Origin of the sequence: Pseudomonas sp. JV414 (assembly GCF_032424305.1) — a bacterium.
GTDB lineage: Bacteria > Pseudomonadota > Gammaproteobacteria > Pseudomonadales > Pseudomonadaceae > Aquipseudomonas > Aquipseudomonas lini.
The window spans coordinates 283,073-338,171 of the sequence record NZ_VYKC01000021.1 but is presented as its reverse complement, the minus strand read 5'-3'; the positions used below and the strand labels follow the sequence as shown (position 1 = coordinate 338,171).

Below are 55,099 nucleotides of genomic sequence, written 5' to 3'. Positions count from 1 at the left end.
GATCCTGGCCTGGAAACACCATCCCGAGCACAGCGCGATTCGCGAGCGCGGGCGTTCGACCTGGTATTCGGCGTGTCATACGCGGGTATGTAAGGTTGAGCGGGCATATGCGTTCAAACAGTAAATGATGCGGTGTTCTGGAGGCCGTCTTCGCGGGCAAGCCCACTCCCACAGGGGATCTCCTGCGCACACAAGATTTGTGCCCAACAGGGATCAAATGTGGGAGCGGGCTTGCCCGCGAAGAGGCCCGATCTGACACCACAAAACCCTCACCCCCGCACTAAACTCCTCACCGCCGTAATCTGCGGCACTTCCCGCCGATCCATATACACCCGCAACGGTTCGGTGATGTTGATCCGGTCGTCGATGTTTTGGTCCAGCAGCAACTGGACCAGTTCGCGCTTGAGCGTCATGGTCTGCTCGGGGCCGGGTGCCCAGACGAATTCACTGGTGGGGATGATGCCGTCATCAGCCACGTCCATGCCGAACGAGTCTTCGCTGAAGCGCACGATGTACTGGCCGGTCTTGCGATTGAGGCCAACGAAGCCTTTGAGTTGGTCGGCGGCCTGGCAAATGAGCTGGGAAGTGATGCGCATGATAAACCTCACAAAAGGTCGCAAAGGACCGGTGATCGATGGTTTACACGCAGGGCAAGCGAACGGGTTTCCCTCTGCCGGGGAAATTACCGGAACCAAGAGTACTGCAAAGAAGCGCACAAAAGCGCTGAAAAAAAATGCTTTAAATACGTTTATGTCGGTCTGGCGATAGCGCAAGCGGCGCTCAGTTGTTAAAAGATACGTCTTTGAAAACCCATCGCAAAAGGACTTCGACCATGCCTGTCACCTTCACCAAGAGCGCCCTGCTGCTGAGCCTGATGCTCGGCCTCGGCCAGGCACAGGCCGCCAGCGAGCCAAGCCCCACCGCACTGGCGACTCGCCTGGGCATTCCGCACCCGGCAGTGATCGCCCACCGTGGTGCGTCTTTCGATGCACCGGAATCCACCGCTGCGGCCTACAAACTGGCCCGCGATCTGGGTGCCGACTACCTGGAACTGGACCTGCAACGCAGCAAGGATGGCGTGCTGTTCGCGCTGCACGATAACAACCTGCAACGCACCACCGATGTCGCCACTAAATTCCCTGAGCGCAAGGACAGCCTTGCCAACGAGTTCACTATCGCCGAACTCAAAACCCTGGATGCCGGCAGCTGGTTCAACAGCGCTTACCCGGATCGCGCACGCCCGAGCTACGCGGATCTGAAGATCCTGACCCTGGACGAAATCATCGACATTGCCCAGGGCAACCCGCTGCACAAGCCGGGCCTGTACATCGAAACCAAAGAACCGAAGCAGTTTCCCGGCATCGAGCGTGACCTCAAGGATAAATTGCAGGACCGCGGCTGGCTGAGCCCTACCGGCTCAAAACTGGCGAAGAGCAATCTGGCGGTCGGCCAGGGCAAAGGCAAAGTAGTGCTGCAAACCTTCGAGAAGAGCAGCCTCGAGCTGCTCGAGAAGGAAATGCCGCAAGTGCCGAAAATCCTGCTGCTGTGGGTGGGCGAAGGCAGCATCGAGCCGAAATCCAAAGTGACGTTCGCCGAGTCGGGTGACAAGGATAAAGCAACCTACTACGCCAAGCAGGAACCGAAAGACAAAGCCGAGTTCCAGCAATGGGTCGAGTACGCCAAGGCTCAGGGCGCTATCGGTACCGGCCCTTCGGCTGCACTGACCAAGGGTGGCGATCAGAGCTATTCAGACCTGGTGCAACCGTGGATGAACCAGTACACCCACGATCAGGGCCTGCTGGTGCACGTCTACACCATCGACGATGCCGTGGATTACCAGAAAGTGGCGGATGCCGGTATCGATGGCATCTTCACCAACCGCGCCAGCGAATTGCTGAAGTTTTATAAGCGTCCGGCGGCGGCGAGCGTTGCGCAGTTGTTGCAGAACAACGGGTATTGATCGGCACCAGACACGACACCGCGTCGTCTCCATCGCGGGCAAGCCACGCTCCCACAAGGTCCGCGCAAAACCTGTGGGAGCGTGGCTTGCCCGCGATGACATTGGTTCAGGCAAAGGGAATTTAAGGGTGGATTAAGTTACACCGATTAACCTGATCCCACTTAAACAGCTCATCCAAGGAAAGAACTTCATGAAAACTTTAACTGCCCTGTTCACCGCTGCTGCCCTGACCCTCACCGCTGGCCTGGCCCAGGCTGACGTTCGCGTCGACCAGATCCCTGAGTTGGTCAAGAGTGGCAAGATCAAACCTCTGGAAGAAATGAACCAGGCCGCCCTGAAGTTGCACCCGGGCGCCACGATTACCGACACCGACCTGGATAACCACTTCAACGGCTACGAATATGAAGTTGAACTGCGCATGGCTGACGGCACCGAGTGGGATGTGGACTTCGACGCCGCTACCGGCAAGGTTTTGAGCGACAAACAAGACAAGTGATTCATCTGCAAAAAGCCGCACGATCTTCGGGTCGTGCGGCTTTTTTGCGTTCGGCATCAGGCCGTTCGCTGAAGCGACGAACGAAGCCGCGACAATTCGCGCAAGCCCGCTAGAATCCCTCAAAACCATTCGGCATGTTGAAGCAGAGAACCACGGATATGGGGCAAACAGCGGCAGCAGACATCGCCACAATCAGCCGGATCAGCGCGGTGCCGGCAATTCTTCAGGTGATCAGTGAGTTGACCGGTTTGCGGTTCGCAGCGGTGGCCCGTGTTACCGAGGAGGCCTGGACTGCCTGCGCAGTGCTTGATCGACTGGATTTCGGTTTGCAGGTGGGCGATGAGCTGGACCTGGTGTCCGCCCTGTGCAATGAAATCCGCCAGGGCCACCACTCGGTGGTGATCGACAAGGCCAGTGAAGATCCGCTCTACCGCAATCACCACACGCCTCAGGCCCATCCATTCGAAAGCTACATTGCCGTCCCGATATTGCGCACTGACGGGCGCTTTTTCGGCACCCTTTGTGCCCTTGATCCTAACCCTGCGCCACTCAAGTCCAGCACGATCCAGAGCACCATGGAGTCGTTCGCCCGAATGCTCGCGCTGCAGATCGAAGCCGAAGAAAACCTGCAACGGACCGAAGCGGCGCTGATCAAGGAACGCAAAACCACCGAGCTGCCTGAACAATTCATCGCCGTGCTCGGCCATGACCTGCGCAACCCCTTGTTCGCCATCAGCGCCGGCGCCGAAATGCTCCTGCGCAAAGTCTCCGACCCGGCGAATGAGCAACGGGCCCGGCACATCCTCACCAGCGCCCGACGGGCGACCAAACTGGTGGATGATGTGCTGGACTTTGCGCGGGGCTCACTGGGCCGAGGCATTCCCGTAAATATCGAGCCATGTCCGGACCTGGGGGATGCCCTGCGGCATGTGATCTCCGAGATCCAGAGCATTCACCCTAAACGCATCATTCAATCGTCGATTGGCGACCTGAGCAACATCCATTGTGATCGCGAACGGGTTGCGCAATTGCTATCCAATCTGGTGGCGAACGCCGTTATCCACGGAGATCCCAACGGCCCGATCGAGGTCAGTGCGCAGGTCAAGGAAGGACACTTTGTGTTGGGCGTAAAGAATCAGGGGCTGATTGCCGAAGATGCGCTGCCGCATCTGTTCCAGCCCTACTCGAAACCAGCCAGCGCAACACCGCAGACCGGCCTCGGGTTAGGGTTGTACATTGCCAGTCAGATTGCGCAGTCCCATGGGGGGAAGCTGGAGGTCAGCTCGATAGAGCAAAAAGGCACGCTATTCAACTTCAGCTTTCCTGTGCTTGCCGCCATAGAAAACCCTACGCGGCAGGATTGACCTTCAATTTCAGAAAGGGGGAACGAACGCTATTTCCATTGCTACTGATGATCATGTAGTAGGCGTCCACATCACCTAGCGTTATGAAACGCTTCTCGACTTGAAAGAGCACACCATTTGGGATTTCGACTTCAGTGATGGAATGTTCGAACACCTTTATATCGTTCCAAAACACGGTTAGCGAATCACCGTTTTCATAACCCTGATTACCTTCTACTTTCGCCCGCAAACCGATAGGCAAGGAAGGTTCGGTAACTTGCCCGTCGTATCCAACTAACGGGGTCATTCCGTTAATATGCAACTTGCTCAATACCCGATCAATAGACATGACACGCTCCCTGTAGGTTAAGCAGCGCCACTGCGCTGGCAACGCGATCAGACGCTGACACCTCCATTTCGTCTACTGCCAGAACTAACAGGTACCCTCTGAATCAAGGGGTTCGAAACGACGAACCCGACCAACGGTCATGCCTGCTGGCCGGAATCTCATGCCGAAGTACTGACCACGACCCCGCCGTACACGGCCATTTTCACTAGGCGCTCAACCGCGCCGTCACCTCATTCAACTGCCCCGACAAGCCGTGCAGATTGTGGCTGGCCGCTTCGGTGCGCTGCACGTTGTCCAGGTTGGTGCTGGCGATGCTGGTGATTTCGGTGAGGTTGCGCGAGATATCTTCGGCCACCGAGGTCTGCTCTTCGGCGGCGGTGGCGATCTGGCGGTTCATGTCGCGAATGGCTTCCACGGCATGGGTGATGCGCTCGAGCATGGCGCCGGCCTGGGTCACTTGCTCGACACTTTCTTCGCTGCGCGACTGGCCGCTTTCGATTGCCTGGGCCGCGTCCACCGCACCGGTTTGCACGGTTTGAATGATCTGGTTGATCTCGATGATCGACGCCGCCGTGCGCTGGGCCAGGCTGCGTACTTCATCGGCGACCACCGCGAAACCACGCCCGGCCTCACCGGCGCGGGCCGCTTCGATTGCGGCGTTGAGCGCCAGCAGGTTGGTCTGTTCGGCGATGCCGCGAATCACTTCCAGCACTTTACCGATGCGCCCACTGTCGGCTTCCAGACGACGGATGACCGTGGCGGTGTTGGCGATTTCGCCGCGCATTTGGGTGATGGTGTGAATCGTGCCCTGCATGACTTTTTCGCCCTGCTGAGCGGACTGGTCGGCGTCATCGGCCGCACGTGCCGCGTCGGCTGCGTGACGCGCGACTTCTTGCGCGGTGGCGGACATTTCGTTCATCGCCGTGGCCACCTGATCGGTGCGGTTAAATTGCTCGTTGGTGCCGCTGGCCATGAGGCCGGCAATCGAGTTCAGCTCGCCGCTGGCGCTGTCCAGATCCGTCGCGCTGCGCTGCAAACGGCTGAAGGTTTCGGCGAGGAAATCGCGCAAGGTGTTGGCAGCCTTGGCCAGGTTGCCCAACTCGTCCTGACGGGTGCTGGCCACGCGCTCGGCGAAGCGCCCTTGGCTGAGTTGTGCCACATAGTCGATCAGTTTACGGATCGGCTCCACCAGGTTGCGGTTGACCAGCCACAGACTCAACAGGCCAATCAGCAGACCCGACACCAGCATCACCACGAGCCCCAACAACACCGTCTGATCGGCGCTGGCACTGATCAGCTTCGATTGCTCGATGCTCTGCTTGCGCAGTTCGCTGACCAGTTCATTCATCTGCTCGCTGGCGGCACGGTCCACGCCTTTGACCGCGTTGTCGCCGGCCGCAGGGTCGGCACCGGCCGACACGTAGGCATCACGACCCTTCTGATAGGCCGCTCCTAATACACGATGCTCTTCACGCAGACGCTCGATGCGAGTCTTGAGTTGCGGCTCGATGCCCTTCTGCCCGGCCAGTTCACCGAGGATGCCCTGCACGTCGCGCTGGCGGTCCTCGAACTGCTTCCAGTATTTGTCCAGGTTCGCAGGTTCCTTGCCGCGCAGCAGAACGTTCTTCCACTCCTGAACCTGCACCTTGAATTGCAGGTTGGCTTCATCGATCAATTGCGACGTGCGCAACGGACCTTCGATCAGGTTCGCGTAGCTCTGAACGCCGCTGGACAGAAAGTGAAAGCAGGCCAAAGCGATCAGCAACATCGCCAACAGACTGCCGCTCAACAGCGCGAGGATTTGCGCTCTCAGGGATTTTTGCAAAAACATCGAGTGATATCTCATGACAGGGATAAGGCACGCCCAAGTGGGGTGCAAGATGTCCAGACATCCCTGTCAGCGACACTGGTTCACCACCAGAATCGGAAGATCAACATCACCCACATCGGCGGGCCAGAGCCTTTCTTGAGCCCTTCCGACCACCGGTAGGAGGCGGATTTCCGGCGCCATTCAACTGTCACAAAACCTTCAAACTACGTTGCGATGATGGGGCTCAAGTGAACCTGTGAAACCCGCGACAGGCGCCTCCTCCAGCGAGACCTCATGAACCACAGCATCGACCAGCGCCATCGTGATTCCGACCTGTTCGGCCTGCTTTACGGCTTCAGTTTTCGCCCCGGCGAGCGTGGCCGAGAGATTGATTCGGCCAAGGCGCTGCACTGCCTGCAACAACCAGACGACAGCGACGAATTCCTCTGGCTGCACCTGAACCTGGCCCATGCGGCGTGCGAGCGCTGGATGAAAAGCCATCTGGCCTTGCCCGATGAATTTTTCGAAGCGTTGCATGAAGGTTCTCGCTCGACGCGCATCGAGCATGTCGATTCGGCGTTGCTGGCGGTGGTCAACGACGTGGTGTTCAACCTCAGCAGCATGGTCTCTTCGGATGTCTCGACGCTGTGGGTCTGTGCCCGCAGTCGGCTGATCATCAGCGCGCGCCTGCAACCGCTGCACTCGGTGGACAAGTTGCGTTCTTCGGTGAAGGCCGGTGAATGTTTTCGCTCGCCGCTGGAGCTGCTGGTGCATTTGCTGCGCGATCAGGGTGAAGTGCTGACGCAGATCGTGCGCAAGACCAGCCTCAGTGTCGATCAGATCGAAGATGAGTTGCTGTCTTCGCGGCTCTCGAACAACCGCGCTGAGCTGGGCGCCAATCGCCGCGTGCTGGTGCGCCTGCAACGGTTGCTGGCGCTGGAGCCGGGCTCGTTGCTGCGCCTGCTCAATCGCCCGCCGCAATGGTTGCAGAAGGAGGACGTCAAGGAGCTGCGCAAGTCCACCGAGGAGTTTGCGCTGATCATCAACGACCTCACGGCCCTCGGTGAACGGATCAAGCTGTTGCAGGAAGAAATCGCCGCCAACCTCAACGAACAGAGCAACCGCACGCTGTTCACGCTGACCGTGGTCACGGTGCTGGCGCTGCCGATCAACATCATTGCCGGTTTCTTCGGCATGAACGTCGGCGGCGTGCCGCTTTCCGGCGATCCAGAGGGGTTCTGGATTCTAGTGGCGCTGGTCGCAACATTTACCCTGATTGCCGGACGCTGGGCGTTTCGCAAGCGCCAGGATTATTGAATCCTTCGGCCCCACTGATACATTGTGGCGAGGGGGCTTGCCCCCGTTGGGCTGCGCAGCGGCCCCTATCCGGTTTCGTCAGTCAGACCGCATTCTCTGGTTTACGACTGCTTCGCAGCCGAACGGGGCGGTGCGGCGTTCCGACAAGCCCCCTCGCCACAGGTATTGTGAAACCCCAATATCGGATGGACGCCGCCGAATTTCGCCGTGGCCTGGTCTGGGTCTTCAACTTTCTGGGGGTGTTGCTTTCGAGCGGCGCGGTGGCGTTCGGAAGAACAAGGTCGGCTACTTCGACGCCGACACCACTGGCAGGCTCCCATAGGTCATGTGTTGGACAGGATGATTTGCCCCAGCCACTCCATGAACGCCCTGACCCGTAACGGTAAATGCCGTTGCCGGGCATAGAGCAGCGAGACTTCCAGAGCCGGAGCGCTGAGCTGCGGTAATACCGCGACCAGCTCACCACTGAGCAGGTACGGTTTCATGCCTATCATCGGCGCCTGAATCAAACCGAAACCACCCAGACACGCCGATTCATAAGCATCGGTGTTGTTCACCGTCACGCTGCCGGCCATCGACACTCGATGCAGCTTGCCCTCCTCCTCGTACAGAAAACCTTCCGACCGCGCACCCAGTACGCCGACGTAATGGACCAGCCGATGCTGCGCCAAATCCTCGAGCGTTACGGGTATGCCATAGCGCTGCAAATATGCGGGACTGGCGCAGTTGGCCATCGCAAAGTCGCAGAGGTGGCGAGCGACCACCGATTGATCCGGTTGCGTGCCGACCCGCACCACACAATCAAACCCTTCGCTGAGCAAATCGACCCGGCGATCGGTGCTGCTGATCTCCAGTTCCAGATTGGGGTGTTTTGCCATGAATTCCGGCAGACGTGGCATTACCACCCGGCGTGCCAGAATGTTTGGCATGTCGATGCGAATCCGCCCGATGAGTGAAGCTGCGTCCTGGCGAAACAGCCCTTCGATTTCGTCCATGTGCGAAAGCAAATCCTTGCTGCGTTCGTATAGCACTACGCCGTCCTGGGTTGCCTGAACCTTGCGCGTGGTGCGTTGCAGCAGACGTGTGCCCAGCAGCATTTCCAGGGCCTGGACGTGCTCGGACACCGTAGACCTGGGCAGCCCCAGACTTTCACCCGCGAGGGTAAAACTCGACATTTCGCTGACACGGACGAAGGTGCGCAGCAGTTCCAGTTTGTTCATGGGTCGACCTTCTATTGTTCGGATTAACCGACCAGTGATTCCGATTCCAGCCTATTTATCACCCTATGGCGGATAAATAAACTTCCTCCACATCATCACTCACCGCTCTTGAGGAAGTCCCATGAACCGTAAAATCGCACTGATCACCGGCGCCAGCCGCGGCCTTGGCAAAAGCGCTGCCCTGCACCTGGCAACCCAAGGCATCGACATCATCGGTACCTACAACAGCCAGGCCGAGGACGCGCAGGCACTGGTCGCGGAGATTGAAAACCTGGGAGGGCGCGCCGTCATGCTGCAACTCGACGTCGGCCAGAGCGAACGCTTCGCCGACTTCAGCACTCAGGTGGGGGAGATGTTGCGCCAGAACTTCGATCGCCAGCGTTTCGACTTTCTGATCAACAACGCCGGTATCGGCGTGCACGCGAACTTTATCGACACCACGGTGGCGCAATTCGATCTGTTGATGAGCATCCATTTGAAGGGACCGTTTTTCCTCACTCAAAGCCTGCTGCCGTTGATGGCTGACGGTGGGCGCATCGTCAATATTTCCAGCGGTCTGACCCGTTTCAGCTTGCCGGGTTACGGCGCCTACGCGGCGATGAAGGGCGCGATGGAAGTGCTGACGCGTTACCAGGCCAAGGAACTCGGTGCGCGCAACATCGCCGTGAATACGTTGGCGCCGGGTGCCATCGAAACCGATTTCGGCGGTGGGACGGTGCGCGATAACAATGACGTGAACAGCTTCATCGCTGGCAATACAGCGCTGGGGCGCGTGGGTAAGCCGGATGATATCGGGGCCGCGATTGCGCTGCTGCTGGCTCCGGGTGGCCAGTGGATCAACGGGCAGCGCATCGAGGCTTCAGGCGGGATGTTTCTGTAAGGCCAAACCTGTGGCGAGGGAGCCCTCTCATTAGCGAACTGCGCGAGCCATCACCCACCGCTCACGCACCACGTCGTAACCCCAGTGGTATACGTAGGTGTACGGCAGGAAAAACAGCAGTACGCCGATGTCCAGCAAGAACGCCTGCCACAGGCTGACCTGCAACCACCAGGCAATCAACGGCACGCCGAACGCGACCAGACCGCCCTCGAACAACAGCGCATGCACCACGCGGACCCACGCGTTACGCACAATGGCAAAGCGCTTGAGCAACCGGTCGAACAGGCCGTTGAAGACCACGTTCCAGGCCAGGGCAAGGGCTGCAATGGCCATGGTTACCGCGCCCATTTCCAGCATGGGTTTGTCCATGATCCAGGCCAGCAGCGGGGTACAGATCAATATCGCCAGCAGTTCGAAACCGATGGCCTGGAAAATTCGTTCAGAAATGGATTTGTTGGCGCTCATGGCCAGACTCCCTGAGTGACTGTGGTTGCCATGATCTGTCATCACGCCGATACTTCATAACCAATAACCATCGATCAAGGCGATAGTTTATGGCTTCCCACGAAGTGTTGCTGGCGTTTGTCCAGGCGGCGACTCAAGGCTCGTTTTCCGCCGCGGCGCGCAAACTCGGTCGCAGTCAGTCGACCATCAGCGCCGCCGTGGCCAGCCTGGAAATCGATCTGAATCTTGCCCTCTTCGACCGCAGCAGTCGCAAGCCGACCCTGACCCCGGCCGGGCACGTCATGTTGCAGCGGGCCGAGGAGATTCTGGCCGCCACCAGTCGTCTGGAAATGACCGCCAGCCAACTGTCCCAAGGCGTCGAGCCGAAGCTGACCGTGGCGATTTCCGACACTTATCAGTCCGACCGTTTCGAAGCGGCGCTCAGTGCTTTCGAGCAGCGTTATCCAGATCTGGAACTTGAATGCCTGATCGCCGAATGCGATGACCTGGTGGCGCTGGTACAACGCGGCCGAGCGCATGTCGCCTTCGCTGAGATGCAAGACAGCTACCCACCCGACCTGGTCAGTTCGACGGTGGACGAGCGCACGGAAATCGCCCTGTTCGTGTCCCACGCTCACCCGTTGGCGAAGCTGAAGGGAATCGATCAGGACGTGCTGCAACAGCACCGCGAGCTGCGTCTGGCGACAATCGTCAATCCGTATGAAAGCCGGGCGAAGGGGCGCGTCTGGTCGGCACCGAGTTACCTGATGCTGCTGGAAATGGCCCAGGGCGGTTTCGGCTGGGCACCGCTGCCCCGCTGGCTAGTAGGCCGGTTTGGGGCCGGTTCGTTGGTGGAACTGAATGTGCGCGGCTGGCCGAAACCGGTGTGCGTCGATGCGCTGTGGTCGCGCCTGCATCCGCCGGGGCCGGCGGGGAGTTGGTTATTGAGCAAGATGCTGGAGTGAAGGTCCTGCGGCCCTTATCGCGGGCAAGCCTCGCTCCCACAGGACTGAGTCGAATCGCAAAGGTGTGATCGACTCAATCCTGTGGGAGCGGGCTTGCCCGCGATGAGGCCAGTGAAATCAAATCATTCCAACGCCTTGAGCCGTCCCTCAATAAACCGTCGCTCCGGCATTTGCTGCGTCAATTCCAGCGCCCGCTCATACGCCGCCCGCGCCTCTTCCACCCTTCCCAACTGCCGGTAAAACTCCGCCCGCGCCGAGTGCGCCAGGTGGTAATCCAGCAACTCGCCCCGCGCCAGAATCCCTTCGATCAACGTCAGCCCGGCCAACGGACCATCGCGTTTGGCCAGCGCCGCCGCACGGTTGAGTTCGATCACCGGCGACGGCACGGCCCGCAGCAGCACGTCATACAGGCCGACAATCTGCGGCCAATCCGTCTCCCCCGCCGTGGGCGCTTCGGCATGCACTGCGGCAATTGCCGCTTGCAGGCAATAAGGCCCGAAACGCCGCGTCGTCAGCGCCCGCTCAACCAGTGCACAGCCTTCGGCAATCAGTTCGGCGTCCCACAACGAGCGATTCTGCTCGTCCAGCACAATCAACTCGCCGTTCGGTGAAGTCCTGGCCGGGCGCCGGGATTCATGCAACAGCATCAGCGCCAGCAGCCCCATCACCTCAGGTTCGGGTAGCAATTCCATCAACAATCGACCGAGGCGAATCGCTTCACGCGTCAGGTCTTCGCGGGTCAATTCGTTGCCGATAGACGCCGAGTAGCCTTCGTTGAACACCAGGTAAATCACCCGCAACACGCTGTCGAGACGCTCGGGCAGTTCCGTCAGGGTGGGCACTTGGTAAGGGATTTTCGCATCACGAATCTTCGCCTTGGCGCGCACGATGCGTTGGGCGATGGTGGCCGGTGCCGAGAGAAAGGCCCGGGCGATTTCTTCAGTGGTCAGGTCGCAGACTTCGCGCAGGGTCAACGGCACTTGGGCGTCCGCCGCCAGTGCCGGGTGGCAACAGGTAAAAATCAGGCGCAGGCGATCGTCTTCCACATCTTCATCACTCCAGTCAGCCTGCTCCAGCTCTTCCAGTTGAGCGATCAACATCGGCCGGGACGCGTTAAAACGCGCGCGCCGACGCAATACATCGATGGCCTTGAAGCGCCCGGTGGACACCAGCCAGGTGCGCGGATTGTCCGGCACACCGTCGCGCTGCCAGCGCTCGACCGCGACGAAGAACGCCTCGTGCAGCGCTTCTTCGGCGAGGTCAAAATCGCCGAGCAGACGGATCAGGGTCGCCAGAATCCGCCGCGAGTCTTCGCGGTAGACCTGCTCGACTCGCGCCTTGACCGCTGCGCCCGTCATCACTCAGGGATTCAACTGGCGCACAGGGCGTACCTCGACACAGCCGACCCGAGCCGCCGGGATATTGCCGGCGACCTGGATGGCTTCATTGAGATCCTTGGCATCGATCAGGTAGAAGCCGGCCAATTGCTCCTTGGTTTCAGCGAACGGGCCATCGGTGACCGACATTTTGCCGTCGCGCATGCGCACGGTAGTCGCGGTCTGCACCGACTCCAGCGCTTCGGCGGCGATCATCCGGCCGCTGCCCTGGATCGACTCGCTGTAGGCCATGCACTCGGCGTCGTGGGGGCTTTCGGGCAGCGAGTGCAACTCGTGCTCGTTGCTGTAGACCAGGCATAAATACTTCATGGGAACTCTCCATTTCTGAGGCTCTGCCCTAATCGAACGAATCAACTATGGCTGCAGATTGGCGCTTTGGCGCTGCTTCCTGATAAACAAACCGACGATCAGGGTTGCAGGTCAAACAGGGTCGCGCCGCTGGTCATGTCGAACGGTGCCGACCAGTGTTCGTGAACGATCTGCCATAGCCCCGCTTCCTGGCGGTAGCATGCGGTGACGCGCATCCAGCAGGCCTGGGTTTCACCCTTTTCATTGGTGCCGCCGCAATGCGCCAGCCAATGGGCGAAGGCTATCTCCTGGGACGGTTCGATGGTGATTTCATGGAACTCGAAAATATGCGGGCCAGGGCACATCTCCAGGCATTCCTGCCAATGCGCGCGATAGGCCGCCTTGCCCTTGAATTGCAGGGCTTTGACCGCGTCGAAGGAGACAATGTCATCGGCGTACAGAGCCATGACCTTTTCCACGTCCTTGGCGATGACCGCCTGGCGGTAGTTCTCGATCAGGTTATGGATTTGTGTTTGAGCATTCATGATGGTTCTCCGTGAGTTTTAGTGTGAAGACACCCTTAGTCGTCTGGCGATCAATCAAATCGACAGACGAAATAAAAATAGGCGACGAACGCAAACTCGCTAGAATCCGAAGCTCATTTCCGTTGGAAAAAGGACACTCCAGTGACTGCCCGACTCGTGCCTTACGAAAGCCTGAACGCCCTGCAGCGCCAACAGGTCGAGGCGATCGAAATCCACGCCGAACAAATCAAATTCTCCGGCGACATTCATGGTGCGTTGCATACCTTGCTGTCCAAGCCTGGCCCTGGCGTCAAAGGCTTTGCGCTACTGGTGGAGGATGTTCCGGTGGCCTTCCTGCTGCTCAAGCGCCCGCCGGTGCTGCCGGCCTGGGCCGATGAACACAGCGCCACCCTGCACGCCCTGCAAGTCGATCGCCGCGCACAGGGCAAAGGCTATGGCAAAGCCTGCCTGCAAGCCCTGCCCGAGGTTGCGCGCCAGGCCTGGCCGGAAATCAAAGGGCTGGAGTTGTCGGTGGATGCGGACAATGAGTCGGCCATCGCGCTGTATGCCAAATATGGCTTTGTCGACAGCGGCGAAGCGTACAAAGGCCGGATCGGTTATGAGCGGCGCATGGGGTTGGTTTTCTGATTCGTAGAGGGATGAACGATGTTGAATTCAATCGAAGCGCTGGAAGCGATCTACGGCCTGCCCCATGACCGCGCCGTGCGCAAGCAGATCCCGTTTCTGAACGAGGACTATCAGGCGATGGTCCGCGCCTCGCCACTGGTGATTATCAGCTCGGTCGGCCCCGACGGCATGGACGGCTCGCCGCGTGGCGATACGCCGGGTTTCGTGCGGATCGTCGATGAACGCACGCTGGCGATTCCGGATCGACCGGGCAACAACCGCATCGACACGCTGCGCAATGTCGTGCTCGACTCGCGGGTATCGCTGCTGTTCATCATTCCCGGGATTGGCGAGACATTGCGGGTCAATGGCACGGCGCAGATCAGCGCCGAGCCCGAGTTGCTGGAGAGTTTTGCAGTCAACGGCAAACCGGCACGCACGGTGATGCTGGTGACGGTGCAAGCGGCGTATTTCCACTGCTCGAAAGCGATAGTGCGTTCGGATTTGTGGAACCCGCAGAAACACCTCGAACGCTCTGCGCTGCCGACCGCCGGGGCGTTTCACAAGCGCCTGAACGATGGGCAGTTCGATGCCGAGGCGTATGACCGGGAAGCACCGGTGAGAGTACGGGATAGCCTCTACTGACACGACGACTAGCCACTGGGGGAGCGAGTTGTGGCGAGGGGGCTTGCCCCCGTTCGACTGCGCAGCAGTCGTAAAACCAGTCACCGCTTTCTAATTTCAATATCGCGGTGACTGGTTTTAGGGGTGCTTCGCGCCCCAATGGGGGCAAGCCCCCTCGCCACATGAGTCCGCACATTGGATCTGCGATAACCGCCATAACCCTATTAAGTACGGGCGCTGACGGTTTTTTATGGTCACTGGAATTTCATTAAAACCCTGCTGTACTCAGGCAAGGTTCTGGAGATGGTTCTGTAGTCCATCTGCTGGATGCACAACGACAGTGTTATCTCGACAGGGAAATTCGCTATGTCTTTGTTCAAACGCTCGGCTACAGAATTGGTGGGAACGTTCTGGTTGGTGTTAGGGGGGTGCGGCAGTGCGGTCCTGGCGGCGGCGTTTCCAGACGTGGGGATCGGTTTGCTGGGGGTGTCCTTTGCATTCGGTTTGACGGTGCTGACGATGGCCTTCGCCATCGGCCACATTTCGGGCTGTCATCTCAACCCTGCGGTTTCGGTCGGGCTGGTGGTCGGCGGACGATTCCCTGCCAAAGAACTGCCCGCCTACATCATCGCCCAGGTGATTGGCGCGATCATCGCAGCGGCTCTGCTGTACTTCATCGCCAGCGGTAAACCCGGCTTCGAGCTGTCCAGCGGCCTTGCATCCAACGGCTACGGCGAACACTCCCCCGGCGGCTATTCGATGGCGGCGGGTTTTGTCAGTGAACTGGTGATGACCGCCATGTTCATCCTGATCATTCTCGGCGCCACCGACAAACGCGCCCCGGCCGGACTGGCGCCCATCGCCATCGGCCTGGCGCTGACCCTGATCCACCTGATCTCGATTCCGGTCACCAATACCTCGGTGAACCCGGCCCGCAGTACGGGCCCGGCGCTGATTGTCGGCGGTTGGGCGATTCAACAACTGTGGCTGTTCTGGCTCGCGCCGATCCTGGGTGCGGTCATCGGCGGCGTGATGTATCGCTGGCTGGGTAAAGAGGACAGCTAACAAGGGACATAACGCGAAGATCAGCCTTGTCGGTAGGGCAAGGCGGTCTTCGCTTCTTCTGCATACCCCATGACCCCGACCCGCTCACGCTCAAGGAAGTCTTTCACCGCCGACTTCAAACCCGGGTGGCGCAGGTAATGCCAGGAATGGGTGATCACCGGTTCGAACCCGCGAATCAACTTGTGCTCACCCTGCGCGCCAGCATCAAAACGCTGAAAACCATGGGCAATCGCGTAATCCATGCCCTGATAGAAACAGGTCTCGAAATGCAGGCGATCGAACTCTGCCAGGCAGCCCCAGTAACGACCATAAAAGCTGTCGCCTCCGACCAGACTGAAGGCCATGGCCACCGGTCGTGAGCCTTGATTGGCCAGCACCACACGGATCGATTCGGGCATTCGCTCGGCCAACAGACTGAAAAATTCCCGCGTCAGGTACGGCGCTTGCCGACGCACCGCGTAGGTATTGGCGTAGCAGGCATACACAAAGTCCCACTGCGCCTGATCCAGTTGTCGTCCTTCCAGCCATTCGAAGTCGATGCCCTGCCCCGCCACTTGCTCACGTTCCTTGCGCATTTGCTTGCGCTTGCGCGAACTGAGGGCGTCGAGGAAGTCCTGAAAATCCCGATAACCGCGATTCTGCCAATGGTACTGACAGCCAATGCGCTGCAACCAGCCAGGCTGTTCGGCCAATGCCGCGTCGGTGAATGGATCGGTGAAGTTGATATGGGCGCTGGAGAGTCCTTCGATCTCCAGATAACCCGGCAGGCTCTGCAGGAGTTCGAAACCGTCCTCGATCGTCGCCGCCAGCAATCGCGGCCCGCTGACCGGGCTGAACGGCACCGCCGTCAACAGCTTGGGGTAGTAGTCGATGCCGGCACGCTCACAGGCTTCGGCCCAGGCATGGTCGAACACATACTCGCCGTAGGAATGCCATTTGCGGTAACTGGGCAGCGCGGCGATCAGGCGATCGCCTTCAACATGCAGCAAATGCTCGGGCTGCCAGCCGGAATGCGGGCCGAGGCTGCCGCTGTCTTCCAGCGCACTCAGAAAAGCATGGCGCAGAAACGGCTGAGTTTCCGGTACCAGCGCGTCCCAGGTGTGCGGCGCGATTTCGGACAGACGTTCCAGACTTTGCAGCGGCATTAGCATCCCAACCATCATTTTCTACAGATGGGACGAGTATCGCTTATCTGATTGGCTAACCCGAAACAAAAAAAACCCCGCCGAAGCGGGGTTAAACGAGAGGAGCTTTAACGGATGAAGAAAGAGCTCGTACAGCGCTTACTGCGATTTAGAACACGTATTGAGCGCGGACCACGAAGCCGTCACCGCTGTCATCACCGGTACGACGTGCCGGGGTAGTACCGCTGGCAGCCGTGGCATTGGTCACGTTGTCAGTCTTGGCCTTGAGGTAGGCGCCAGTGATTTTCACCGCTTCGTTGGCGTACCAGTTGACGCCCAGGGTGTGCACTTGGGCTTCGGCATCGCCGACATCGCGGGTCAGGCTGGCGGTGGTGATGTTGTCGTCTTCGACGGTCAGGCTGTCGTAACGATAGAACAGCTCCCAGGCGCCGATGGATTTGTTGGCTGGCTTGATCGCGTCGAACTTGCCGACTTTATAGCCACGGGCTTCGCCGGTGAGGGTGTAGGCACCCTGAACGTAGAAACCGTGACCCTTGATGTCTTCAAGGTTGCTGGCATCGGCCTTGGTTTTGCGGGCGACGTATTCACCCTGGATCGAGGCCGGGCCCATGGCGAATGCGGCTTCCAGGCCGTAAGCATCGTCACGGTCATAGGAGCCGGCAGCCGAAGTGGAACTGCCGCCCAGCACCGGACGGTTGCCGTTGGTGCCAGCATCGTTGCCGCCGAGGGTTTCAACGCCGCGCATGCCCATGCGGGTGCGATAACGGGAATCGAAGGCGGTGTCGGAGACATCACGGGAAGCCACGTTCACACCGAAGTGCAGCACGTTGCCGGCGTCATGCATCGGCGCGAATACAAAGCGGCCGTTGACCTGTTTGACGCTGTTGCCATCGGTATCGTCGGTGTCTTTGCTGAACACGCCAGCGGATGCGTAGAACGAATCAGCGAAGGTGCTGGAGGCTTGCAGGCCCAGACCATTCTGGTGGCTGTTCGCCCAATCGACCATGTCGTACGCCATGTTGCGCTCTGGCGCGGTGACCCACTTGGAGCTGGTGGCTTTTTCCAGGCCGAAGTCCGGGTCGAAACGACCGACTTTGATCGAGACCGGTTTGAAGCCGTTGTAGGCCAACGACGCTTCGTCGAAGTAACCGTTGTCGGAATCACCGCTGTTGTGGGAGAAGTCGTAGTTGATGGTGTAAGCCCAATCCGTGTACAGCACACCAGACAATTCCAGGAAGCCACGACGGATGTAGGCCGCGTCAGCGGTATCGCCGTTTCTGGTGTAGACGCCATCGAACTGGCTGTAGTCAGCCTGCAAGCGACCGCCGAGTTTGAAGCTGAATTCTTTATCGGTGGTGGCGACTTCGAGGCCGCCCTTGGTTTTGACTACGATATCGGCGCCGTCAGTGGTGACGGTGCCAGCGAAAGCCTGGGCGGTTACTGCCATGGCCAATGCGCTGGCGGCAAAACCGGCGAAGTGCTTACGGATCATCGAAGAGTTCCCCTAATTGGTGGTCTGTAGCTTGGAAACACGCGGGTCTGGCCCGCTTGTGTTGGGAGGGAATCTTGGAGGCGGGGTATTTCAGCCGGGTTGCTGATAGATAAAGATTTTATGACAGGGGAACTTTTTTACTTCGAATCGAAATAACAGAAAAGCAGCCGCAAGAGATGAGCTACAAGCCGCAAGTTAGAGCGGCTGAAGGGGTGTGTTACGGGCGGGAAAACTACGATTTGTTCTTCAGATGTTCATTGGCAAGCCGTTCGGCCAGCGCATCCAGGTCAGCTACAGGCGGCTCGGGCATCACCTTCAGGGTGGCCTGCATCAACCGCATCTGCCGAATGAACCGTCGGCAATTGGGGCAGAACATCAAATGATGCCGCACCATCAGCCGCTCGCGAAAACTCAACTGGCCATCGAGATAATCGCTGGAGCGCGCCACTTGTTCCTTGCAGGTCAACATTCGCCGGTTTCCTCAAAATGCTCCACGGTCGCAAAGACCTTCAACCGTGCCCGATGCAGCAGCACACGAACATTGGAGAGCGAGAGCTCCAGAAGATTACAGATCTCCTCCAGCTCCAGCCCTTGTCGCTCGCGTAACAGCAACACACTGCTTTGCAGTTCCGACAGGCTGAGCAGTGTGTGCTCCAGACATTCGCGCAGTTCGTTTTCGGTCAATAGAGCCTCTGGCGTGTCCTGATGCCAAGCGTACGGCGCCACCAGCCAATGACCATCAGTCGATGAAAAACGATCGTCATCGAGCGTGCCGTGAGGCGACGGCAGGTCATCGAGCAACACTTCCCGGCGGTTTTGCTTATAACGGCTTTTCGCCGAGTTGGCAGTGATGGTCAGGAGCCAGGTCTTGAGGCTCGAACGCCCCTCAAACCCGCCGAGATTGCGCACCACCGACAGCCAGGCATCCTGGACCACCTCGTCGACGTGTCGGTTGCCGACGATGGCATAAGCCACCGCGCGCATGGCGCTCTGGTAAGTGCTGACCAGTTCCTTGAAAGCCCTCTGTTCGCCCGCCAGCAGGCGTTCGAGCAATAGGGTGTCGTCAGCTGCGGCCATGCAAACCTCGTTTCAGAACCACCGGTATTGTGGCGAGGGGCTTGCCCCAACGTCAGTGTAGGAGCCAGGCTTGCCGGCGAAGGCGCCCTGAAGAACGCCTTCGCCGGTAAGCCTGGCTCCTACGAAAAGCGGGGCAAGCCCCCTCGCCACAATCAGAGCGAACTCAGCGTTTACGCAGAATCACGCTACCGATCGAGTAGCCAGCGCCGAACGAGCTGAGTACAGCCAGCGAACCGCTGACCAGATCGTCCTGATTTTTGTGAAACGAAATCACCGAACCGGCCGAACTGGTGTTGGCATAGGTGTCGAGAATCACCGGCGCTTCTTCTTCGGTGGCTTCGCGGCCCAGCAGCTTCTTGACGATCAGGTGGTTCATGCTGAGGTTGGCCTGGTGCAGCCAGAAGCGCTTCACGTCGCTGACGTTGAGCTGGTTTTCTTCCAGGTGCGTGGCGATCAGCTCGGCGACCATCGGGCAGACATCGCGGAACACCTTGCGGCCTTCCTGGACGAACAGTTTGTCGGGGGCACCGATGCCCTCTTCCGCGGCGCGGTTGAGGAAGCCGAAGTTGTTGCGGATGTTGTTGGAGAACTTGGTCAGCAGTTTGGTGCTGACCACGTCGAACTGGTACTTGGACGTCGCGAGATCCGCACGTTCGATGATTACCGCGGTGGCGGCGTCGCCGAAGATGAAGTGGCTGTCGCGGTCACGGAAATTCAGGTGACCGGTGCAGACTTCCGGGTTGACCATCAGGATCGCCCGGGCCTGGCCCAGTTGCACGCTGTTGGCCGCAGCCTGGATGCCGAAGGTCGCCGAGGAACAGGCGACGTTCATGTCGAAACCGAACCCCTGAATACCCAACGCTTCCTGGACTTCGATGGCGATGGCCGGGTAGGCGCGTTGCAGGTTGGAGCAGGCGACGATCACACCGTCGATGTCAGCGGCGGTCTTGCCGGCGCGCAGCAAGGCTTGCTCGGCCGCACCGATAGCCATCTGGCAAAGCACCGACCACTCGTCATTCGAACGCTCGGGCAAGCGTGGTGCCATGCGTTGCGGGTCGAGGATGCCGTCCTTGTCCATGACAAAGCGGCTTTTGATGCCGGACGCTTTTTCGATGAACGCGGCGCTGGACTCGGTCAATGCCTGGATTTCGCCGCGCGCGATGGCTTCGGCGTTGTCGGCGTTGAACAGCGCGACGTAAGCGTTGAAAGACTGCACCAGCTCTTCATTGGAAATGCTGTTGGCCGGGGTATACAGGCCGGTGCCGCTGATGACGACATTATGCATGGTCGTTTCTCTAATCCGTTCAGGCAGAAAGCGCTGGCACCGACGTACCAACACACAAAGGGTCTATTCCAGGTTCCGGACGCAAACCTGGCATCGCTTTATTCCGATCCGCCCGGCCCGTGAAGGCTCAAAACCGCGGGGCTGGCGTTTATAGGCGCGAAGTTTGCCATAAACGTTGGCTTTTGGCGCCTTTTGCTGGAGCACGCGATGTAATGCAGTACCGGGTAGGAGCTGCCGAAGGCTGCGATCTTTTGATCTTTCTTTGTCGCGACACCAAAAGATCAAAAGATCGCAGCCTTCGGCAGCTCCTACAGTAGACCGCAGGAGATCAAGGAGATCGGGTTTTACGGCTCGACCTGACTCCATTGCTTGTTCAGGCGCTTGTCGGAGATCGGCACCTTGGTCCCCAATTGCTGCGCGAACAGCGAGACCCGGTACTCCTCCAGCCACCAGCGATAGAGTTCGAGCTGCGGATCGCGCTTGCCTTCCTGGGCGTGTTTGTTAGCGCGGGTCTGGTATTGAGCCCAGAGGCCGGACAATTCACCGCTCCAGACTCGGTCCTTCTGCACCTGAGCGCCAAGTTTTTCGAAGCGTTGCTCGACAGCCTTGAGGTAACGCGGCAGCTCCTTGAGCCACGGCATCGGCGTTTCACGCACGAACCCCGGATACACCAGATGGCTGAGCTGCTGCTTGATGTCGTTCAAGGCCACGGCTTGCGCCAGGTCGATCTTGCCCTTGAAGCGTTTTTGCAAGCCGTGCCACAGCTTGAGAATCTCCAGCGTCAGCTTGGCCAACCGTTCGGCGTGCTCGGTCCAGCCACCGCGTTTACGCTCAGCCAGCGACGCCAGTCCGGCGCCATCGCGTGGCAACGGGTCTTCGCCGTCGAGGATGCAGCTGTCGAGACTGGCCAGCAGAATATCTTCCACCAGGCTGTCGACACGCCCCATGTCGCGGTACATCAGGCCCAACTCGGTCAGCCCCGGCAACTTGCCGCGCAGGAACTTCGCCGGTTCCGCCAGTTGCTGCATCAGCAAACGCTGCAAGGCCCGGCGATGCTGGAACTCGGCTTCGGCCGGGGTCGAGAATCGACCTTCCTTGACGGTGCCGCCCTCTTCCACCAGCGCCGGATACACCGTCATCGATAGCCCGGCGATTTTCTGCTGGGTTTTCTCAGCCACGGCGGCAAAGACTTTCGGCTCCACCGGTTGTTGGCTCTTCGCCGTTTGCGGCACCGCCAACGCAGCCTGACTGGCCTCGGCAAAGCGTGCGGTCAGCTCGGCCAAGTCACGACCTTCACCGAGGAACTTGCCCTGACCGTCGACGATTTCCAGGTTCATCCGCAAATGGCTTTCGACCTGCTGCGAAGCTTCGGCCCACGCCTCATCGCTGACCCGCGCGCCGGTCATGCGCAGCAACTCGCGGCCCAGCGCCAAAGGCAGCGAGCCCTCGGCAAACGTGATGCGCTGCAATGCGGCTTTGACGAAGTCCGGCACCGGCACGAAATTCTTGCGCAGGGCCTTGGGCAGGTTGCGCACCAACGCAATGCACTTGGCCTCGATTACGCCCGGCACCAGCCATTCCAGACGTTCCGGCGGTAGCATCGGCAACAGCGGTGCCGGCACGCGCAAGGTCACGCCGTCGCGAGGATGGTTGGGTTCGAAGTGATAACTCAGCGCCAGTTCCAGATCGCCGATGTGCAGGGTGTCCGGATAATGCGCGGCTGTGACTTCACTGGCTTCGCGAGCCAGCACGTCTTCTTCGCGCATGATCAGCAGCTGCGGGTCTTTCTGACTGTTGACCCGGTACCAGCTGTCGAAGGTCGCGGTCTGGTGGATCTCTGCTGGCAGTCGCGCATCGTAGAAGGCGAACAAGGTTTCTTCGTCGGCGAGGATGTCGCGGCGGCGCGCCTTGGCTTCCAGTTCGTCGAGCTGTTCCAGCAGTTGTTGGTTGGCCGTCAGGCACTTGGCTTTGGATTGAATCTCGCCGCGCACCAGGCCTTCGCGAATGAAAAACTCACGAGACACCACCGGGTCGATCGGCCCGTAATGCACCGGTCGGCGACCGACCACGATCAGCCCGAACAGGGTGATTTGCTCGAAGGCCACGACCTGACCACGCTTCTTCTCCCAGTGGGGTTCGAAGTGATTTTTCTTGATCAGGTGCCCGGCCAGCGGCTCGATCCAGTCAGCGTCGATCTTGGCGACCATCCGCGCGTAGAGCTTGGTGGTTTCCACCAGTTCGGCGGTCATCAGCCATTGTGGACGCTTCTTGCCCAGGCCCGACGACGGGTGAATCCAGAAGCGCCGCTGACGGGCACCGAGGTAGTCGCCGTCTTCGGTTTTCTGGCCGATCTGGCTGAGCAATCCGGAGAGCACGGCTTTGTGCAGTTTCGGGTAATCCGCCGGCTCTTTGTTGAGGCTCAACTGCATGTCGCGGCAGATCAGGCTCAACTGACGATGGGAGTCGCGCCACTCACGCAGGCGCAGGTAATTGAGGAAGTTCTTGCGACACCAGTTGCGCAGCGGACTGGCCGTCAGGGCCTGGCGCTGCTCTTCAAAACCACGCCACAGATTAACCAGCCCGGCGAAGTCCGAGTCCACGTCTTTCCACTGGGCGTGAGCCTGATCGGCCGCTTGTTGACGCTCCGGCGGACGTTCGCGCGGGTCCTGAATCGACATGGCGCTGGCGACGATCAGCACTTCCTGCAAGCTGCCAAGTTTCGCCGCTTCCAGCAGCATGCGGCCCATGCGCGGGTCCACCGGCAGCCGCGCCAGTTGGCGACCGAGCGGCGTCAACTGACTGTTGCGGTCCACCGCTGAGAGCTCTTGCAGCAGGTTGAAACCGTCGCTGATGGCTTTGCCATCCGGCGGCTCGATAAACGGGAAATCGGTGATCTCGCCGAGGCGCAGATGAAGCATCTGCAAAATGACTGCTGCGAGGTTGGTACGCAGGATTTCCGGATCGGTGAATTCCGGCCGACCGATGAAATCTTCTTCGCTGTAGAGGCGGATACAAATGCCCGGTTCGACCCGTCCGCAACGACCTTTGCGCTGGTTGGCACTGGCCTGGGAAACCGCTTCGATGGGCAGGCGCTGAACCTTGGCGCGATAGCTGTAACGGCTGATGCGCGCGGTACCGCTGTCGATCACGTAACGAATGCCCGGCACCGTCAGCGAGGTTTCGGCGACGTTGGTCGCCAGTACCACGCGACGCCCGGGGTGCGACTGGAAAATCCGCTGCTGCTCGGCCGGCGACAGCCGTGCGTATAATGGCAGAATCTCGGTGTGTTTGAGCTGGGCCTTGCGCAGCATGTCCGCCGCATCGCGAATCTCGCGCTCGCCGGGCAGGAACACCAACACATCGCCTGGACTCTTGCGCTCGCTGCGTTCGAACGCGGCAATTTCGTCGAGGGTAGCGAGGATCGCCTGATCCACGGTCAGGTCATCCTCGACACGGTTGCCCTCCTCGTCCTGCTCCAGGGTCAGTGGGCGATACCAGGTTTCCACCGGGAAGGTGCGACCGGAGACTTCGACGATTGGCGCATCGTCGAAGTGCTTGGAAAAACGCTCCAGGTCGATGGTCGCCGAGGTGATGATGACTTTCAGGTCCGGACGACGTGGCAGCAGGGTTTTCAGGTAACCGAGCAGGAAGTCGATGTTCAGGCTGCGTTCGTGGGCTTCGTCGACGATGATCGTGTCGTAGCGCTCGAGGTAGCGGTCGTTCTGGGTTTCCGCCAGCAGGATGCCGTCGGTCATCAGCTTGATCAGGGTGTTGGAATCGCTTTGATCCTCGAACCGCACCTGATAACCGACCAGCCCGCCCAACGGCGTCGCCAATTCTTCAGCGACCCGGCTCGCCACGCTGCGCGCGGCGATTCGACGGGGCTGGGTGTGGCCGATCAGACCGTGCTGGCCGCGACCGATTTCCAGGCAGATTTTCGGCAGCTGGGTGGTTTTACCCGACCCGGTTTCGCCGGCAATGATCAGCACCTGATGCTTGAGCAGCGCCTCTTTGATTTCGTCGCGCTTGGCGGCGATCGGCAGGCTGTCGTCGTAACGAATCACCGGCAGGCTGGCGCGCCGCGCCAACACCTGATCACAGGACGCCTGCGTGCGCGTCACCCACTGGGCCAGTTTGGCCTCGTCAGGTTTCTTGCGCAGCTCAAGCAACTGCCGCCGCAGCCGGTGGCGGTCGGCGAGCATGGCGTGATCGAGGTTTTTCAGCAGTTTGTCGATTGAAGGCGATTCGTCAGTCATCAGGTACGCAAAAGTCGTCTAGTGGCGCAGGGGGCGGATTGTCGCAGATTTGCGCTCCCATGTGATCGTTCCCACGCTCCGCGTGGGAATGCCTCCCCGGACGCTCCGCGTCCGCTCTTGGGACGCAGAGCGTCCCTTGCTGCATTCCCACGCGGAGCGTGGGAATGATCAGTGTCCGGTGTGGTGTTGTGGGCTATTCGTTATCAAGGCCTTTGCGGCGATACGGGAACACATCAATCACCTTCCCCGCCCGAATTGCCTCCTGCAAACTCTTCCAGTAATCAGCGTTGTACAACTCCCCATGCAACTGATCGAACAACCGTCGTTGCCCCGAATCGGCAAACAGAAACGGTGGAAATTCCTCGGGGAATACATCCAGTGGCCCGATCGAGTACCACGGTTCGGAGGCCATTTCGTCTTCCGGTGTACGCGGTTGCGGGATGTGGCGGAAGTTGGCTTCGGTCAGGAAGCAGATCTCGTCGTAGTCATAAAACACCACACGACCGTGACGGGTGACGCCAAAGTTTTTCAGCAACATGTCGCCGGGGAAAATGTTCGCCGCCGCCAGTTGCTTGATCGCCAGACCGTAATCCTCCAGCGCCTCGCGAACCTGTGCCTCGTTGGCGTGTTCCAGATAGAGGTTCAACGGTGTCATCCGTCGTTCGGTCCAGCAGTGGCGGATCAGCACCGTGTCACCTTCCAGTGACACCGTGGACGCTGCCACTTCAAGCAATTCCTCCAGGCACGCCGGCTCGAACTTGCTCAACGGGAAACGGAAGTCGGCGAACTCTTGGGTATCGGCCATGCGCCCGACCCGGTCGACACTTTTCACCAGGCGATACTTTTCGATCACCGTGGCGCGATCGACGTTTTTCGACGGAGAGAAGCGGTCCTTGATGATCTTGAAAACGGTGTTGAAGCCCGGCAGGGTAAACACGCTCATGACCATGCCGCGTACACCGGGGGCCATGATGAACTGATCGTCGGTGTTGGCCAGGTGATTGATCAGCGCCCGGTAAAACTCGGACTTGCCATGCTTGTAGAAGCCGATCGAGGTGTACAGCTCGGCGATGTGCTTGCCCGGCAGGATGCGTTTGAGAAAGCCGATGAATTCCGCCGGCACCGGCACATCGACCATGAAGTACGAACGGGTGAAGGAGAAGATGATCGACACCTCCGCCTCGTCAGTGATCAGCGCATCGATCTGGATGCCCCGACCTTCGCGGTGCAGCAGCGGAATCACCAGCGGCCACTGTTCGTCCTGGGTGTAAATGCGCCCCACCAGATAGGCGCCCTTGTTGCGGTAAAGCACCGAGGAAAACAGCTCCACACTCAGTTCCGGATCCTTGCAGACCCAGTCCGGCAGATTCTCACGCAATTGCACTTCGAGGCGACGCAGGTCGCCTGGCAAATCAGCGTAATCCTCACTGAAGCGGTAGTCGGCAAAGATGCTCGTGAGCATGCCCGATAACTGTCCATGCGGCTTGTAGGTGCGGGTTTGCGCGGCCCGGGCGCGGCGCAGGCTCGGCCGCGTGGTGTGGATGAACATGCAGCCATCGCTGATCAGGTCGTGGCTGAACAGCCCGCAGAAAATCGAGTTGTACCAGGTCTCGGACAGTTCATCGTCGAAACGCAGGTCGATCAGGCTGATGTAAGCGCTCTTGACCAACGGCCAGTTGCTGACGTCCATCAGCACATCGGTCTCGAACGACACATGCAAGCGCCCGACCGTTTCGCCGACCTTTTCTTCATAGAGGTTGATTCGCGCCGCCGACGCGACTTGCGTCTCCTGCCATTGAGCCTGCTCGAAGCGGGCTCGGGCGCCGTCGGTGATCTGACGGAAATGCTCGCGGTAATCGTCAAAGCCATCGAGGATCATTCGGGCGATGTCGGCGGCTGGCCATTGCTGCGGCATAGGTAAAACCTCGGCGGCTGTTCTTATCGTTGGAGCCTGAGCTTAGTGGCCCTGCGTGACGCAACGCAACCATTGCCTTGTGCCCTGACTGGCGCGACACTTGCGCGCCAATCAAGGAAGGAAAGTGCTGTGAACCCCGTCGATATCCTGCGTATGTTGTCGCTTGCCGCCATTTGGGGTGCGAGCTTTCTGTTCATGCGCGTTATTGCCCCAGTGATTGGCACAATCCCCACTGCTTTTTTTCGCGTGTCGATTGCCGCCGTCGGGCTGCTGGTGATCCTTGGGCTGATGCGCATCAGCTGGGATTTCAAAGGCAAACTCAAGACGGTGATGCTGCTCGGGCTGATCAACTCCGGGATTCCAGCAACCCTCTACTCTGTGGCCGCCCAAGTGCTACCGGCCGGTTATTCGGCGATTTTCAACGCCACCACGCCTTTGATGGGGGTACTGATCGGCGGCCTGTTTTTCCATGAAAAACTCACCGCCGCCAAGTTGGGCGGAGTATTTCTCGGCCTGTTCGGCGTCGGCATCCTCACCCGTGCGGGTCCGGTGGCGTTCAACATGGAACTGCTGATGGGCGCACTGGCGTGCCTGATGGCCACCACCTGCTATGGCTTTGCCGGGTTCCTCGCCCGACGCTGGCTCGACCATGCCGGCGGCCTCGACAGTCGCCTTTCGGCGCTGGGCAGCATGCTCGGCGCGACGTTGTTGCTGCTGCCGCTGTTTGGCTACAGCGTGATCAGCCAGCCACCGGCGAGCTGGGGCGGCTGGAATGTCTGGTTGTCGTTGCTGGGGTTAGGTTTGGTCTGCACGGCCTTTGCCTACATTATTTACTTCCGTTTGTTGACTTCGGTTGGCCCGGTGAAATCCATGACCGTAACCTTCATGATTCCGCCGTTTGGTGTGTTGTGGGGGGCGCTGTTGCTGGATGAGCCGCTGTCGATGGCGCACCTTTATGGCGGGGTGTTGATTGCGGTGGCGTTGTGGCTGGTGTTGAAGCCAGCGGTGGTGAAGACGGCTGAGGTGGCTGCCAGTTAAACAAGGCCCGGAGCTCATGCCCCGGGCCTTTCGGTTTCAAGCGCTCTTACGGAACACAAACACCAGGCCGACGATGATCAGCAGCATGCCGAGCATGCTCAACGCCGCCAGACGGTTGCCAAAAATCAGGTAGTCCATGACCGCCGTTACCGCCGGCACCAGGTAAAACAGGCTGGTGACATTCACCAGATTGCCTCGTGCAATCAGTCGATACAGCAGCAGCGTCGCCAGCACCGATACCACCAGTCCCATCCACAACACCGGCACGATGAACCCGGTACTGTGTTCGACGTGAAACGGCTGGAACGGCACGAATATCCCGCAGAGCAACAACCCCGCCAGGTACTGCACCGGCAGTGTGCCGAGGGGATTGTCGGTGATGCGTTTCTGCATGATCGAACCGAACGTCATGCTCGCCAGCGCCAACAGACCGAAGAGCATCCCGGCCAACGACATGCCAGCCAGACCGATGCCCTGATAGACCACCATGATCAATCCGGCCAAGCCTAGCGCCAGACCGAACATCCGGCTTATTGATCGATGCCGCTCCATGATCACTACGGTGAGAATCGGTTGAACGCCCATGATGGTTGCCATCACGCCCGGCGTGACTTTCAGGTCCAGGGCCAGCAGATAGAAAATCTGATAAGCGCCCAGCAACACCACACCCGTGGCCATCGCATACAACATCGGCTTGCCGCCCTTGGGCAGTTTCAGCTTGAGCAACGGCATCAATAGCACCAGCCCGCACAAGGCAATGGCGAAGCGAATCAGCAGAAAGGCAAAGGGTGATGCATGGGCCAGGCCCCATTTGGAGAAGATCGCCCCGCTGCTCCACAGCAAAACGAACAGGCTCGTGGACGCCGCCGCGAGCGCGGATTTTTTCGAAAGGACAAACATGAATACCACCTGTAGTCAGGCAAAAAGCCAACTCAGCCGAGGCTGAAATTCAGTAGTTTTTTCAGGCGGGCGCTTTTTCAGACGGGCATGGGAACAGCAGAAAAGCTGATCAGCCCGAAAAGCCAACGCCTGGCGGTGATACGACTGCGCACACCGGCGAGCTACTGACAGGTGGGGGGTAATGACTGATCTGCGCAGGCTGCTGATTCCCGCACGGCACGACGCCAGCGTTGACCGCTGAATCGACTACCGCATTGATGGGGGAAGCTGGCATGGGCTGATCTTTTTTGATGGGTGAAGGGGTGGTTCAGGAAACCACCGAGCGCCGACTATAACCAGCGTGTGACATGGATTGCAATGACTAAGAGTCTGGCACGATCCCTGTGGGAGCGGGCTTGCTCGCGAAGGCGGTGTGTCAGGCGACATCAATGTTTACTGTGCCGCCGTCTTCGCGAGCAAGCCCGCTCCCACAGGGATTGCGCTTAACTGACTGGCATTACCCCCAAGGAGCGGCTTTTCATCCCGTGGCCGGCCCTCAACCAAACAGCCAATACCCCAACAACGTCAACACCACCACCGCCAGCACCGGCCGCAGTACGCGGTAGGCCTTGGGATTGCGACGCTTCCACTGTTTGACCGCACCGCTGAATTTGTCGCTGAAGCACTTGCTCCAGGCATAGACCTGGTTGATCCCGCCAACGCGTTCATCGTCAAGGTTCTGGGGTGCAGTGGCGCGCCCCAGCAAGCCGCTGATCCAGCGGTTGATACGGGTCATGAGGCGGTTGCTCATCGGTCGCTCGATGTCGCAAAACAGGATGACCCGGGGTTGCCCGGTTTCGTTCTTGACCCAGTGCACGTAGGTTTCATCGAACATAACGTCTTCCCCATCACGCCAGGCATAAACCTGACCGTCGACGAAGATGCGGCAATGATCGGAGTTCGGCGTCGACAGCCCCAAGTGATAACGCAAAGAACCGGCGAACGGATCGCGATGCGGGTTGAGGTGACTGCCAGCGGGCAGCAACGCAAACATGGCGCCTTTGACGTTGGGAATACTGCTGACCAACGCCACGGTTTTCGGGCACAAGGTTTCGGCCGATGGCAATGGTTTGTCGTACCACTTGAGGTAGAAACGCTTCCAGCCTTTCTTGAAGAACGAACCGAAACCGGCGTCGTTGTTCTTTTCGGCGGCGCGAATATAGCCCTCGTCAAACAAGTGCATGGCTTCGTCGCGGATAACTTCCCAATTGTCCCTGAGCACATCAAGTTCAGGGAACTTGCTGCGGTCCAGGTAGGGTTTGGAAGGTACACCGGAGAACAGGTACATCAAGGCGTTATAGGGTGCAAACAGAGCCGAGTGGTTGACGAACTGACGCAGGACCGGCAAACGCGCCTTGCCACGCAAGTGCACATAGAGCGTGCTGCCGAGGAACAGCAACAACACCGAAGCCTTCGCGACGAAGGAAAAGCTCATCTACAACTCCTTGATAGTAGGTAACTTTGCACAACGCCATTTACCCGACGTGGCAGTCGGCCATTATCAACATTACCGGCCTCGGGGAAAACCCACCTGACTCAACATTCAGTGTTAAGAATTACGCAATAACCCCTTATTAACACAAGGTTCCTGAACGGGGGCTGACATGAATCGACCCCCTCTCACACCGGATTAAAAAACAAGATCAAAAGATCGCAGGCTGCGCCAGCTCCTACATCGACCGTGTTCCTGTACACATCTGTAGGAGCTGCCGAAGGCTGCGATCTTTTATCTTTATTGCTGAGTTTCCTGCTCGGTAAACAGATCACTGAACAGCATGCTCGACAGGTAGCGTTCGCCCGAGTCGGGCAGGATCACCACGATGGTCTTGCCCTGCATTTCCGGGGTTTCGGCCAGCCGCACAGCCACCGCCATGGCAGCGCCGCACGAGATACCGCTCAAAATCCCTTCTTCCTGCATCAGGCGCAGGGCCATCGCCTTGGACTCATCGTCGCTGACCAGCTCCACCCGATCGACCATCGACAGATCCAGGTTCTTCGGCACAAAACCAGCGCCGATGCCCTGGATTTTGTGAGGGCTCGGTTTGATCTCTTCCCCGGCAATCGTCTGGGTAATCACTGGAGACACCAACGGCTCCACCGCCACCGAGATAATCGGTTTGCCCTGGGTATTCTTGATATACCGCGAAACGCCGGTAATGGTTCCACCTGTCCCGACGCCCGCCACCAGTACGTCGACTGCGCCGTCGGTGTCGTTCCAGATTTCCGGCCCGGTGGTTTTTTCGTGAATGGCCGGGTTGGCCGGGTTTTCGAACTGCGCCGGCATGTAGTAGGTCGATGGATCACTGGCGAGGATTTCGGCGGCCTTCTCGATTGCGCCTTTCATGCCTTTGGCCGGTTCCGTCAACACCAGTTCGGCGCCAAGGGCTTTAAGCACCTTGCGCCGTTCGATGCTCATGGACGCCGGCATGGTCAGCACCAGCCGGTAACCGCGGGCGGCGGCAACGAACGCCAGGCCGATGCCGGTGTTGCCCGAAGTCGGTTCGATGATGGTCATGCCGGGCTTGAGTTTACCGCTGCTTTCGGCCTCCCAGATCATGTTCGCGCCGATCCGGCACTTGACCGAATAACCGGGGTTGCGCCCTTCGATCTTGGCCAGGATGGTGACGCCGCGCGGAGCGATACGGTTGATCTGCACCAGCGGCGTATTGCCAATGGAATGGGCGTTGTCAGCGAAAATACGGCTCATGGCTGGGTCCTTATACCGCGTTGAATTAGCCCTCCAAGGTATGCCTGTTACCCGTGGTCGTCCAGTCAGTCGAACGTCCGGTTACCAGAGCAGTCAATCGCTTTACACCGCAAGAGATTTGCCGCCATGAAGCGTCGATACAGTTGGCCCCTGTGGACCCTCGCCGGCCTCGTTCTACTGCTGGTTGCCCTGCACCTTGCCCTGCCCTACGTGGTGCGCGATTACCTCAACGAAAGATTGGCGAACATGGGTGACTACCGCGGGCAGATTACCGACGTAGACCTGGCCCTGTGGCGAGGCGCCTACAAAATCAATGGACTGAAAATCGTCAAGGTCGACGGGAAGGTTCCGGTGCCTTTCGTCAACGCGCCATTGATCGACCTGTCCGTCAGCTGGCATTCGCTCTGGTATGACCACGCCGTGGTGGCCGAGGCGCAGTTCGACAAACCCGAGGTGAACTTCGTCGATGGTGGTAACAAGAAAAACTCCCAGACCGGTCAGGGCACCGACTGGCGGGCACAATTGGAAAAATTGCTGCCGATAACCCTGAACGAAGTGCGGATCAACGACGGGCGGGTCACCTTTCGAAACTTCAATTCAAAACCGCCCGTGAACATGAATGCCACCCAGGTTAATGCCAGCATTTACAACCTGACCAATGTGGTCGACACCAAAGGCAAACGCGACGCCCGTTTCGACGGCAAGGCGTTGCTGCTGGGGCATGCGCCACTGGAAACCACAGCGACTTTCGATCCGCTGAGCGACTTCCAGGACTTCGAGTTCCGCCTGCGCGCCAAGAACCTTGAACTCAAACGCATGAACGACTTCGCCGCGGCCTACGGCAAGTTCGACTTCAATTCCGGCCATGGCGACCTGGTCATCGAAGCCGAAGCCAACAAGGGTCAACTCACCGGCTACATCAAGCCGCTATTGCGCGACGTTGATGTGTTCGATTGGCAACAGGACGTGGAGAACAAAGACAAAGGGATTTTTCGCTCCATCTGGGAAGCACTCGTCGGTGGCACCGAGAATGTGTTGAAGAATCAGCCGAAAAACCAGTTCGCGACGCGCGTCCAGCTCAGAGGCAGCGTGCATCAGAAAGATATCAGCGCATTCGAGGCTTTTTTGCAGATTTTGCGTAATGGTTTTATCCAGGCGTTCAATGCGCAGTACGAACGACCCAAGCCGGATACGGACTAGGATTTGCGTGTGACGGTGTAACGACCGGTTTCTTCTGCTGCTCGTGCCGGGTTTAATTGCTGTTGCAAAAAATCCCAGCCCAGGCAAGCCAGGGCCAATGACCGCGGCACAGCTTCACGGCCACTGCTGTAGCGACTGATACTGCGGACACTGACACCCAGCGCTTCGGCCGCCTGATTCAGCGGCAACCCGGTGCGAGCACGCCAATCGATGAAAATACGGGTGTTTTCATCGGCCGCATTTTGCGCAAGAGCATCCAGATACAGCGTGTCTGCACCAATCTGGATATCCAGTTCGGGCCACTCCACGCTCCAGCCATCGTCCCCCAAGGCTGCGCCTTCAAAAGCACGGTCCTCCAGCAATGGTTGCAACCCCGGGTACGAACGCAGGTCGCGACTTAAATCGATGCTCAGTTGCTGGCCATCGATAAAGGTCAGCGCCAGGCGGTAATCCGGCAGTACCTGCACAGCCGACAGCCGTGGTCGTTTCATGGGTAACATCGTTTCCAATCCTCCAGCAATTGCACCTGATGGGCCCTGACCCACTCCAGCGCTTCCTTGATAATCAGCGGCGGTGCCTTGCCCATCATCACTTCGACAGTTACCAGGCTGAGCATCACATCCAGCCCGCCACCGGTCAGATGCACATGGGGCGGCGGATGATCCTTCTCGCGCAACTGAATGCGGTACGTATCGCGAAATCGGTATTTAGTAGACATACCCAGCAAGCTATCGCCAAAATGGCGATAGCTCAATACTGGCCAGCAGCCGAGACCAAGTCAAGATGTGACGCCCCATTCAGAGACTGAATAAGCCGTCTGCGTTCACAGTCGACCGGGCAGCGCGTTATAGTCGGGTACTACAATTATTGCGCCCCGCCCTGCCTCGTTCAGGTCGGCGTTACCGTTCGAGGATTAGCAGATGAAGTTCGAAGGCACCCAGGCCTACGTCGCCACCGATGACCTGAAGCTGGCGGTCAACGCCGCCATCACTCTGGAACGGCCACTGCTGGTCAAGGGCGAGCCAGGCACCGGCAAGACCATGCTCGCCGAGCAACTGGCCGAATCCTTCGGCGCCAAGTTGATTACCTGGCACATCAAGTCCACAACCAAGGCCCACCAAGGCCTGTACGAGTACGACGCGGTCAGTCGCCTGCGGGACTCGCAGCTGGGTACGGAGAAGGTCCACGACGTTCGCAACTACCTGAAAAAGGGCAAGCTCTGGGAGGCGTTCGAGTCTGAAGAGCGGGTGATTCTGCTGATCGACGAAATCGACAAGGCCGACATCGAGTTCCCCAACGACTTGCTGCAAGAACTCGACAAGATGGAGTTCTACGTTTACGAGATCGACGAGACCATCAAGGCCAAGAAGCGCCCGATCATCATCATTACCTCCAACAACGAGAAAGAGCTGCCGGACGCCTTCCTGCGCCGCTGCTTCTTCCACTACATCGCCTTCCCGGACCGCGTCACGATGCAACGGATCGTCGACGTGCACTACCCGAACATCAAGAAAGACCTGGTCAGCGAAGCGCTGGACGTGTTCTTCGATGTGCGCAAGGTGCCGGGCCTGAAGAAGAAGCCATCGACCTCGGAATTGGTGGACTGGCTGAAGTTGCTGATGGCCGACAATATCGGTGAAGCGGTGCTGCGCGAGCGCGATCCGACCAAGGCCATTCCGCCACTGGCCGGCGCCTTGGTGAAGAACGAACAAGACGTGCAATTGCTTGAGCGTCTGGCGTTCATGAGCCGTCGCGGCTCTCGCTAAGCCCCGATAGAGAGAGGCGATAGCCATGCTGCTCAACCTGTTCAATGAAATGCGTGCAGCCAAGGTGCCGGTCTCGGTACGTGAGTTGCTGGACCTGATCAACGCTCTGAAACAGCGCGTGACCTTCGCCGACATGGACGAGTTCTATTACTTGTCACGGGCGATTCTGGTGAAGGACGAAAAGCATTTCGACAAGTTCGACCGGGCGTTCGGTGCCTACTTCAACGGCCTGGAAAAGCTCGACGATCACCTCCAGGCGTTGATTCCGGAAGACTGGCTGCGCAAGGAATTCGAGCGTTCCCTGACCGATGAAGAGCGGGCCGCGATCCAGTCCCTCGGCGGCCTGGACAAGCTGATCGAAGAGTTCAAGAAGCGCCTGGAAGAACAGAAAGAACGCCATGCCGGCGGCAACAAGTGGATCGGCACCGGCGGCACCAGCCCGTTCGGCTCCGGTGGCTTCAACCCGGAAGGCATTCGGGTCGGCGATGCCGGTAAGCGTCAAGGCAAAGCGGTCAAAGTCTGGGATCAGCGCGAGTACAAGAACCTCGACGATTCGATCGAACTGGGCACGCGCAACATCAAGGTCGCCCTGCGGCGCCTGCGTAAATTCGCCCGTCAGGGTGCGGCGGAAGAACTGGACATCGACGGCACCATCGACCACACCGCGCGCGATGCCGGGCTGCTGAACATCCAGATGCGTCCGGAGCGCCGCAACACCGTCAAGTTGCTGCTGCTGTTCGACATCGGCGGCTCGATGGACGCCCACGTGAAGATCTGCGAAGAACTGTTCTCGGCCTGCAAGACCGAGTTCAAGCATCTGGAGTACTTCTACTTCCACAACTTCATTTATGAATCGGTGTGGAAGAACAACATGCGCCGCACCTCCGAGCGCACCGCCACCCAGGACCTGCTGCACAAGTACGGCGCCGACTACAAAGTGATCTTCATCGGCGACGCCGCCATGGCGCCCTATGAAATCACCCAGGCCGGTGGCAGCGTCGAGCACTGGAACGAAGAAGCCGGTTATGTGTGGATGCAACGCTTCAAGGAAAAGTACAAGAAGCTCATCTGGATCAACCCGTACCCGAAAGACACCTGGGGCTATACCTCATCAACTAACATCGTGCGGGATTTGATTGATGACCAGATGTTCCCGCTGACGTTGCGGGGGTTGGAGGAAGGGATGCGGTTTTTGTCCAAGTAATCTCTGTTGTCTGGACTGACGCCATCGCGGGCAAGCCCGCTCCCACAAGGATTAGCGTTGTTCACACATTTTGTGAGCACCATCTACCCTGTGGGAGCGGGCTTGCCCGCGATGCTTTAGCGGCCTAAAAACCGGCGCAAATACTCGACGTGTTCGCGATGCGCCACGTCCTGCACCACCGGCTTCAACCGCACCTTCACTCCCGGCAAACACTGCGCCAATCGCGCCAATGCCAACGGCGTCAACGCCCCCAGTCGCGGATAACCGCCTATGGTCTGCCGATCATTGAGCAGCACAATTGGCTGCCCGTCCGGCGGCACCTGGACCGCGCCCAGCGGTATGCCTTCGGAAATCATCGGCTGGCCCTGATACTGCAACGACGTTCCCAACAGGCGAATGCCCATGCGATCGGCGCGGCTGTCGAGGGTCCAGACGCTGTTGAACGCGTCGAACAGACTCTGTCCACTAAACTCGCCGATCTGTGCACCGAGCACCAGGCCCAGCGGCGCATTGAGTTTGAAGTCCGGCACGTGTTCGGGCGCCAACTCCCGCAGCAGTAACAGCGAGCTTCCCGAATAGCTCAACTGCGCATCTTTGGCCAACGCCCGCCCCATGCCATCCAGCCCACCGAGCTCCTCACGGACCACCGTTGCGCTACTGCCCAACACCTTGGGCGCATCAAATCCGCCCGGGGCCGCCAAATAAGCCCGAGCGCCAAGCCGCGGCTGGGTGAATTGCAATTGCTGACCTTTGTTCAGCCTGAAACTGCGCCACGGTGCCAATGCCTCGCCATCCACCTGCGCCCCCAGATCCGCCCCGGCCAACGCCAGCACGCAATCTTCCTGGGCAACGACTGTAAACCCGCCGAGGGTGATTTCGATCACCGATGCATCCAGCCCATTGCCCAGCAGCCAATTGGCCCACGACATCGATCGCCAATCCGCTGCCCCGCCCTGGGTCACGCCCAGATGCCGCACGCCAAATCGCCCGGCATCCTGCAACAGGCACAGCGGTGTACTTGCTTCAATCGTCAGTCGGCTCATGCCAGGGCCTCCAACGGTGTGTCATCACCGCCCAGGTTGATGAACTCGGCATGGCTGACCGCTTCGAAGCGCACCGTATCGCCCGGTTGCATCAGGCTGTAGCCGTCGCGCTCGCGGTCGAACAATTTTGCCGGAGTGCGGCCGATCAGGTTCCAGCCGCCGGGGGACACCACCGGATAAGCCGCCGTCTGGCGTTCGGCGATACCGACACTGCCGGCAGCCACTTTTTTGCGCGGAGTGTTCATACGCGGTGCAGCCAATATTTCCTCCACCAATCCCATGAAAGCGAACCCCGGTGCGAAGCCCAACGCGAACACCTGGTACTCGCGCCCGCTGTGGCGGCGGATCACCTCTTCCACCGTTAATCCGCTGCGCTGAGACAGCAAGGTCAGTTCCGGACCAACACTCAGGTCGTACCAGACCGGCAATACATGGCATTTACCCTTGGCCCGAGCGTTGGGCGACAGATCGATCAAGGCTTCAGCGATCAATTCCCGCGCCTGGGCCGGATTCAGTGCCATCAAATCGTAATGCACCATCAACGTCGTGTAGGACGGCACCAGATCGATCAAATGGTTGCCGAATGCCTCCCGCAGACGTTCGCTGGCGGCGAGCATCCACGGCATATTGGCTTCGCTGATTTCATCGAACAGACGCACCATCAGGCAATCCAGCGCCACCACTTCCACCCGTGGCTTCATGATGCACTCTGCTGATTCAAGGCTTCGCGAATACGCTGCACGGCGGCCACCGAACTGGCGTTGTCGCCGTGTACGCACAAGGTATTAGCCTGCAAGTGCAAGGCGCTGCCATCGCTGGCGGTGAGGTTGTCACTGCGAGCAATGATCAGCGCCTGTTCGATGATTTTCTCGGGATCGTGATGCACAGCTCCCGGCAGTTGCCGCGAGACCAGCCTGCCTGCGCTGTCGTAAGCGCGATCGGCGAAGGCTTCGAACCACAACGTCACGCCATATTCATCGCCCAATTGCTGCGCAGCACTGTTATCGCGGGTCGCCATCAGCATCAATGGCAGCGTCCGGTCGTAGGCCGCCACAGCCTGAATCACTGCGCGCAATTGCGCCGGGTTGGCCATCATGTCGTTGTACATCGCGCCGTGGGGTTTGACGTAACTCACCCGCCCGCCCTGAGCCCGGCAAATGCCATCGAGGGCTCCGATCTGGTAATGCAACAGGTCCTGCAGTTCCTGAGCGGTGTAAGCCATGGATCGACGACCGAACCCCACCAGATCCTGATAGGCCGGATGAGCACCAATCTGCACGCCGTGGCTCAAGGCCAGGCTGACGGTCTTGCGCATGATGCTCGGGTCGCCGGCATGGAAGCCGCAGGCGATGTTGGCGCAATCAATGAAGGGCATGACCTCGGCGTCCAGACCCATGGTCCAGTTACCGAAACTCTCGCCGATGTCGCAGTTCAATAGCAGGCGGTTCACGGTGAACACTCCTGTAGGCTTTTATCTTCTTAGCTGAAGGACATATGTCCCTCAGATTATCAGTTACCGGACATCCGGTTATTGAGCGTCGAGTTGCTTGCCACGGGTTTCCGGCAAGCTCAGGGCCGCCAGGATCACTACCCCGTAGGACACCGCCGCGAAGGCGCCGATTCCCACACTCAGTGGCACCTTCTGGCTGAGCAAGCCGATGAACAGCGGGAACAACGCCGCCAATGCCCGACCGATGTTGTAGCAAAAACCCTGGCCCGAACCGCGAATCCGCGTCGGAAACAGCTCGGTCAAAAACGCACCCATGCCGCTGAAGATCCCCGAAGCGAAGAAGCCCAAGGGGAACCCCAGCCACAACATCACGCCGTTGCTGACCGGCAATTGGGTATACAGCAGAACAATGGTGAACGAGCCGACCGCGAACAGAATGAAGTTCTTTTTACGACCGAGGATGTCAGTCAAATACGCGCTGATCACGTATCCGACGTAGGACCCGACGATCACCATGGCCAGATAGCCACCGGTGCCGAGTACGCTCAAGCCCCGTTCGTTTTTCAGAAACGTCGGCAACCAGGAAGTGATCGCGTAATAACCGCCAAGGGCGCCGGTGGTCAGGATCGACGCGCGGATCGTGGTGAAAAGAATGCCCGGGGCGAAGATCTCGTAGAACTTGGCTGGGTTGCCTGGCTCTTGCCTGGCTTTGGCTTCGCGGTAGATTTCCGGGTCTTTCACCAAGCGACGGACGAAGATCACGAAAATCGCCGGCACGATGCCAAGGAGGAAAAGAGCACGCCAGGCGTCTTCCGGCGGCAGTACCGAAAACAGCAGCGCGTACAGAATCGCCGTCATTCCCCACCCAAGCGCCCAGCCCGATTGCACCATGCCGACGGCTTTGCCACGGTCCTTGGCGCGGATCACTTCGCCGATCAGCACCGCGCCGGCCGTCCACTCGCCGCCGAAGCCGAAGCCCATCAATGTGCGCGCAATCAGCAATTGTTCGTAGTTCTGGGCGAAGCCGCAAAGAAAGGTGAAGAAGGCGAACCACAAAACAGTCAGTTGCAGGGTGCGCACCCGGCCGATGCGGTCGGAGAGAATCCCCGCCACCCAGCCACCGATGGCCGAGGCGATCAAGGTGCTGGTGTGAATCAGCCCGGCTTCGCCAGTGGTAATGCCCCACATGGCAATCAGGGTCGGCACCACGAAGCTGAGCATCTGGGTGTCCATGCCGTCCAGGCCATAGCCGATCTTGCAGCTCCAGAACGTACGACGTTCCTGCTTATTGATGTTGTGGTACCAATCGAAGGGTCCCGGGCGAGCCGTGGCTTTGGGAACGAGGGTGTCGGGCGCACTCATGGCAAGTCTCCGTGCAAATTTTATTGGTATTGTTCTGAGCCCCGACGACGCCTATCGTGGGAACCGGATGCGTCGATTTTTGGACGCCTGGCCCTGCGGCGTCCAACTAATAAAAACCCGCCCTAGACATAAGAAAACCTTATCCGACGGGCTAAGCCCCAAGAGCTGATCCCATGAACCTGAAGTTTCTCGAGACCTTTGTCTGGGTCGCCCGACTCAAGAGTTTCCGCCTGACGGCAGACAAACTCTTCACCACCCAGGCGTCGATTTCCAGCCGTATCGCCGTGCTCGAAGGCGAGCTCGGGGTGAAGCTGTTCCTGCGCGATTCTCGCGGTGTGAGCCTGACGCCCGAAGGCCTGAAAGTGCTCGAATACGCCGAGCAGATGATGGACACGATGCAGGCGCTCAAGCAGTCGATCGAGACGCGTTCGAGCAAGGTTGGGCGGGTCCGGATCGGCGTCATGGACACTGTGATCCACACCTGGCTCAGCCCGTTGGTGGCGCAAATGATGGATCACTACCCGCTGGTGGAAATCGAGCTGGTGGCCGATACCGCGCTCAACCTCTGCGACCAGCTGCAAAAAGGCTTTCTCGATCTGATCCTGCAAACCGACCTGCTGCGCCAGGAAAGCGTGCGTAGCCTGGAGCTGGCCAGTCATCCGATGGGCTGGATCGTGGCCAGCAATTCCATCTACAACCGCGAGTATGCAAGTGTCGCCGACCTGGCGCGGGAGCGGATCATCACCTATTCGAAAAACTCCCAGCCACACCAGGAGATACTTGCCCTGATGCAGGCCAACGGGGTCATGGCGCCACGGCTGAACTGTGTGAATTCAGTGTCGGCGATTACCCGATTGCTGAGGGACGGCTTCGGCATTGGCGCACTACCGCCGGTACTGGTGGCCGAAGAATTGGCGCGAGGGGAATTGACCTTGCTGGCCATCGATCAGCGGCCGCCGAATTTGCAGGTGGTGGTGTCGTGGCGGGTTGGCGTGGAGTGGGTCGAAGAAATTGTGGCGTTGTGTCAGCAGGTCGTGGAGCGCTATGCGCATAAAGTGGGCGAGCAGTACATCGTCTTGAGCAAACCTTCGGTTAGCTAGAATGATCGTTCCCACGCTCCGCGTGGGAATGCAGCCCGGGACGCTCCGCGTCCCATCCAAAGCCGAACGCGGAGCGTCCGTTAAGGCATTCCCACGCAGAGCGTGGGAACGATCATCGACTCAAAGACCGCGCACATCCCGATCCTCGATCGGCCGGCTCTGGCGCAGACGCTTGCCGCCCAGCACCACCCAGTCGATCAGTCGGAACAGGCATTCAATGCCGAACGACAGCAGCAACGCGCCGCTCATGCCCCAGATCATCGCTTCCGGCGTCAGCAGGATCTGGTAGCTGTAGCCGTTCCAGGTTTCCTTGCGAATATCCGGGTCGGCGGCCAAGGCCACTTGCAGGACGCGGATGTACCACGGGCCCTGCATGGCCTGGAATTGCTTGTCGAGGGCCAATTGACGGGTGAGCAAGGTGCTCAGGCTGTCGGCATCGCTGCGAAAGATCGGGTCTTCGCTGGCACGGTAATGGGCCACGAGCGCCTGCATGTCACCCTTGAAAAACTGATTGGCAGTGCCCTGGAAACCGCTCAAACCGGTCTGTGCCTCGATCAGATGCGCTTCGATCCGTTTCGCGTAATCACTGATGAAGCCAGGCACCTGGACACCGATCAACAGGCCCGCCGCGAACAACACCAGCCGTAGATAACTGAGCAACATGGGGGGAGAGATCCTTATTCGGTCTTGCCCTGGCTGACGCATTCACCGCGTCGCCAGAGGCTCCATTGGCCCGGTTCGTAGCGGGTCCAGGTTTCGTTTTCGGTCAAGGGTTCGGTGGCGATCACCGTGACCACGTCGTTGGGTGTGGTTTCGGCCTGGAAGTCGACGATCACATCGACGTCCTTCAAACGCGCCGGGCCGAACGGTGCACGGCGGGTGATCTGCGCCAGTTTGCTCGAGCAGTAGCAGAACAGCCAGTCGCCGTCGCTGAGCAAGCAGTTGAATACGCCTTTGCTACGGTACTCGGCGCAGGCGGCCACCAGGTCTGGCAACAGTGCTTCGATCTCTACTGGCTCGGGGAACGCAGCGCGCACCCGGTTGAGCAAATCGCAAAACGCCGCTTCACTGTCGGTATCGCCAACGGGGCGATAAAAACTGGCGGTCGGGTTGAAATCGGCCAACTGGCCGTTGTGGGCGAAACACCAGTTGCGCCCCCACAACTCGCGCACGAACGGGTGGGTGTTGGACAGGCAGACCTTGCCGACGTTGGCTTGGCGGATGTGCCCGATCACCACTTCGCTTTTGATTGGGTAGCGCTGCACCAGATTCGCCACTTCCGACTCGCTGCTCGCCGCCGGGTCCTGGAACAGCCGCAGGCCACGGCCTTCATAAAAAGCGATGCCCCAACCGTCACGGTGCGGCCCGGTGCGGCCGCCGCGCTGCATCAGCCCGGTGAAGCTGAACACGATATCGGTCGGGACATTGGCGCTCATGCCCAATAACTCACACATGCTCGGACTCTCGATTCAGTACAGGGGCACGGTTACAGACGCGGTTCGACCCGCGAACGCTGAGGGTTGCTCGGCACCGGTGGCCGACCGTAACGATCATCGCCGGCACCGCCGAAAGGCTGATCGTCGTCAGGCTCGTCGGCCCGCGCCGCAGCCTTGGCGGCAGCCGCCTGCTCCTTGCGAGCGCTGGAGGCGCGCTCGATGGGAATACGGATCGCCACGAACACCAGATAAATGCCGAAGGCAATCATGCCGTACATGAACAGATCGGAAACCGCGCGCCAGGCGTTGTTGCCAACCTTGAACAGCAAGTCGAGGGCAGTAATGGCGATGGACGGGGCGATCTTTTCTTTCACCGGGTCGATGATGGTCGGGCTGAACAGCAACACCGCCACCAGCAGCCGCAGCGGCTCACGCAGCCAACGCCACATCCAGCGGGTGATGCGCATCCACACCAACAGGCAGCCTAAAGCGGCAAAGGCGTAGAGGCCCCAAGCGATCAGATAGTCGTTCTCGGTCATGGTGTCCATGGCAAGGCAGGCAAAGAGGCGCTTATAGTAACGACTTTTCGCACGTCAGGCTTGTCCCAATACCAGCGAGTTAAGCGCATTCCATGTGGGAGCGGGCTTGCTCGCGAAGAGGGAGTATCACTAGACATTGATGTTGCCTGACACACCGCCTTCGCGAGCAAGCCCGCTCCCACAGGTTGCGAAGCCCCTATTCCGTACATTGTTCGAGAGCCATTCATGCCCCTATCCGCCAACGTCACCAGCGCTCCGATTGCCCACAAGGCCGACGGTTCCGACCCGTATGCCTGGCTGCAGGAGCGCGACACCGACGCGGTGCTCGATTACCTGAAAGCTGAAAACCGCTATCAAGAGGAACAAACCGCCGATCAGGCCGGGCTGCGCGAAACCCTGTTCGAGGAGATCAAGGGACGGATTCTCGAAACCGACCTGTCGCTGCCCTCGCCTTGGGGCCCGTACCTGTATTACACGCGCACCACGGCTGGCGACGAATACGCCCGTCACTACCGCTGCCCGCGTCCAGCCGATGGCAGCCTGCAGATCGACGAAAGCCAGGAACTGCTGCTGCTTGATCCGAATGTGCTGGCCAAAGGTGGCTTCTTTTCCCTGGGCGCGTTCAGCATCAGCCCGGACCACCAGCGTCTGGCCTACAGCATCGACTCCAGCGGCGAAGAGATTTACACGCTGTTCGTGAAGGAATTATCCAGCGGCCGCGTCAGCGAACTGGAATTCCAGGACTGCGACGGCAGCATGACCTGGGCCAACGACAGCCTGACGCTGTTCTTCGGCGAACTCGACGACACCCATCGCCCGCACAAACTGTTCCGCTATCGGCTGGACGGCACCGCGGCCGAAGAAGTGTTCCACGAGCCAGACGGCCGATTCTTCCTGCATTGCTACCGCTCAAGCTCCGAACGGCAACTGCTGTTGTCGCTGGGCAGCAAGACCACCAGCGAAGTCTGGGTGCTCGACGCCTCGCTGCCGCATCAGGCCTTTACCTGCCTGGCGCCGAGAGTCGAAGATCATGAGTACGATGTCGACCACGGCAAACTCGATGGCGAGTGGACGTGGCTGATCCGCACCAACCGCGACGGCATCAACTTCGCCCTGTACCAGGCCGCCGATACCGGCATCGCGCCGATCGAAGCCGACTGGCAGAACCTGATTCCCCACAGCGACACAGTGATGCTCGAAGGCATGAGTCTGAACGCCGAGGCCATGACCCTGAGCCTGCGTGAAGGTGGCCTGCCGATCATCGAAGTCCGCCCACGGGATTTAGTGCCGTATCGCGTGCAATTGCCGGACGCGGCCTACAGCCTGCACGTGCAGAACAGCCTGGAATTTGTCAGCGACCGGATCCGTCTGCGCTATGAAGCCTTGAACCGTCCGGCGCAGATCCGCCAACTGATTCTGACCACCGGCGAGCAGCAAGTCCTCAAGGAAACCCCGGTGCTCGGCCCGTTCGACGCCGATGCGTACGTCAGCCAGCGGCTTTGGGCAACCGCCCCGGACGGTACGCAAGTGCCGATCAGCCTTGTGGTCAAACGCGAATTCCTCGGTAAGCCGACGCCGCTGTATCTGTACGGCTACGGCGCCTACGGCGAAAGCCTCGACCCGTGGTTCTCCCACGCGCGCCTGAGCCTGCTGGATCGCGGCATGGCGTTTGCCATCGCCCATGTACGCGGTGGCGGTGAGCTGGGCGAAGCCTGGTATCGCGCTGGCAAGCAGGAACACAAGCACAACACCTTCAGCGACTTCATCGCGTGCGCCGAACACCTGATCGCCAACGGCTTTACCACCCCATCGCAGCTGGCAATCAGCGGTGGCAGCGCCGGTGGTTTGCTGATCGGCGCGGTACTCAATCAACGGCCAGAGCTGTTCGCTGCGGCGATTGCCGAAGTGCCGTTCGTCGACGTGCTCAACACCATGCTCGACCCGGAACTGCCGCTGACCGTCACGGAATACGACGAGTGGGGCAACCCGCAAGAGCCGGATGTCTATGATCGGATCAAGGCCTACGCCCCTTACGAAAACGTCACCGCGCAAGCCTATCCGGCGACGCTGGTGATCGCCGGCTACAACGACAGTCGCGTGCAGTACTGGGAAGCGGCCAAGTGGGTGGCGAAATTACGCGCGACCAAAACCGATACCAATCCGCTGCTGCTCAAGACTGAACTGGGTGCCGGGCATGGCGGGATGAGCGGTCGTTATCAAGGATTACGTGACGTAGCCCTCGAATACGCATTTGTTTTCAAGGTTTTGGGCATCGCCTGAGGAACTTGGCCCGGCGTACCGGTCTTAACACCCGTACGCCAGGCACCGTCCCCCTGTAGGAGCGAGGCTTGCCCGCGAAGAGGCCATAACATCCAACATCAATGTTGCCTGTCATACCGCCTTCGCGGGCAAGCCTCGCTCCTACAAGGGGACGGTGCCTGGAACAGACACAGACACAAGAAAAAGACCGTGACGACATGTCAGAACCGACCTTACTGAACAACGAAATTCGCGACTGGCTGATGGACTGCGGCCTGTTCGATCAACTGTTGCCGGCAGACTTCGTGGCGGCTTCAGGTTACTTCAGCATCAGCACTATTGCCGAAGGCGAAGAGATTTTCCATGAGGGCGATGCCGGCAGTTTCATGTGCATCATCCACACCGGCCAGGTCGCGGTGCAGAAGACCAACAGCGACGGGCAACGGGTAACCATGGCTACCTTGCGCAGCGGTCGGGCGTTCGGCGAAATGGCCGTGCTCGACGGTGAACGGCGTTCAGCCAGTTGTGTGGCCGCGAGCAATTGCCAGTTGCTCAACCTGGGCAAGGACTCTCTGGAAAAGATGCTCAACGATGCGCCGAAAATCGCCGCCAAGATCATCCGCGCCCTCGCCGTCTCCCTCTCCAAACGCTTACGCATGGCTGATGGCCAACTGCTCTCGCAGCAGATTTAGACACTAACCGCCCGGCGTTTTGATTTTCGTCGTGCTCGGTTCAAGCCCCGGCAAGGTCTGGCCCTTGGGTGGATTGGGCATTTCGATCGGCGGCAACAGCGGTGGCCCGCCACTGCCGGAGCCGGCCTTGGGCACGCTGGTCGGGGTGATCTGCGGATACGGCGTCGGAGTGGCGGTGCCGGGTGAACCGGGCATCGGCGCGGGGCTGGTGGGGATGGTTTGCAGCTCTTGGGCCTGCACTGCAGTTATCGAGAGCGCGGCCAAGGCAATGACCGTTAGAATGGTGCGCTTCATCAATGGCTCCGTTGGCCTTGTGGTCTTTTTGCAGGCTACTCCCAACTGCGCGTGTTTGCCTTCCTCCATCTGTCAATTTCTCCTCAAGAGAGCCCCATGAAACGTTTCGTTCTGCTCGACACCACCCCTATTCCTGAAAACGGCGGTGCCCTGTGCCTGTTCGAATACGGCGAGGACTTCGTCATCAAGATTCAGGGCGGCGATGGCGGGCAGTTGATGAACACCCGCATGCACGGCTCCGAAGATGCCCTGGCCGAAATCCCCTGCCGCAAGGTCGCCGGCCGGCCGAATTCGCGGGTATTGATCGGTGGCCTGGGCATGGGCTTCACCCTCGCCTCGGCGCTCAAGCATTTGGGCAAAACGGCTGAAGTGGTGGTCGCTGAATTGGTACCCGGCGTGGTGGAGTGGAATCGCGGGCCGCTGGGCGAGAAAGCCGGCAATCCGCTGCTCGACCCACGCACCGTGATCCGGATGGAAGACGTGGCTAAGGTGCTGCAAGCCGAGCCGCAAGGTTTCGATGCGATCATGCTCGACGTCGACAACGGCCCCGAAGGCCTGACCCAGAAGGCCAACAGCTGGCTCTACTCCGCCGGTGGCCTGAGCGCCTGCGCCAAGGCCCTGCGGCCAAAAGGCGTGCTGGCGGTGTGGTCGGCCAGCGCCGACCGGCAGTTTTCCGACAAGCTGAAAAAAGCCGGTTTCAAGGCCGAGGAAGTGCAAGTCTTCGCCCATGGCAACAAGGGCACCCGCCACACCATCTGGATTGCCGAAAAGCTCAAGGGCTGAGCTAAACTCACGTCATACCGTCATTAGTCTTTTACAAAGGTGAACCCATGAGTTCGTCCACCCCGACCAATACTTCGAAACTGGACCGCATCCTTGCCGACAACCAGCGCGACAAGGAAATGGGTTACCGCGACAAAGCCCTGAAAATGTATCCGCACGTGTGCGGCCGTTGCGCCCGTGAGTTCTCCGGTAAGCGCCTGAGTGAACTGACCGTGCACCACCGCGACCACAACCACGACAACAACCCTCAGGATGGCTCGAACTGGGAGCTGTTGTGCCTGTATTGCCACGACAACGAACACTCGCGTTATACCGATCAGCAGTATTTCGACGAAGGCTCGCTGAGTACGCCGAAGATTGCCAAGGCGACGCACAACCCGTTTGCGGCGTTGGCGGGGTTGATGAAGAAAGAAGACTGAAGCTCTTCAGCGCCTGCACCGGCCCCATCGCGGGCAAGCCCGCTCCCACAGTGATTGGCGGTGAGCACAGATGTTGTGTACACCGCGGCCCCTGTGGGAGCGGGCTTGCCCGCGATAGCATTTGTCCGGGCACCACCAATCTCAAACTGAACACCCCTCCCCCAATCCCCGTATAATCGCCGTTTTTTCCCCGAAGGCACCCCGCTCGTGGCAGACAAACGGTACAGCTGCATTGGTTTGTATAACCCCAAATCACCGGAGAACGTCGGTTCGGTGATGCGCGCCGCCGGCTGCTATGGCGTGGCGTCGGTGTTTTACACCGGCAAGCGTTATGAACGCGCCGCCGATTTCGTCACCGACACCAAGAGGGTCCACTACGACATTCCGCTGATCGGCATCGACGACCTGAAAAAAATCCTGCCTCTGGGCTGTGTCCCGGTCGCCGTTGAACTGGTCGACGGTGCCCGCTCGCTGCCGGAATACACGCACCCGGATCGCGCCCTCTATATCTTCGGCCCCGAAGACGGCTCGCTGGATAAAGAAATCCGCGACTGGTGCGAAGACGTGGTCTACATCCCGACCACCGGCTGCATGAACCTGGCGGCCACCGTCAATGTTGTGCTGTACGACCGCATGGCCAAGGGCAACAACACCCGCTCGGGTCCGAAATTCCGCTGAATTGCTACATATTCGATGGAACAAGCCGCTCGCCCAGGCAGTCAGCTAAATATCTATTGCTGAAGCAATCCTTCCCTGCCTGGAGACAGATCATGCGCGAGTTCAACCCTGTAGAACGTATCGAAACCACCCCGTTCCAGAGCCCTTCCGAACAGAACGTTCATGGTTGGGAACGCGCCGGCTCCCTGGCGGGTGGCGTGGTCATGCTGAGCAAGGGCCTGCGACGCGGCGGCGTGTTCGGATTGATTGAAATAGCCATCGGTGGCATGGCCCTGGCCCGGGGAATCACTGGGCATTGCTCGGCGAAAAGACTGTTGGAAAAGAACCGTCAGGACATGGAAAACGCACGCGCGCGAATCGAGCGCGCCGGGGATGAGCTGAGCCGCATGAAAGCCAATGCCGAAGCGGCGACCAGCACGGCGACCGTGACGGGTAATGATTCGTTGAACTCGCCGAAGGCTGGGGTTTAACCCTTTTAGATCAAAAGATCGCAGCCTTCGGCAGCTCCTACATTGGGATGGTGTACCACCTGTAGGAGCTGCCGAAGGCTGCGATCCTTTGATTTCTTATTGCAACAACCCGGTATCAAGCACCTTGGAAGACTCGCCAATTACGCTTTCCGCGAGCTGAACGAATGCCCTGGTATCCACACTTTCCAAATGCATCGCCCCACGCAGCACATCATCGAGCGAACGCTTGTTGCGGGTTTTCAGGCGAATCTCGCGATCCAGTTCCTGTAGCAACACCACTGCTTTGGCCACCTGCGCCGGGTTGATCTGCTCACCGCGCAACGTGCTGACCTTCTGGCTGTCCTTGACCAACTTGCTGTGTAGGCTTTCATACCGCTCATCACTCATGCCGCCTGCGCGGCGCACCAGTTCGATGGCGTAATACTCGGCAAACCCTTCGCTGATCCAGTCGCTACGCTGGCTGTCATTGACACGCCCGAACACTTGAGCCAATTCACGCACCAAGGCACTGCTGCCGCTTTCGCTGACCAGCGGCAGACGCGCGTTCAGGTAAATCGATTCATGCGCGGCCGAGTTGCCGCGCCACATTGGGTCGTTGGCGCCGACAATCAGCAACTTGCTGGGATGACGCGGAAAAACTGCCTGCACTTGCGGCCAGACAAAAGTCAGCAGCGTCAGCACATCCATGCGGCGCATGCCCTGCCCCTGCGGCGAGGCCACGGTGACTTCGGTTTCCCCCAGTCGCGTGCGACGGCTGCCGAGGTGGCCAGCGAGCATCCAGCCAGTGGGACGGTCGAACAGGCGCGAGACGTTATCGATCCGGAATTTGTTCTTGCCGATCCGCGGCCAGGCGGTTTCGACGCTTTTCCAACCGGTGGGTAATTCGAATTCAAGGCGTGAAACCAGTTCGATGCCGTCCTGCTGATCGAGTTTGGCCGCAGGCACCAAGTCATCGCCACGCATCAGCGCCCAGTTCGGCGTCATGCGGGTGTCGAAGCGGCCGCTCTTGCGCCCATGGCTGATGCGCACGCGGTAGGTCAGGCTGGCCTTGTCGGCGGTTGGACGCCAAACTCCACGAGCCTGTTTACCCGGTGTGAGCTGCCATTGGCCATCGGCCTTGAAATCACTGTAATGACTGCCATCACCCAAGTCGAAATCCAGACTGCGCACCGCCGAACCTTGGGCCAGGGTCAGGCGCACTTCGGCCTGATCGCTTTGCGGCAACAGGCGCACGTGATAATCCAGATCGACTTTCTTCGCCGCCCACACAGGCAAACTCAGGGCCAAAAGTCCAAAGGCTAACGCCTGGCGCACTCCCACAGCCATACACACTCCTAGCGGCCCCAAATTCTTGTAATCGCTGCCGATTTTTTTTGAGTGCTACGCACTCAAGCGCGAGCAAGCTCCCTCGCCACAAAGCAATGGGAGTCAACCCGCGCGAAAAATCAGATGGTCTTCCCAATCGTCTTCGGCCACGCTGCCCTCGGCGAGCATGCGCCCGGACTGGGAAATGCGTTCGTGATGCACCGCCTCGCGATCACCGCACACCAGGTGATGCCAGAGCGGCAAATCCTTGCCTTCGCTGACCAATCGATAACCGCAGGTCGGCGGCAGCCATTTGAACTCATCGGCCTTGCCCGGCGTGAGCTGGATGCAATCGGGCACAAAGTCGCGGCGGTTGGGGTAATCAGTGCACTGACAGGTTTTGAGGTCCAGCAGTTTGCAGGCGATACGCGTGTAGTAGACGGAGTTATCGTCTTCGTCCTCGAGCTTTTGCAGGCAGCACAGGCCACAGCCGTCGCACAGCGATTCCCATTCCTCTTGATCGAGTTGATCGAGGGTTTTGCGTATCCAGAACGGTTCGACTTTGGCGGCCATGGCTCAAGCATCAACATCAGGTGGTGAAAAGGCCGCCAGTCTAGTGCCAAGGCACCGGCGGGCCAAGCATTGGCGACTGCCGGTAGAACGAGCTTGTCAGTTATCACGCCGCCAAGTAGGGTTTTGCGTCGCCCCTCACTTTCAAACGTAGCAAGGAATCTCTTGATGAGTGCTAACCCACGCGTTGCCGACTACGCCATTCACCCTCAGTTCACCGATCGCTGGTCGCCCCGTGCCTTCACCGGCGAAACCATTGCCGAAGAAACACTGCTGAGCTTCTTCGAAGCCGCACGCTGGGCACCATCGGCGTACAACTCGCAGCCTTGGCGGTTTCTCTATGCGCGTCGCGACACGCCGAACTGGGAGCGTTATCTGGGCCTGTTGAACGAGTTCAACCGCAGCTGGGCGCAGCACGCTTCGGCGCTGGTGATCGTGATTTCGAAAACCACTTTTGCGATACCTGGCGCCACCGAAGAAACACCGGCGCAATCCCACACTTTCGACACCGGTTCGGCCTGGGGCCACCTGGCGCTGCAAGCGAGCATCAGTGGCTGGCACACTCACGGCATGGCTGGTTTCGATCAGGAACTGACCCGCAAAGAGCTGAATATTCCTGAGGGCTATGCGCTGCACGCGGCGGTGGCGATCGGCAAGCTGGGCGACAAGGCGACGCTGGCCGACTACCTGCAAGCTCGCGAAGAGCCAAGCCCGCGTCGCCCGCTGAGCGAGTTGGCGGCGGAAGGTGATTTCACCCTCTAAAAGCAAAAGATCGCAGCCTTCGGCTGCTCCTACAGGTGTTCACAAAACCCTGGAGCTGCCGAAGGCTGCGATCTTTTCAGCTGCGCCTCAATACCCGCGCGAGAAATCCACTTCCCCACGCAACGCTTCGCCCGCCTGATACGCCCGCAGGTTTTCGACGAACAACTTCACCATCATCGGTGGCGAAGTCGGTGCCGAACTGTGGCCGGTCAGCAACAGGCCCCACGCGGTCCAGAACGGATGGCGTTGCGGCAACGGCTCCTGACGGCAGACGTCGATCACGGCCCCAGCCAGATGCCCTTCCTTCAAGGCTTCCACCAGATCCGCATCGACCACCGCGACGCCGCGCCCGACGTTGATGAACAACCCGGTCGGCTTAAACTGTTTGAACAGTGCGGCGTCGTACAGGTCATGAGTATTCGGGGTGTTCGGCAGCAGATTGATCACGTAATCCACTTCGCCAACCAGTCGCGGCAAATCACTCAGCGCACCGACTTCGATAAACGGCGCCTGCTCCCGGGCGGTGCTGGCGATGCCATACAACTCGACGCCAAACGGCAGCAGAAACTGTGCCACCGCCTGACCGATGTCGCCGGTGCCAACGATCAACACCTTGCGTCCGGCCAGGCTTTGACCCTGGCGATTGTCCCATTTGCGCTCGACCTGGCTGACCAGCCGCGGCAGTACTTCGCGCTCGTGGCCGAGCATGTAAGTCAGTACGTATTCGGCCATGACCTGACCGAAAATCCCCACCGCCCGGGTCAGACGATAGTGCCGAGGCAAACCGTCGGCCAGCAACGGCGTGATACCCGCCCAGGTCGATTGCAGCCATTGTGGTTCGTGGCCCTGACGCAACAGCGTCGCCAGCAGGTCCGGCTGACCGAGCCAGACCTGGCACTCGGCGGCCTGACGGGCCAGTTCGGCGGAGTCGCCGCTGGTCAGTACTTCCAGATCAGGCGCTGCCTGACGCAACAGTTGGGCATACACAGGGTGGTCGTGTTCAGCAATCAGAACGCGCATGGTTCAAACCTTTCAAAAACAGTGCAGACGGCCGCCGACGGAGTATCACTCCATCGCCCTGGCCATCGCCAAAATCATTCCAGTGTTTCATAAAGGCTCTGAACAGAGCCTGTCTGCCGATTACATCGGGTCGTTGCGGCGCAGCAATTCTTCCGGCAGATGCTCGATGTATTCGTCTTCGGCCGGCGGCATTTGCAGGTGATAGCCCTGCTTCTCGAGGTTTTCCAGCACGACGACGATGTCTTCACTGGCCAGTTTGCGCTCGGGCGACAGCACCAGATTGAAGGAATGTTTCGGCTTGCCGAAGGCCAGCATCAGCGCTTCCGGCACACGTTCAAGCGCATCGCTTTTGAGCACATAAAGGTACATGCCGCTGCGCTTGGAGCTTTGGTAGATGGAGCAAATACGTTTCAAGGCTGTTCTCCGGCGGTGGCCAGGCTGTCGAGCAGCGCTTGGCCCATCAATTCGCGGCGCCAGCCACGCAGCGAATCAGGCAATTGGTAAGGACCATTGGGGAAGCCGCTCTTGAGCAGCGCTTCCAGGGTTTTCTTGCGCAGCATCAGTTCTGGCGCGATGTTCAGCCGCTCGGCTTCGGCCTGGCCGATGGCGCGCAGCTGTTTGACCAGCGCGGCGGCGTCCACCGGCAACGGCTCCGGCACTGCTGGCGGCCATTGATCAGGCGACACACTGCCAGAGCGCTTGATCAGATCAAGCAGAAATTCGCCGTCCTGACGCACGGTACGCGGGTGCATGTCTTCGATTTTCGCCAGCGCGCCAAGGTTGTCCGGTTGCGTGCGCGCCAATGGCCACAGGGAATGTTCACGGACGATGCGGTTGCGCGGCAGATCACGGGCACGGGCCTCCGTTTCACGCCAGGCGCAAAGTTCACGCAACACGGCAAGTTGGGCGCGGGACAGCTTCCAGGCGAGTTTGGCGTCGCGATAGACCTCATACGGGTCGACCTCGCGACGCAGATTGGCCACCAGCTCGGCACCGTCTTCCAGGACCCAGGCGTATTTGTCGTCCGAAAGCTTCGGACGCAGCTGTACGAAAACTTCCGCCAGGTGCAAGGCATCTTCGGCGGCGTAGCTGATCTGAGTGTCGGACAGTGGACGTTGCAGCCAGTCGGAACGGGTTTCGCCCTTGGGCAGGTCGATGCCGAGCACTTCCTGCACCAGCCGCGAATAGCCCATGGAAAAACCGAGGTTCAGGTAAGCGGCGGCCAGTTGGGTGTCGAACAGCGGCGCCGGCAAGCTGCCGGTCAGGCGCAGTAATACTTCGAGGTCTTCGCTGCACGCATGCACGACCTTGACCACGGCCGGATTTTCCAGCAACGCGGCCAACGGCTGCCAATTGTCGATGGTCAGTGGGTCAATCAGGTAAGCGCGTACGCCATCGCCGATCTGCAGCAGGCCTGCGATCGGGTAAAAGGTGTCGACCCGCATGAATTCGGTGTCGAGGGCAACGAATGGCAACTGCTGCCACTCGGCGCAAAACTGACCGAGGCTATCGTTGTCGCGAATCCAGAGAATATCGATGGCCACACGGCTCTCCCTTGAAGAATGGCGCGCAGTATATATCGCCCCCGGCGATTTCCGCGCATCCACTGAACAAGAGCTTTAGCGAAAATACCTGCTGGACCGCAAGAATAGTCTGACAGAAGGGAGACTAGCCTCCCTTACGCAGCACGTAGACGCGCATCCGCGCACAACCCGGCAGGAAGTCCTGATGGCTGAGCAAGTGGAAACCCGCTTGCCTGAACTCGGCCTCAAGCTCGGCCTTGCTCGCCTGTGGCCGGGCCTGTGCGCCTTCCACAGCCGATCGGTGCAGCTTGAAATGCGCATCAGCCCGCACCGCCACGATCACCGTGTCGCGACTGACCCGATGGAACTCGCCCAGCATGGCCAACCGATGCTCAGGACTGGCGATGTGTTGAAACAGTTGCATGCAAAAAATGCAATCAACCGCGTTCGCCGACAAACCGATGGTGAAGGCTGAACTCTGAAAGGTCTTGATCCGCTCCAGCAGGTGCTGCGGATGGTGGGTGCGGGCGTGATCGAGCATGTCCTGAGACGGATCGGTCGCAAGAATCACCCGATTCGCATGCTCGGCCAGTATCGACCAGAAGCGCCCGACACCGCAGGCTACATCAAGAATCAATCCCGGCTCGCCAGCGACCTGAAGCGCGTTACGCACCAGTTGCTCGTTGCGCCAGAACGTCAAACGCCCCGCCAGGCCACGCGGTCGCGACTGCAGGCAGACGCGGGCGTGTTCCTGATCGTAGCGCCGGGCGAACTCAAGTTCGATGGCGGATGGGGGCAACGCGGACATGTGCAATGGCTCTTGTTGGAATATCGACTGGCGGCAGGTTAACCACTGGCGCGTGAAAAAAAGGTCGACGAGCTCATTCTTTGGCCAGCACACCGTCAATCACCGCGCCGCGGCATCCGGCAAACATGTCCAGCCCCGGGTCGTAGACCTTGCTGTTGACCTCCAGCAGGCCAAGCATGGAATGGAACAGGTTGTCCTGGCTCAAGGGCTTTTCGCGACTCAGTTGCAGGCAATGGGTGTCCACAGAGAACGATTTTTGATAGCTGTCGGAGAACCACGCCAGCATCGCGACATGCTTCTGTTGTTCCGGCGCCAGCATGTAAGGCGTGCCATGAAGGAACAGGTTGTATTCGCCCAGCGATTCGCCGTGGTCCGACAGATAGAGCATGGCGGTATCGACTTTGTCCTGATTACTGCGCAACAGATCGATCAGGGTCGACAGCACATGGTCGGTGTACACCAACGTGTTGTCGTAGCCATTGACGATACTTTCACGGCTGCAATTGTTCAGCGCATTGCTTTCACACACCGGGGTGAAGTGTTCGTACTCTTTCGGGTAGCGCTTGAAATATTCCGGCCCGTGACTGCCCATTTGGTGCAGTACCAGCACGGTGTCTTTATCCAGCGTGTCGATGAAGTGCTGCAAACCTTGCAGGAGAATTTCATCGCGGCACTCGCTATTGGCACACAACACCGGGTCTTTCAGGTTACTCACGTCGTCGACAGTGACTCGATCGCAAGTACCTTTGCAGCCTGACTGGTTATCCCGCCAGATCACCTCGAGACCGGCGTGTTTGAGCACGTCCAGCAGTCCTTCCTCGTTCTTTGCCTTGCTGGCGTTGTAATCCTTGCGACCCATGTTGGAGAACATGCAGGGCACCGACACCGCCGTTTCCGTGCCGCAAGAATGCACATCGGTGAAGGCAATCAGGCCGGCTTCCTTATCCAGTTGGGGGGTGGTGTCGCGGTCATAACCCAGGATGCCGAAGTTCTCGGCCCGGGCACTTTCGCCCACCACCAGTACCGTCAGGGATTTACGGCCGTGGGTCTGCCAGATCGGGTTTTTCTCGGCATCTTCACCGAGTTTGATAAAGGGCTGCCGGGCAGAAACCACTTGCTCGCGCAGATAGCCGAGCGAGGCACCGATGTAGTTGCTTGGCACCACCATCAGGCGCAATTCATGGTGGTTGCGAAACAACGACGACAAGCCTTGATAGTTGACCAGGGCGACACCGCCGATCACCGCCACCGAT

The 55,099-nt window shown here is 59.4% G+C and carries 57 protein-coding genes and 1 pseudogene (2 of these 58 cut by a window edge); 23 read left to right on the top strand and 35 right to left on the bottom strand.

Translation table 11 applies throughout. From position 1 onward, the window contains the following. On the top strand, window positions 1–124 hold the final stretch of the coding sequence (locus F6R97_RS23635) for an antibiotic biosynthesis monooxygenase family protein (protein WP_038979399.1). It extends 200 nt beyond the left edge of the window; the window shows 124 of its 324 coding nt (coding positions 201–324); its start codon lies beyond the left edge, outside the window; the stop codon is at window positions 122–124. A 145-nt stretch (window positions 125–269) separates the two neighbouring features. Here the strand turns inward: F6R97_RS23635 and F6R97_RS23630 are convergent, their stop codons facing one another. Beyond that, window positions 270–596: a DUF2025 family protein gene (locus tag F6R97_RS23630; RefSeq protein WP_048394118.1), complete on the bottom strand. Its 327-nt coding sequence runs from the start codon at window positions 594–596 to the stop codon at window positions 270–272. A gap of 236 nt (window positions 597–832) precedes the next feature. On the opposite strand from F6R97_RS23630, the gene F6R97_RS23625 reads away from it, so the two are divergent. The 3 genes from F6R97_RS23625 to F6R97_RS23615 all read left to right on the top strand — a co-directional run bounded on the left by F6R97_RS23625 (window position 833) and on the right by F6R97_RS23615 (window position 3,820). Further along, window positions 833–1,960: a glycerophosphodiester phosphodiesterase gene (locus tag F6R97_RS23625; RefSeq protein WP_038979397.1), complete on the top strand. Its 1,128-nt coding sequence runs from the start codon at window positions 833–835 to the stop codon at window positions 1,958–1,960. A 190-nt stretch (window positions 1,961–2,150) separates the two neighbouring features. Further along, window positions 2,151–2,456: a PepSY domain-containing protein gene (locus F6R97_RS23620; RefSeq protein WP_038979396.1), complete on the top strand. Its 306-nt coding sequence runs from the start codon at window positions 2,151–2,153 to the stop codon at window positions 2,454–2,456. Window positions 2,457–2,614: 158 nt separating this feature from the next. Further along, the gene (locus tag F6R97_RS23615) at window positions 2,615–3,820 is read left to right on the top strand and encodes a GAF domain-containing sensor histidine kinase (protein ID WP_315867198.1); all 1,206 of its coding nucleotides are present in this window, start codon (window positions 2,615–2,617) and stop codon (window positions 3,818–3,820) included. Here F6R97_RS23615 and F6R97_RS23610 read toward each other — a convergent pair. Then, window positions 3,804–4,148, bottom strand: coding sequence for a hypothetical protein (locus tag F6R97_RS23610; protein ID WP_315867167.1), 345 nt, complete (start codon window positions 4,146–4,148; stop codon window positions 3,804–3,806). The two genes, F6R97_RS23615 and F6R97_RS23610, sit on opposite strands and share 17 nt — an antisense overlap. Before the next feature lie 205 nt (window positions 4,149–4,353). Beyond that, entirely contained in the window at window positions 4,354–5,979 is a 1,626-nt protein-coding gene (locus tag F6R97_RS23605; RefSeq protein ID WP_050683217.1) for a methyl-accepting chemotaxis protein, read from the bottom strand. Window positions 5,980–6,252: 273 nt separating this feature from the next. On the opposite strand from F6R97_RS23605, the gene F6R97_RS23600 reads away from it, so the two are divergent. Continuing rightward, window positions 6,253–7,275: a transporter gene (locus F6R97_RS23600; RefSeq protein WP_038979393.1), complete on the top strand. Its 1,023-nt coding sequence runs from the start codon at window positions 6,253–6,255 to the stop codon at window positions 7,273–7,275. Between the two features lie 192 nt (window positions 7,276–7,467). Next, window positions 7,468–7,547 (top strand): annotated as a pseudogene (locus F6R97_RS29680) (hypothetical protein); the annotation flags it as partial. A gap of 51 nt (window positions 7,548–7,598) precedes the next feature. On the opposite strand, the gene F6R97_RS23595 reads toward F6R97_RS29680, so the two are convergent. Further along, complete coding sequence (locus tag F6R97_RS23595) at window positions 7,599–8,495, bottom strand: LysR family transcriptional regulator (protein ID WP_038979392.1); 897 nt, start codon at window positions 8,493–8,495, stop codon at window positions 7,599–7,601. 121 nt (window positions 8,496–8,616) lie between these two features. On the opposite strand from F6R97_RS23595, the gene F6R97_RS23590 reads away from it, so the two are divergent. Next, the gene (locus F6R97_RS23590) at window positions 8,617–9,375 is read left to right on the top strand and encodes an SDR family NAD(P)-dependent oxidoreductase (RefSeq protein WP_038979391.1); all 759 of its coding nucleotides are present in this window, start codon (window positions 8,617–8,619) and stop codon (window positions 9,373–9,375) included. 30 nt (window positions 9,376–9,405) lie between these two features. Here F6R97_RS23590 and F6R97_RS23585 read toward each other — a convergent pair whose 3' ends face one another. Further along, on the bottom strand, window positions 9,406–9,840 hold the full coding sequence (locus F6R97_RS23585) for a multidrug/biocide efflux PACE transporter (RefSeq protein WP_048394105.1): 435 nt from the start codon (window positions 9,838–9,840) through the stop codon (window positions 9,406–9,408). Between the two features lie 89 nt (window positions 9,841–9,929). Here F6R97_RS23585 and F6R97_RS23580 point away from each other — a divergent pair, with 89 nt between their 5' ends. Further along, the gene (locus tag F6R97_RS23580) at window positions 9,930–10,784 is read left to right on the top strand and encodes a LysR family transcriptional regulator (RefSeq protein ID WP_315867166.1); all 855 of its coding nucleotides are present in this window, start codon (window positions 9,930–9,932) and stop codon (window positions 10,782–10,784) included. A 122-nt stretch (window positions 10,785–10,906) separates the two neighbouring features. Here F6R97_RS23580 and F6R97_RS23575 read toward each other — a convergent pair whose 3' ends face one another. The 3 genes from F6R97_RS23575 to F6R97_RS23565 all read right to left on the bottom strand — a co-directional run bounded on the left by F6R97_RS23575 (window position 10,907) and on the right by F6R97_RS23565 (window position 13,014). Next, on the bottom strand, window positions 10,907–12,142 hold the full coding sequence (locus tag F6R97_RS23575; RefSeq protein WP_315867197.1) for an RNA polymerase sigma factor: 1,236 nt from the start codon (window positions 12,140–12,142) through the stop codon (window positions 10,907–10,909). A gap of 3 nt (window positions 12,143–12,145) precedes the next feature. Beyond that, a complete protein-coding gene (locus F6R97_RS23570) occupies window positions 12,146–12,490 on the bottom strand; it encodes a YciI family protein (RefSeq protein ID WP_315867165.1) in 345 nt (114 codons plus the stop codon). Between the two features lie 98 nt (window positions 12,491–12,588). Next, on the bottom strand, window positions 12,589–13,014 hold the full coding sequence (locus F6R97_RS23565; RefSeq protein ID WP_038979386.1) for a YybH family protein: 426 nt from the start codon (window positions 13,012–13,014) through the stop codon (window positions 12,589–12,591). 141 nt (window positions 13,015–13,155) lie between these two features. Between F6R97_RS23565 and F6R97_RS23560 the strand changes: the two genes are divergently transcribed. The 3 genes from F6R97_RS23560 (at window position 13,156) to aqpZ (ending at window position 15,309) form a co-directional block, all read left to right on the top strand. Further along, window positions 13,156–13,641, top strand: coding sequence for a GNAT family N-acetyltransferase (locus tag F6R97_RS23560; RefSeq protein WP_038979385.1), 486 nt, complete (start codon window positions 13,156–13,158; stop codon window positions 13,639–13,641). A gap of 18 nt (window positions 13,642–13,659) precedes the next feature. Next, entirely contained in the window at window positions 13,660–14,265 is a 606-nt protein-coding gene (locus F6R97_RS23555) for a pyridoxamine 5'-phosphate oxidase family protein (RefSeq protein WP_315867164.1), read from the top strand. Window positions 14,266–14,610: 345 nt separating this feature from the next. After that, window positions 14,611–15,309 carry an aquaporin Z gene (aqpZ, locus tag F6R97_RS23550; protein ID WP_315867163.1) on the top strand — a complete coding sequence of 233 codons (699 nt, stop codon included), beginning with the start codon at window positions 14,611–14,613 and terminating at the stop codon, window positions 15,307–15,309. Window positions 15,310–15,329: 20 nt separating this feature from the next. On the opposite strand, the gene F6R97_RS23545 is transcribed toward aqpZ, so the two are convergent. From F6R97_RS23545 to aceK, 7 genes are all read right to left on the bottom strand, one after another. Continuing rightward, a complete protein-coding gene (locus tag F6R97_RS23545; protein WP_315867196.1) occupies window positions 15,330–16,454 on the bottom strand; it encodes a GNAT family N-acetyltransferase in 1,125 nt (374 codons plus the stop codon). 148 nt (window positions 16,455–16,602) lie between these two features. Continuing rightward, window positions 16,603–17,946: an OprO/OprP family phosphate-selective porin gene (locus F6R97_RS23540; RefSeq protein ID WP_038979382.1), complete on the bottom strand. Its 1,344-nt coding sequence runs from the start codon at window positions 17,944–17,946 to the stop codon at window positions 16,603–16,605. A gap of 232 nt (window positions 17,947–18,178) precedes the next feature. Further along, a complete protein-coding gene (locus F6R97_RS23535) occupies window positions 18,179–18,415 on the bottom strand; it encodes an anti-sigma factor family protein (RefSeq protein ID WP_038979381.1) in 237 nt (78 codons plus the stop codon). Beyond that, window positions 18,409–19,023: an RNA polymerase sigma factor gene (locus F6R97_RS23530; protein ID WP_315867162.1), complete on the bottom strand. Its 615-nt coding sequence runs from the start codon at window positions 19,021–19,023 to the stop codon at window positions 18,409–18,411. Before F6R97_RS23530 ends, F6R97_RS23535 begins: the two co-directional genes overlap by 7 nt. A gap of 163 nt (window positions 19,024–19,186) precedes the next feature. Next, window positions 19,187–20,308 carry a beta-ketoacyl-ACP synthase III gene (locus F6R97_RS23525; protein WP_315867161.1) on the bottom strand — a complete coding sequence of 374 codons (1,122 nt, stop codon included), beginning with the start codon at window positions 20,306–20,308 and terminating at the stop codon, window positions 19,187–19,189. Between the two features lie 344 nt (window positions 20,309–20,652). After that, window positions 20,653–24,564: an ATP-dependent RNA helicase HrpA gene (hrpA, locus tag F6R97_RS23520; RefSeq protein ID WP_315867160.1), complete on the bottom strand. Its 3,912-nt coding sequence runs from the start codon at window positions 24,562–24,564 to the stop codon at window positions 20,653–20,655. A gap of 193 nt (window positions 24,565–24,757) precedes the next feature. Further along, on the bottom strand, window positions 24,758–26,479 hold the full coding sequence (aceK, locus tag F6R97_RS23515; RefSeq protein ID WP_038979378.1) for a bifunctional isocitrate dehydrogenase kinase/phosphatase: 1,722 nt from the start codon (window positions 26,477–26,479) through the stop codon (window positions 24,758–24,760). Between the two features lie 129 nt (window positions 26,480–26,608). Here aceK and F6R97_RS23510 point away from each other — a divergent pair, with 129 nt between their 5' ends. After that, on the top strand, window positions 26,609–27,517 hold the full coding sequence (locus tag F6R97_RS23510; protein ID WP_038979377.1) for a DMT family transporter: 909 nt from the start codon (window positions 26,609–26,611) through the stop codon (window positions 27,515–27,517). A 36-nt stretch (window positions 27,518–27,553) separates the two neighbouring features. Here F6R97_RS23510 and F6R97_RS23505 read toward each other — a convergent pair whose 3' ends face one another. The 3 genes from F6R97_RS23505 to cysK all read right to left on the bottom strand — a co-directional run bounded on the left by F6R97_RS23505 (window position 27,554) and on the right by cysK (window position 31,163). After that, complete coding sequence (locus F6R97_RS23505) at window positions 27,554–28,417, bottom strand: DMT family transporter (protein WP_038979376.1); 864 nt, start codon at window positions 28,415–28,417, stop codon at window positions 27,554–27,556. A 535-nt stretch (window positions 28,418–28,952) separates the two neighbouring features. Continuing rightward, window positions 28,953–29,891: an aspartyl/asparaginyl beta-hydroxylase domain-containing protein gene (locus F6R97_RS23500; RefSeq protein ID WP_038979375.1), complete on the bottom strand. Its 939-nt coding sequence runs from the start codon at window positions 29,889–29,891 to the stop codon at window positions 28,953–28,955. Between the two features lie 297 nt (window positions 29,892–30,188). After that, the gene (gene cysK / locus F6R97_RS23495) at window positions 30,189–31,163 is read right to left on the bottom strand and encodes a cysteine synthase A (RefSeq protein ID WP_038979374.1); all 975 of its coding nucleotides are present in this window, start codon (window positions 31,161–31,163) and stop codon (window positions 30,189–30,191) included. A 126-nt stretch (window positions 31,164–31,289) separates the two neighbouring features. Between cysK and F6R97_RS23490 the strand changes: the two genes are divergently transcribed. After that, the gene (locus tag F6R97_RS23490) at window positions 31,290–32,363 is read left to right on the top strand and encodes a DUF748 domain-containing protein (protein WP_038979373.1); all 1,074 of its coding nucleotides are present in this window, start codon (window positions 31,290–31,292) and stop codon (window positions 32,361–32,363) included. Here F6R97_RS23490 and F6R97_RS23485 read toward each other — a convergent pair. Both F6R97_RS23485 and F6R97_RS23480 read right to left on the bottom strand, forming a co-directional pair. Next, entirely contained in the window at window positions 32,360–32,863 is a 504-nt protein-coding gene (locus F6R97_RS23485) for a DUF2442 domain-containing protein (protein ID WP_315867159.1), read from the bottom strand. The genes F6R97_RS23490 and F6R97_RS23485 overlap by 4 nt on opposite strands. Continuing rightward, a complete protein-coding gene (locus F6R97_RS23480) occupies window positions 32,851–33,081 on the bottom strand; it encodes a DUF4160 domain-containing protein (protein WP_038979371.1) in 231 nt (76 codons plus the stop codon). The genes F6R97_RS23485 and F6R97_RS23480 overlap by 13 nt, the downstream gene beginning before the upstream one ends. Before the next feature lie 202 nt (window positions 33,082–33,283). On the opposite strand from F6R97_RS23480, the gene F6R97_RS23475 reads away from it, so the two are divergent. Together F6R97_RS23475 and F6R97_RS23470 are read left to right on the top strand one after the other, a co-directional pair. After that, a complete protein-coding gene (locus F6R97_RS23475) occupies window positions 33,284–34,129 on the top strand; it encodes an AAA family ATPase (RefSeq protein WP_038979370.1) in 846 nt (281 codons plus the stop codon). Between the two features lie 25 nt (window positions 34,130–34,154). Then, window positions 34,155–35,333 carry a vWA domain-containing protein gene (locus F6R97_RS23470; protein ID WP_050683334.1) on the top strand — a complete coding sequence of 393 codons (1,179 nt, stop codon included), beginning with the start codon at window positions 34,155–34,157 and terminating at the stop codon, window positions 35,331–35,333. Window positions 35,334–35,449: 116 nt separating this feature from the next. Here the strand turns inward: F6R97_RS23470 and F6R97_RS23465 are convergent, their stop codons facing one another. From F6R97_RS23465 to F6R97_RS23450, 4 genes are all read right to left on the bottom strand, one after another. Beyond that, a complete protein-coding gene (locus tag F6R97_RS23465; protein ID WP_315867158.1) occupies window positions 35,450–36,376 on the bottom strand; it encodes a biotin-dependent carboxyltransferase family protein in 927 nt (308 codons plus the stop codon). Further along, on the bottom strand, window positions 36,373–37,077 hold the full coding sequence (gene pxpB, locus F6R97_RS23460; RefSeq protein WP_315867157.1) for a 5-oxoprolinase subunit PxpB: 705 nt from the start codon (window positions 37,075–37,077) through the stop codon (window positions 36,373–36,375). Before pxpB ends, F6R97_RS23465 begins: the two co-directional genes overlap by 4 nt. Next, window positions 37,074–37,826, bottom strand: coding sequence for a 5-oxoprolinase subunit PxpA (locus F6R97_RS23455; RefSeq protein ID WP_315867156.1), 753 nt, complete (start codon window positions 37,824–37,826; stop codon window positions 37,074–37,076). Before F6R97_RS23455 ends, pxpB begins: the two co-directional genes overlap by 4 nt. Window positions 37,827–37,904: 78 nt before the next feature. Continuing rightward, entirely contained in the window at window positions 37,905–39,188 is a 1,284-nt protein-coding gene (locus tag F6R97_RS23450; protein ID WP_038979365.1) for an MFS transporter, read from the bottom strand. Between the two features lie 173 nt (window positions 39,189–39,361). Here F6R97_RS23450 and F6R97_RS23445 point away from each other — a divergent pair, with 173 nt between their 5' ends. Further along, complete coding sequence (locus F6R97_RS23445) at window positions 39,362–40,288, top strand: LysR family transcriptional regulator (RefSeq protein WP_315867155.1); 927 nt, start codon at window positions 39,362–39,364, stop codon at window positions 40,286–40,288. Between the two features lie 120 nt (window positions 40,289–40,408). Here the strand turns inward: F6R97_RS23445 and F6R97_RS23440 are convergent, their stop codons facing one another. Genes F6R97_RS23440 through F6R97_RS23430 form a run of 3 tightly spaced genes read right to left on the bottom strand, consistent with a single transcriptional unit; the run spans window position 40,409 to window position 42,272 of the window. Then, a complete protein-coding gene (locus F6R97_RS23440) occupies window positions 40,409–40,951 on the bottom strand; it encodes a DUF2937 family protein (protein ID WP_038979363.1) in 543 nt (180 codons plus the stop codon). Between the two features lie 14 nt (window positions 40,952–40,965). Further along, entirely contained in the window at window positions 40,966–41,742 is a 777-nt protein-coding gene (locus tag F6R97_RS23435; RefSeq protein WP_007898710.1) for a class II glutamine amidotransferase, read from the bottom strand. A gap of 32 nt (window positions 41,743–41,774) precedes the next feature. Beyond that, complete coding sequence (locus F6R97_RS23430; protein ID WP_038979362.1) at window positions 41,775–42,272, bottom strand: hypothetical protein; 498 nt, start codon at window positions 42,270–42,272, stop codon at window positions 41,775–41,777. A gap of 216 nt (window positions 42,273–42,488) precedes the next feature. Between F6R97_RS23430 and F6R97_RS23420 the strand changes: the two genes are divergently transcribed. Both F6R97_RS23420 and F6R97_RS23415 read left to right on the top strand, forming a co-directional pair. After that, window positions 42,489–44,543 carry a S9 family peptidase gene (locus F6R97_RS23420; protein WP_315867154.1) on the top strand — a complete coding sequence of 685 codons (2,055 nt, stop codon included), beginning with the start codon at window positions 42,489–42,491 and terminating at the stop codon, window positions 44,541–44,543. A gap of 197 nt (window positions 44,544–44,740) precedes the next feature. Further along, window positions 44,741–45,214 carry a cyclic nucleotide-binding domain-containing protein gene (locus tag F6R97_RS23415; protein ID WP_038979360.1) on the top strand — a complete coding sequence of 158 codons (474 nt, stop codon included), beginning with the start codon at window positions 44,741–44,743 and terminating at the stop codon, window positions 45,212–45,214. 3 nt (window positions 45,215–45,217) lie between these two features. On the opposite strand, the gene F6R97_RS23410 is transcribed toward F6R97_RS23415, so the two are convergent. Next, window positions 45,218–45,508, bottom strand: a complete 291-nt coding sequence (locus tag F6R97_RS23410; RefSeq protein WP_048394080.1) for a hypothetical protein — start codon at window positions 45,506–45,508, stop codon at window positions 45,218–45,220. Window positions 45,509–45,604: 96 nt separating this feature from the next. Between F6R97_RS23410 and F6R97_RS23405 the strand changes: the two genes are divergently transcribed. The 4 genes from F6R97_RS23405 to F6R97_RS23390 all read left to right on the top strand — a co-directional run bounded on the left by F6R97_RS23405 (window position 45,605) and on the right by F6R97_RS23390 (window position 47,858). Next, window positions 45,605–46,291, top strand: a complete 687-nt coding sequence (locus tag F6R97_RS23405) for a spermidine synthase (RefSeq protein WP_007898703.1) — start codon at window positions 45,605–45,607, stop codon at window positions 46,289–46,291. A 47-nt stretch (window positions 46,292–46,338) separates the two neighbouring features. After that, window positions 46,339–46,710, top strand: a complete 372-nt coding sequence (locus F6R97_RS23400; RefSeq protein ID WP_007898702.1) for a YajD family HNH nuclease — start codon at window positions 46,339–46,341, stop codon at window positions 46,708–46,710. A gap of 207 nt (window positions 46,711–46,917) precedes the next feature. After that, entirely contained in the window at window positions 46,918–47,388 is a 471-nt protein-coding gene (locus F6R97_RS23395; protein WP_032830521.1) for an RNA methyltransferase, read from the top strand. A gap of 92 nt (window positions 47,389–47,480) precedes the next feature. Further along, window positions 47,481–47,858: a DUF2892 domain-containing protein gene (locus F6R97_RS23390; protein WP_038979357.1), complete on the top strand. Its 378-nt coding sequence runs from the start codon at window positions 47,481–47,483 to the stop codon at window positions 47,856–47,858. A gap of 96 nt (window positions 47,859–47,954) precedes the next feature. Here F6R97_RS23390 and F6R97_RS23385 read toward each other — a convergent pair whose 3' ends face one another. Together F6R97_RS23385 and F6R97_RS23380 are read right to left on the bottom strand one after the other, a co-directional pair. Beyond that, window positions 47,955–49,184: a hypothetical protein gene (locus F6R97_RS23385; RefSeq protein ID WP_315867153.1), complete on the bottom strand. Its 1,230-nt coding sequence runs from the start codon at window positions 49,182–49,184 to the stop codon at window positions 47,955–47,957. 102 nt (window positions 49,185–49,286) lie between these two features. Beyond that, the gene (locus F6R97_RS23380; protein WP_038979355.1) at window positions 49,287–49,736 is read right to left on the bottom strand and encodes a YcgN family cysteine cluster protein; all 450 of its coding nucleotides are present in this window, start codon (window positions 49,734–49,736) and stop codon (window positions 49,287–49,289) included. A 165-nt stretch (window positions 49,737–49,901) separates the two neighbouring features. Between F6R97_RS23380 and F6R97_RS23375 the strand changes: the two genes are divergently transcribed. Next, window positions 49,902–50,495, top strand: coding sequence for a nitroreductase family protein (locus F6R97_RS23375; protein ID WP_038979354.1), 594 nt, complete (start codon window positions 49,902–49,904; stop codon window positions 50,493–50,495). A gap of 87 nt (window positions 50,496–50,582) precedes the next feature. Here the strand turns inward: F6R97_RS23375 and F6R97_RS23370 are convergent, their stop codons facing one another. From F6R97_RS23370 to F6R97_RS23350, 5 genes are all read right to left on the bottom strand, one after another. Beyond that, window positions 50,583–51,515 (bottom strand): D-2-hydroxyacid dehydrogenase, encoded by a 933-nt coding sequence (locus tag F6R97_RS23370; RefSeq protein WP_038979353.1) that lies wholly within the window; start codon window positions 51,513–51,515, stop codon window positions 50,583–50,585. Between the two features lie 120 nt (window positions 51,516–51,635). Then, window positions 51,636–51,929, bottom strand: coding sequence for a YcgL domain-containing protein (locus F6R97_RS23365; RefSeq protein WP_038979352.1), 294 nt, complete (start codon window positions 51,927–51,929; stop codon window positions 51,636–51,638). Beyond that, window positions 51,926–53,059: a ribonuclease D gene (gene rnd / locus F6R97_RS23360; protein WP_038979351.1), complete on the bottom strand. Its 1,134-nt coding sequence runs from the start codon at window positions 53,057–53,059 to the stop codon at window positions 51,926–51,928. Before rnd ends, F6R97_RS23365 begins: the two co-directional genes overlap by 4 nt. Window positions 53,060–53,183: 124 nt before the next feature. Next, complete coding sequence (locus tag F6R97_RS23355) at window positions 53,184–53,846, bottom strand: class I SAM-dependent methyltransferase (protein WP_315867152.1); 663 nt, start codon at window positions 53,844–53,846, stop codon at window positions 53,184–53,186. Between the two features lie 73 nt (window positions 53,847–53,919). Beyond that, window positions 53,920–55,099, bottom strand: the 3' portion of a protein-coding gene (locus F6R97_RS23350) for a phosphoethanolamine--lipid A transferase (protein WP_315867151.1). Its footprint extends 470 nt past the window's final position; 1,180 of the gene's 1,650 nt are visible here — the last part of the coding sequence; its start codon lies off the right edge, out of view; it ends in the stop codon at window positions 53,920–53,922.

What these genes read in the sequence shown, in the direction of transcription:
- F6R97_RS23630 (WP_048394118.1), bottom strand. Translation starts at nt 596, where the DNA reads ATGCGCATCACTTCCCAGCTCATTTGCCAGGCCGCCGACCAACTCAAA.
- F6R97_RS23625 (WP_038979397.1), top strand. Translation starts at nt 833, where the DNA reads ATGCCTGTCACCTTCACCAAGAGCGCCCTGCTGCTGAGCCTGATGCTC.
- F6R97_RS23620 (WP_038979396.1), top strand. Translation starts at nt 2,151, where the DNA reads ATGAAAACTTTAACTGCCCTGTTCACCGCTGCTGCCCTGACCCTCACC.
- F6R97_RS23615 (WP_315867198.1), top strand. Translation starts at nt 2,615, where the DNA reads ATGGGGCAAACAGCGGCAGCAGACATCGCCACAATCAGCCGGATCAGC.
- F6R97_RS23610 (WP_315867167.1), bottom strand. Translation starts at nt 4,148, where the DNA reads ATGTCTATTGATCGGGTATTGAGCAAGTTGCATATTAACGGAATGACC.
- F6R97_RS23605 (WP_050683217.1), bottom strand. Translation starts at nt 5,979, where the DNA reads ATGTTTTTGCAAAAATCCCTGAGAGCGCAAATCCTCGCGCTGTTGAGC.
- F6R97_RS23600 (WP_038979393.1), top strand. Translation starts at nt 6,253, where the DNA reads ATGAACCACAGCATCGACCAGCGCCATCGTGATTCCGACCTGTTCGGC.
- F6R97_RS23595 (WP_038979392.1), bottom strand. Translation starts at nt 8,495, where the DNA reads ATGAACAAACTGGAACTGCTGCGCACCTTCGTCCGTGTCAGCGAAATG.
- F6R97_RS23590 (WP_038979391.1), top strand. Translation starts at nt 8,617, where the DNA reads ATGAACCGTAAAATCGCACTGATCACCGGCGCCAGCCGCGGCCTTGGC.
- F6R97_RS23585 (WP_048394105.1), bottom strand. Translation starts at nt 9,840, where the DNA reads ATGAGCGCCAACAAATCCATTTCTGAACGAATTTTCCAGGCCATCGGT.
- F6R97_RS23580 (WP_315867166.1), top strand. Translation starts at nt 9,930, where the DNA reads ATGGCTTCCCACGAAGTGTTGCTGGCGTTTGTCCAGGCGGCGACTCAA.
- F6R97_RS23575 (WP_315867197.1), bottom strand. Translation starts at nt 12,142, where the DNA reads ATGACGGGCGCAGCGGTCAAGGCGCGAGTCGAGCAGGTCTACCGCGAA.
- F6R97_RS23570 (WP_315867165.1), bottom strand. Translation starts at nt 12,490, where the DNA reads ATGAAGTATTTATGCCTGGTCTACAGCAACGAGCACGAGTTGCACTCG.
- F6R97_RS23565 (WP_038979386.1), bottom strand. Translation starts at nt 13,014, where the DNA reads ATGAATGCTCAAACACAAATCCATAACCTGATCGAGAACTACCGCCAG.
- F6R97_RS23555 (WP_315867164.1), top strand. Translation starts at nt 13,660, where the DNA reads ATGTTGAATTCAATCGAAGCGCTGGAAGCGATCTACGGCCTGCCCCAT.
- aqpZ (WP_315867163.1), top strand. Translation starts at nt 14,611, where the DNA reads ATGTCTTTGTTCAAACGCTCGGCTACAGAATTGGTGGGAACGTTCTGG.
- F6R97_RS23545 (WP_315867196.1), bottom strand. Translation starts at nt 16,454, where the DNA reads ATGCCGCTGCAAAGTCTGGAACGTCTGTCCGAAATCGCGCCGCACACC.
- F6R97_RS23540 (WP_038979382.1), bottom strand. Translation starts at nt 17,946, where the DNA reads ATGATCCGTAAGCACTTCGCCGGTTTTGCCGCCAGCGCATTGGCCATG.
- F6R97_RS23535 (WP_038979381.1), bottom strand. Translation starts at nt 18,415, where the DNA reads ATGTTGACCTGCAAGGAACAAGTGGCGCGCTCCAGCGATTATCTCGAT.
- F6R97_RS23530 (WP_315867162.1), bottom strand. Translation starts at nt 19,023, where the DNA reads ATGGCCGCAGCTGACGACACCCTATTGCTCGAACGCCTGCTGGCGGGC.
- F6R97_RS23525 (WP_315867161.1), bottom strand. Translation starts at nt 20,308, where the DNA reads ATGCATAATGTCGTCATCAGCGGCACCGGCCTGTATACCCCGGCCAAC.
- hrpA (WP_315867160.1), bottom strand. Translation starts at nt 24,564, where the DNA reads ATGACTGACGAATCGCCTTCAATCGACAAACTGCTGAAAAACCTCGAT.
- aceK (WP_038979378.1), bottom strand. Translation starts at nt 26,479, where the DNA reads ATGCCGCAGCAATGGCCAGCCGCCGACATCGCCCGAATGATCCTCGAT.
- F6R97_RS23505 (WP_038979376.1), bottom strand. Translation starts at nt 28,417, where the DNA reads ATGTTTGTCCTTTCGAAAAAATCCGCGCTCGCGGCGGCGTCCACGAGC.
- F6R97_RS23500 (WP_038979375.1), bottom strand. Translation starts at nt 29,891, where the DNA reads ATGAGCTTTTCCTTCGTCGCGAAGGCTTCGGTGTTGTTGCTGTTCCTC.
- cysK (WP_038979374.1), bottom strand. Translation starts at nt 31,163, where the DNA reads ATGAGCCGTATTTTCGCTGACAACGCCCATTCCATTGGCAATACGCCG.
- F6R97_RS23490 (WP_038979373.1), top strand. Translation starts at nt 31,290, where the DNA reads ATGAAGCGTCGATACAGTTGGCCCCTGTGGACCCTCGCCGGCCTCGTT.
- F6R97_RS23485 (WP_315867159.1), bottom strand. Translation starts at nt 32,863, where the DNA reads ATGTTACCCATGAAACGACCACGGCTGTCGGCTGTGCAGGTACTGCCG.
- F6R97_RS23480 (WP_038979371.1), bottom strand. Translation starts at nt 33,081, where the DNA reads ATGTCTACTAAATACCGATTTCGCGATACGTACCGCATTCAGTTGCGC.
- F6R97_RS23475 (WP_038979370.1), top strand. Translation starts at nt 33,284, where the DNA reads ATGAAGTTCGAAGGCACCCAGGCCTACGTCGCCACCGATGACCTGAAG.
- F6R97_RS23470 (WP_050683334.1), top strand. Translation starts at nt 34,155, where the DNA reads ATGCTGCTCAACCTGTTCAATGAAATGCGTGCAGCCAAGGTGCCGGTC.
- F6R97_RS23465 (WP_315867158.1), bottom strand. Translation starts at nt 36,376, where the DNA reads ATGAGCCGACTGACGATTGAAGCAAGTACACCGCTGTGCCTGTTGCAG.
- pxpB (WP_315867157.1), bottom strand. Translation starts at nt 37,077, where the DNA reads ATGAAGCCACGGGTGGAAGTGGTGGCGCTGGATTGCCTGATGGTGCGT.
- F6R97_RS23450 (WP_038979365.1), bottom strand. Translation starts at nt 39,188, where the DNA reads ATGAGTGCGCCCGACACCCTCGTTCCCAAAGCCACGGCTCGCCCGGGA.
- F6R97_RS23445 (WP_315867155.1), top strand. Translation starts at nt 39,362, where the DNA reads ATGAACCTGAAGTTTCTCGAGACCTTTGTCTGGGTCGCCCGACTCAAG.
- F6R97_RS23440 (WP_038979363.1), bottom strand. Translation starts at nt 40,951, where the DNA reads ATGTTGCTCAGTTATCTACGGCTGGTGTTGTTCGCGGCGGGCCTGTTG.
- F6R97_RS23435 (WP_007898710.1), bottom strand. Translation starts at nt 41,742, where the DNA reads ATGTGTGAGTTATTGGGCATGAGCGCCAATGTCCCGACCGATATCGTG.
- F6R97_RS23430 (WP_038979362.1), bottom strand. Translation starts at nt 42,272, where the DNA reads ATGGACACCATGACCGAGAACGACTATCTGATCGCTTGGGGCCTCTAC.
- F6R97_RS23420 (WP_315867154.1), top strand. Translation starts at nt 42,489, where the DNA reads ATGCCCCTATCCGCCAACGTCACCAGCGCTCCGATTGCCCACAAGGCC.
- F6R97_RS23415 (WP_038979360.1), top strand. Translation starts at nt 44,741, where the DNA reads ATGTCAGAACCGACCTTACTGAACAACGAAATTCGCGACTGGCTGATG.
- F6R97_RS23410 (WP_048394080.1), bottom strand. Translation starts at nt 45,508, where the DNA reads ATGAAGCGCACCATTCTAACGGTCATTGCCTTGGCCGCGCTCTCGATA.
- F6R97_RS23405 (WP_007898703.1), top strand. Translation starts at nt 45,605, where the DNA reads ATGAAACGTTTCGTTCTGCTCGACACCACCCCTATTCCTGAAAACGGC.
- F6R97_RS23400 (WP_007898702.1), top strand. Translation starts at nt 46,339, where the DNA reads ATGAGTTCGTCCACCCCGACCAATACTTCGAAACTGGACCGCATCCTT.
- F6R97_RS23390 (WP_038979357.1), top strand. Translation starts at nt 47,481, where the DNA reads ATGCGCGAGTTCAACCCTGTAGAACGTATCGAAACCACCCCGTTCCAG.
- F6R97_RS23385 (WP_315867153.1), bottom strand. Translation starts at nt 49,184, where the DNA reads ATGGCTGTGGGAGTGCGCCAGGCGTTAGCCTTTGGACTTTTGGCCCTG.
- F6R97_RS23380 (WP_038979355.1), bottom strand. Translation starts at nt 49,736, where the DNA reads ATGGCCGCCAAAGTCGAACCGTTCTGGATACGCAAAACCCTCGATCAA.
- F6R97_RS23375 (WP_038979354.1), top strand. Translation starts at nt 49,902, where the DNA reads ATGAGTGCTAACCCACGCGTTGCCGACTACGCCATTCACCCTCAGTTC.
- F6R97_RS23370 (WP_038979353.1), bottom strand. Translation starts at nt 51,515, where the DNA reads ATGCGCGTTCTGATTGCTGAACACGACCACCCTGTGTATGCCCAACTG.
- F6R97_RS23355 (WP_315867152.1), bottom strand. Translation starts at nt 53,846, where the DNA reads ATGTCCGCGTTGCCCCCATCCGCCATCGAACTTGAGTTCGCCCGGCGC.